The 56,592-nt window shown below is 53.6% G+C and carries 57 protein-coding genes and 1 other annotated feature (2 of these 58 running past the window's edge); of the genes, 33 read left to right on the top strand and 24 right to left on the bottom strand.

Annotation, left to right across the window (positions count from 1 at the left end):
* The 3 genes in view from IP581_RS23215 to yieH are tightly spaced (at most 26 nt apart) and all read right to left on the bottom strand, a layout consistent with a single transcriptional unit that may run on beyond the window.
* On the bottom strand, positions 1-567 hold the 5' portion of the coding sequence (locus tag IP581_RS23215) for an ADP-ribosylglycohydrolase family protein (RefSeq protein ID WP_097399739.1). The gene continues 336 nt to the left of window position 1, outside the view; only the first 567 of its 903 coding nucleotides appear in the window; its start codon is at positions 565-567; the stop codon falls past the left edge of the window.
* A gap of 24 nt (positions 568-591) precedes the next feature.
* Positions 592-1,179 carry a PF03691 family colicin E2 tolerance protein CbrC gene (gene cbrC, locus IP581_RS23210; RefSeq protein ID WP_020455854.1) on the bottom strand — a complete coding sequence of 196 codons (588 nt, stop codon included), beginning with the start codon at positions 1,177-1,179 and terminating at the stop codon, positions 592-594.
* Between the two features lie 26 nt (positions 1,180-1,205).
* The gene (gene yieH / locus IP581_RS23205) at positions 1,206-1,871 is read right to left on the bottom strand and encodes a 6-phosphogluconate phosphatase (RefSeq protein WP_097399740.1); all 666 of its coding nucleotides are present in this window, start codon (positions 1,869-1,871) and stop codon (positions 1,206-1,208) included.
* Positions 1,872-2,040: 169 nt separating this feature from the next.
* Between yieH and IP581_RS23200 the strand changes: the two genes are divergently transcribed.
* The gene (locus tag IP581_RS23200; protein WP_086872206.1) at positions 2,041-3,378 is read left to right on the top strand and encodes an NCS2 family permease; all 1,338 of its coding nucleotides are present in this window, start codon (positions 2,041-2,043) and stop codon (positions 3,376-3,378) included.
* Positions 3,379-3,415: 37 nt separating this feature from the next.
* On the opposite strand, the gene IP581_RS23195 is transcribed toward IP581_RS23200, so the two are convergent.
* The 7 genes from IP581_RS23195 to rpmH form a co-directional block, all read right to left on the bottom strand.
* Entirely contained in the window at positions 3,416-3,982 is a 567-nt protein-coding gene (locus IP581_RS23195) for an NADPH-dependent FMN reductase (protein ID WP_193821480.1), read from the bottom strand.
* 19 nt (positions 3,983-4,001) lie between these two features.
* Positions 4,002-4,745: a 4'-phosphopantetheinyl transferase family protein gene (locus IP581_RS23190; RefSeq protein ID WP_097399741.1), complete on the bottom strand. Its 744-nt coding sequence runs from the start codon at positions 4,743-4,745 to the stop codon at positions 4,002-4,004.
* A 197-nt stretch (positions 4,746-4,942) separates the two neighbouring features.
* Positions 4,943-6,307 carry a tRNA uridine-5-carboxymethylaminomethyl(34) synthesis GTPase MnmE gene (gene mnmE, locus IP581_RS23185; RefSeq protein ID WP_193821479.1) on the bottom strand — a complete coding sequence of 455 codons (1,365 nt, stop codon included), beginning with the start codon at positions 6,305-6,307 and terminating at the stop codon, positions 4,943-4,945.
* 72 nt (positions 6,308-6,379) lie between these two features.
* Positions 6,380-8,026: a membrane protein insertase YidC gene (yidC, locus tag IP581_RS23180; RefSeq protein ID WP_086872211.1), complete on the bottom strand. Its 1,647-nt coding sequence runs from the start codon at positions 8,024-8,026 to the stop codon at positions 6,380-6,382.
* A gap of 2 nt (positions 8,027-8,028) precedes the next feature.
* Positions 8,029-8,286, bottom strand: coding sequence for a membrane protein insertion efficiency factor YidD (yidD, locus tag IP581_RS23175; protein WP_017458070.1), 258 nt, complete (start codon positions 8,284-8,286; stop codon positions 8,029-8,031).
* Positions 8,250-8,609 (bottom strand): ribonuclease P protein component, encoded by a 360-nt coding sequence (rnpA, locus tag IP581_RS23170; protein ID WP_017458071.1) that lies wholly within the window; start codon positions 8,607-8,609, stop codon positions 8,250-8,252. Before rnpA ends, yidD begins: the two co-directional genes overlap by 37 nt.
* Before the next feature lie 16 nt (positions 8,610-8,625).
* A complete protein-coding gene (rpmH, locus tag IP581_RS23165; protein WP_000831330.1) occupies positions 8,626-8,766 on the bottom strand; it encodes a 50S ribosomal protein L34 in 141 nt (46 codons plus the stop codon).
* Between the two features lie 606 nt (positions 8,767-9,372).
* Between rpmH and dnaA the strand changes: the two genes are divergently transcribed.
* The 5 genes from dnaA (at position 9,373) to yidA (ending at position 16,502) form a co-directional block, all read left to right on the top strand.
* Entirely contained in the window at positions 9,373-10,770 is a 1,398-nt protein-coding gene (gene dnaA, locus IP581_RS23160; protein WP_086872215.1) for a chromosomal replication initiator protein DnaA, read from the top strand.
* A gap of 4 nt (positions 10,771-10,774) precedes the next feature.
* Entirely contained in the window at positions 10,775-11,875 is a 1,101-nt protein-coding gene (gene dnaN / locus IP581_RS23155) for a DNA polymerase III subunit beta (protein WP_065369723.1), read from the top strand.
* Positions 11,876-12,021: 146 nt separating this feature from the next.
* Positions 12,022-13,095, top strand: coding sequence for a DNA replication/repair protein RecF (gene recF, locus IP581_RS23150; RefSeq protein ID WP_017458074.1), 1,074 nt, complete (start codon positions 12,022-12,024; stop codon positions 13,093-13,095).
* A gap of 28 nt (positions 13,096-13,123) precedes the next feature.
* A complete protein-coding gene (gene gyrB, locus IP581_RS23145) occupies positions 13,124-15,538 on the top strand; it encodes a DNA topoisomerase (ATP-hydrolyzing) subunit B (protein WP_086872217.1) in 2,415 nt (804 codons plus the stop codon).
* Positions 15,539-15,689: 151 nt separating this feature from the next.
* A complete protein-coding gene (gene yidA / locus IP581_RS23140; RefSeq protein ID WP_193821478.1) occupies positions 15,690-16,502 on the top strand; it encodes a sugar-phosphatase in 813 nt (270 codons plus the stop codon).
* A gap of 21 nt (positions 16,503-16,523) precedes the next feature.
* Here the strand turns inward: yidA and IP581_RS23135 are convergent, their stop codons facing one another.
* Positions 16,524-17,612: an FAD-binding protein gene (locus IP581_RS23135; protein WP_193821477.1), complete on the bottom strand. Its 1,089-nt coding sequence runs from the start codon at positions 17,610-17,612 to the stop codon at positions 16,524-16,526.
* 124 nt (positions 17,613-17,736) lie between these two features.
* On the opposite strand from IP581_RS23135, the gene IP581_RS23130 reads away from it, so the two are divergent.
* The gene (locus IP581_RS23130; protein WP_193821476.1) at positions 17,737-18,963 is read left to right on the top strand and encodes a DUF3748 domain-containing protein; all 1,227 of its coding nucleotides are present in this window, start codon (positions 17,737-17,739) and stop codon (positions 18,961-18,963) included.
* Position 18,964: 1 nt separating this feature from the next.
* Here the strand turns inward: IP581_RS23130 and IP581_RS23125 are convergent, their stop codons facing one another.
* Entirely contained in the window at positions 18,965-19,291 is a 327-nt protein-coding gene (locus IP581_RS23125) for a YceK/YidQ family lipoprotein (protein WP_086872601.1), read from the bottom strand.
* A gap of 242 nt (positions 19,292-19,533) precedes the next feature.
* Positions 19,534-19,609, top strand: a sequence feature (ROSE (Repression Of Heat Shock gene Expression) occurs in the 5'-region of heat shock genes and acts as an RNA thermometer to modulate expression.).
* Here IP581_RS23125 and ibpA point away from each other — a divergent pair.
* Together ibpA and ibpB are read left to right on the top strand one after the other, a co-directional pair.
* On the top strand, positions 19,603-20,016 hold the full coding sequence (gene ibpA, locus IP581_RS23120; protein WP_086872226.1) for a small heat shock chaperone IbpA: 414 nt from the start codon (positions 19,603-19,605) through the stop codon (positions 20,014-20,016). It overlaps the preceding feature by 7 nt.
* Positions 20,017-20,126: 110 nt before the next feature.
* On the top strand, positions 20,127-20,555 hold the full coding sequence (ibpB, locus tag IP581_RS23115) for a small heat shock chaperone IbpB (RefSeq protein ID WP_017458081.1): 429 nt from the start codon (positions 20,127-20,129) through the stop codon (positions 20,553-20,555).
* A gap of 42 nt (positions 20,556-20,597) precedes the next feature.
* Here ibpB and oxlT read toward each other — a convergent pair whose 3' ends face one another.
* The gene (gene oxlT, locus IP581_RS23110) at positions 20,598-21,860 is read right to left on the bottom strand and encodes an oxalate/formate MFS antiporter (RefSeq protein WP_193821475.1); all 1,263 of its coding nucleotides are present in this window, start codon (positions 21,858-21,860) and stop codon (positions 20,598-20,600) included.
* A 288-nt stretch (positions 21,861-22,148) separates the two neighbouring features.
* Between oxlT and IP581_RS23105 the strand changes: the two genes are divergently transcribed.
* Complete coding sequence (locus tag IP581_RS23105; RefSeq protein ID WP_193821474.1) at positions 22,149-23,810, top strand: putative transporter; 1,662 nt, start codon at positions 22,149-22,151, stop codon at positions 23,808-23,810.
* On the opposite strand, the gene IP581_RS23100 is transcribed toward IP581_RS23105, so the two are convergent.
* Positions 23,778-24,524, bottom strand: coding sequence for a GntR family transcriptional regulator (locus tag IP581_RS23100; RefSeq protein ID WP_193821473.1), 747 nt, complete (start codon positions 24,522-24,524; stop codon positions 23,778-23,780). The two genes, IP581_RS23105 and IP581_RS23100, sit on opposite strands and share 33 nt — an antisense overlap.
* Positions 24,525-24,743: 219 nt before the next feature.
* On the opposite strand from IP581_RS23100, the gene IP581_RS23095 reads away from it, so the two are divergent.
* The 5 genes from IP581_RS23095 to IP581_RS23075 all read left to right on the top strand — a co-directional run bounded on the left by IP581_RS23095 (position 24,744) and on the right by IP581_RS23075 (position 29,608).
* A complete protein-coding gene (locus tag IP581_RS23095; RefSeq protein WP_193821472.1) occupies positions 24,744-26,363 on the top strand; it encodes an alpha-glucoside-specific PTS transporter subunit IIBC in 1,620 nt (539 codons plus the stop codon).
* Positions 26,360-27,682, top strand: a complete 1,323-nt coding sequence (locus tag IP581_RS23090; RefSeq protein ID WP_086872235.1) for a 6-phospho-alpha-glucosidase — start codon at positions 26,360-26,362, stop codon at positions 27,680-27,682. The genes IP581_RS23095 and IP581_RS23090 overlap by 4 nt, the downstream gene beginning before the upstream one ends.
* Before the next feature lie 106 nt (positions 27,683-27,788).
* Positions 27,789-28,136 carry a YidH family protein gene (locus IP581_RS23085; RefSeq protein ID WP_193821471.1) on the top strand — a complete coding sequence of 116 codons (348 nt, stop codon included), beginning with the start codon at positions 27,789-27,791 and terminating at the stop codon, positions 28,134-28,136.
* Positions 28,126-28,476, top strand: a complete 351-nt coding sequence (locus IP581_RS23080) for a DUF202 domain-containing protein (RefSeq protein WP_193821470.1) — start codon at positions 28,126-28,128, stop codon at positions 28,474-28,476. Before IP581_RS23085 ends, IP581_RS23080 begins: the two co-directional genes overlap by 11 nt.
* A 10-nt stretch (positions 28,477-28,486) precedes the next feature.
* A complete protein-coding gene (locus IP581_RS23075) occupies positions 28,487-29,608 on the top strand; it encodes an anaerobic sulfatase maturase (RefSeq protein WP_193821469.1) in 1,122 nt (373 codons plus the stop codon).
* Position 29,609: 1 nt separating this feature from the next.
* Here the strand turns inward: IP581_RS23075 and dsdA are convergent, their stop codons facing one another.
* On the bottom strand, positions 29,610-30,926 hold the full coding sequence (gene dsdA, locus IP581_RS23070) for a D-serine ammonia-lyase (protein WP_193821468.1): 1,317 nt from the start codon (positions 30,924-30,926) through the stop codon (positions 29,610-29,612).
* A gap of 161 nt (positions 30,927-31,087) precedes the next feature.
* Between dsdA and IP581_RS23065 the strand changes: the two genes are divergently transcribed.
* Complete coding sequence (locus IP581_RS23065) at positions 31,088-32,176, top strand: cellulase family glycosylhydrolase (RefSeq protein ID WP_193821467.1); 1,089 nt, start codon at positions 31,088-31,090, stop codon at positions 32,174-32,176.
* On the opposite strand, the gene emrD is transcribed toward IP581_RS23065, so the two are convergent.
* Positions 32,079-33,263, bottom strand: a complete 1,185-nt coding sequence (gene emrD, locus IP581_RS23060) for a multidrug efflux MFS transporter EmrD (RefSeq protein WP_097399755.1) — start codon at positions 33,261-33,263, stop codon at positions 32,079-32,081. The two genes, IP581_RS23065 and emrD, sit on opposite strands and share 98 nt — an antisense overlap.
* Positions 33,264-33,440: 177 nt before the next feature.
* Entirely contained in the window at positions 33,441-34,274 is an 834-nt protein-coding gene (locus IP581_RS23055) for a DMT family transporter (RefSeq protein WP_097399756.1), read from the bottom strand.
* A 211-nt stretch (positions 34,275-34,485) separates the two neighbouring features.
* On the opposite strand from IP581_RS23055, the gene IP581_RS23050 reads away from it, so the two are divergent.
* The 5 genes from IP581_RS23050 to sctL are packed head-to-tail and all read left to right on the top strand — an operon-like array spanning position 34,486 to position 37,252.
* Positions 34,486-34,674 carry a hypothetical protein gene (locus IP581_RS23050; protein ID WP_017458094.1) on the top strand — a complete coding sequence of 63 codons (189 nt, stop codon included), beginning with the start codon at positions 34,486-34,488 and terminating at the stop codon, positions 34,672-34,674.
* A gap of 42 nt (positions 34,675-34,716) precedes the next feature.
* Positions 34,717-35,310: an EscI/YscI/HrpB family type III secretion system inner rod protein gene (locus IP581_RS23045; RefSeq protein ID WP_086872247.1), complete on the top strand. Its 594-nt coding sequence runs from the start codon at positions 34,717-34,719 to the stop codon at positions 35,308-35,310.
* 14 nt (positions 35,311-35,324) lie between these two features.
* Positions 35,325-36,029 carry a type III secretion system inner membrane ring lipoprotein SctJ gene (gene sctJ, locus IP581_RS23040; protein WP_193821466.1) on the top strand — a complete coding sequence of 235 codons (705 nt, stop codon included), beginning with the start codon at positions 35,325-35,327 and terminating at the stop codon, positions 36,027-36,029.
* Positions 35,995-36,606 (top strand): hypothetical protein, encoded by a 612-nt coding sequence (locus tag IP581_RS23035; RefSeq protein ID WP_228007797.1) that lies wholly within the window; start codon positions 35,995-35,997, stop codon positions 36,604-36,606. The genes sctJ and IP581_RS23035 overlap by 35 nt, the downstream gene beginning before the upstream one ends.
* A gap of 13 nt (positions 36,607-36,619) precedes the next feature.
* Entirely contained in the window at positions 36,620-37,252 is a 633-nt protein-coding gene (gene sctL, locus IP581_RS23030; protein ID WP_193821465.1) for a type III secretion system stator protein SctL, read from the top strand.
* Positions 37,253-37,298: 46 nt separating this feature from the next.
* On the opposite strand, the gene IP581_RS23025 is transcribed toward sctL, so the two are convergent.
* From IP581_RS23025 to IP581_RS23000, 6 genes are read right to left on the bottom strand one after another with little or no spacing between them, the layout of a single operon-like run.
* On the bottom strand, positions 37,299-39,488 hold the full coding sequence (locus tag IP581_RS23025; protein ID WP_193821464.1) for a hypothetical protein: 2,190 nt from the start codon (positions 39,486-39,488) through the stop codon (positions 37,299-37,301).
* A gap of 51 nt (positions 39,489-39,539) precedes the next feature.
* Entirely contained in the window at positions 39,540-41,642 is a 2,103-nt protein-coding gene (locus IP581_RS23020) for a hypothetical protein (RefSeq protein WP_193821463.1), read from the bottom strand.
* A gap of 31 nt (positions 41,643-41,673) precedes the next feature.
* Positions 41,674-43,623: a secretin N-terminal domain-containing protein gene (locus IP581_RS23015; protein ID WP_193821462.1), complete on the bottom strand. Its 1,950-nt coding sequence runs from the start codon at positions 43,621-43,623 to the stop codon at positions 41,674-41,676.
* A gap of 17 nt (positions 43,624-43,640) precedes the next feature.
* Entirely contained in the window at positions 43,641-43,862 is a 222-nt protein-coding gene (locus tag IP581_RS23010; protein WP_086872262.1) for a hypothetical protein, read from the bottom strand.
* A gap of 16 nt (positions 43,863-43,878) precedes the next feature.
* A complete protein-coding gene (locus IP581_RS23005; protein ID WP_097399763.1) occupies positions 43,879-44,430 on the bottom strand; it encodes a GNAT family N-acetyltransferase in 552 nt (183 codons plus the stop codon).
* Positions 44,431-44,433: 3 nt separating this feature from the next.
* Positions 44,434-44,979, bottom strand: coding sequence for an RNA polymerase sigma factor (locus IP581_RS23000; RefSeq protein WP_086872266.1), 546 nt, complete (start codon positions 44,977-44,979; stop codon positions 44,434-44,436).
* Positions 44,980-45,322: 343 nt separating this feature from the next.
* Between IP581_RS23000 and sctV the strand changes: the two genes are divergently transcribed.
* The 9 genes from sctV to IP581_RS22955 are packed head-to-tail and all read left to right on the top strand — an operon-like array spanning position 45,323 to position 54,017.
* A complete protein-coding gene (gene sctV, locus IP581_RS22995) occupies positions 45,323-47,425 on the top strand; it encodes a type III secretion system export apparatus subunit SctV (RefSeq protein WP_193821461.1) in 2,103 nt (700 codons plus the stop codon).
* An 11-nt stretch (positions 47,426-47,436) separates the two neighbouring features.
* On the top strand, positions 47,437-48,339 hold the full coding sequence (locus IP581_RS22990; protein ID WP_193821460.1) for an FHA domain-containing protein: 903 nt from the start codon (positions 47,437-47,439) through the stop codon (positions 48,337-48,339).
* Complete coding sequence (locus IP581_RS22985) at positions 48,333-49,709, top strand: FliI/YscN family ATPase (RefSeq protein ID WP_407659164.1); 1,377 nt, start codon at positions 48,333-48,335, stop codon at positions 49,707-49,709. The genes IP581_RS22990 and IP581_RS22985 overlap by 7 nt, the downstream gene beginning before the upstream one ends.
* Positions 49,681-50,151 (top strand): hypothetical protein, encoded by a 471-nt coding sequence (locus tag IP581_RS22980; RefSeq protein ID WP_193821458.1) that lies wholly within the window; start codon positions 49,681-49,683, stop codon positions 50,149-50,151. The genes IP581_RS22985 and IP581_RS22980 overlap by 29 nt, the downstream gene beginning before the upstream one ends.
* 23 nt (positions 50,152-50,174) lie before the next feature.
* Entirely contained in the window at positions 50,175-51,209 is a 1,035-nt protein-coding gene (locus tag IP581_RS22975; RefSeq protein WP_193821457.1) for a FliM/FliN family flagellar motor switch protein, read from the top strand.
* Complete coding sequence (gene sctR, locus IP581_RS22970) at positions 51,209-51,862, top strand: type III secretion system export apparatus subunit SctR (RefSeq protein WP_097399768.1); 654 nt, start codon at positions 51,209-51,211, stop codon at positions 51,860-51,862. The genes IP581_RS22975 and sctR overlap by 1 nt, the downstream gene beginning before the upstream one ends.
* A 14-nt stretch (positions 51,863-51,876) precedes the next feature.
* Positions 51,877-52,143, top strand: coding sequence for a type III secretion system export apparatus subunit SctS (sctS, locus tag IP581_RS22965; protein ID WP_193821456.1), 267 nt, complete (start codon positions 51,877-51,879; stop codon positions 52,141-52,143).
* Complete coding sequence (gene sctT / locus IP581_RS22960) at positions 52,140-52,943, top strand: type III secretion system export apparatus subunit SctT (RefSeq protein WP_193821455.1); 804 nt, start codon at positions 52,140-52,142, stop codon at positions 52,941-52,943. Before sctS ends, sctT begins: the two co-directional genes overlap by 4 nt.
* A 3-nt stretch (positions 52,944-52,946) precedes the next feature.
* The gene (locus tag IP581_RS22955) at positions 52,947-54,017 is read left to right on the top strand and encodes an EscU/YscU/HrcU family type III secretion system export apparatus switch protein (RefSeq protein ID WP_193821454.1); all 1,071 of its coding nucleotides are present in this window, start codon (positions 52,947-52,949) and stop codon (positions 54,015-54,017) included.
* A gap of 55 nt (positions 54,018-54,072) precedes the next feature.
* Here IP581_RS22955 and tisB read toward each other — a convergent pair whose 3' ends face one another.
* Positions 54,073-54,162, bottom strand: a complete 90-nt coding sequence (gene tisB / locus IP581_RS22950) for a type I toxin-antitoxin system toxin TisB (RefSeq protein WP_017458115.1) — start codon at positions 54,160-54,162, stop codon at positions 54,073-54,075.
* Positions 54,163-54,673: 511 nt separating this feature from the next.
* Between tisB and ivbL the strand changes: the two genes are divergently transcribed.
* The 3 genes from ivbL to ilvN all read left to right on the top strand — a co-directional run.
* Complete coding sequence (gene ivbL, locus IP581_RS22945; protein ID WP_139164763.1) at positions 54,674-54,772, top strand: ilvB operon leader peptide IvbL; 99 nt, start codon at positions 54,674-54,676, stop codon at positions 54,770-54,772.
* Between the two features lie 105 nt (positions 54,773-54,877).
* Complete coding sequence (gene ilvB, locus IP581_RS22940) at positions 54,878-56,566, top strand: acetolactate synthase large subunit (protein ID WP_193821453.1); 1,689 nt, start codon at positions 54,878-54,880, stop codon at positions 56,564-56,566.
* A gap of 3 nt (positions 56,567-56,569) precedes the next feature.
* Positions 56,570-56,592, top strand: partial view of an acetolactate synthase small subunit gene (gene ilvN, locus IP581_RS22935; protein ID WP_017458118.1) — the 5' end (the start) only. It continues 262 nt past the right edge of the window; 23 of the gene's 285 nt are visible here — the first part of the coding sequence; the start codon lies at positions 56,570-56,572; its stop codon lies off the right edge, out of view.

Genomic DNA, 56,592 nt, shown 5'->3' with positions numbered 1-56,592 from the left:
CAGCGTTTCCTGCTTACTTTTGCCCTGTAAGGCATTCATAAGCTGTTGCGCGAACAGACGGCAGCTGGCGAGCGCTTCCGGCGCGGCGTGCGTCGTGCGTGAAGAGGCTTGTGCATATTCCAGCACTTGCGCTTGATCCGGAAAGAACCATAGCACCACAGGCGCCAGTCGCATCAGTGAGCCGTTGCCCGCTGTTCGCGGATTGCTGGAACCGGCAAACGGTTCGCCATCATTGGCGAACTTTTGCAGCGCGCTGGCAACGGTCATGCCGATATCAAAACAGTGACCCGTAGAGCTTAAATAGCCCCACTTCCACCAGTTCAGATAACGGTTCATCTGATCCTTTGCGTCAAATCCGTTACAGGTGACCAGGCTTTCCGCAAGGCACAGCGCCATTGAGGTATCATCAGTCCACTGCCCGGCCTGTAAATGAAACGGGCCGCCGCCTTCCATCCCCGTCACAGGTGGAAAGGAGTCCTTCGCGCGGAACTCCACCGTGGTACCAACCGCATCACCTGCGGCCAGCCCAAGCAGGCAACCCTGATAACGTGCAAGTAATTCAGACATCTGTTGTGCTCCTGTCGCTCTCCGTCAGGAGAGATCGGCCCACAGCCGCAATTTCCCACAATGCAGACAGCGGAAGAGATAACCCTGGCAATCGCCGCCGTCGAGCAGGTATTCGGGTAGCTTCTCGTAATCAATGCCGAAAGCATCGCAGTCGGCCCGCAAATCAGCAAACTGATCCAGCTTGTCGGCAATCTCTTTCCAGCCAACGTAACCTTCGAAGGCGCAAAAATCATTACAGTGTGCCAGCCAGAACTCCTGCTGCCAGCCACAATATCCCGGCGTTCTTTCGGTCAATTCAATCACGCTGGCTTCCGGCCAGGGATTTTTAAAGCCGGTAAATTCGCCTTCGTCGTCGAACTCGCTTTCTATCCCCTCCAGAGAGGATTCATCCTGAAAGCTACCGCCAAATTTCTCTGCAGCTGCACCGTCTGCAATACACCATGGGCAGAGATAATCGACATCTTGCTGGGTATAGAACGGATTGGTGTAGTAGACATTGGTCGGCTGCTGACAGCAGGCGCAGGTGACCGTTTTGTCTTCAGAGAACACCCCGGTTTCCAGAGGTTGCGGGTGATATTTAAATACCGGTAGAGGGCGATGTGTCTGGGCCATAAAAACATCCTGTTTAGTGGTTTAGATTAACGCGTAACATGCCACCCGCGAGCGCGCCACAGTTCTGGCAACTGCGCCAAATCAGTGAACGTAGTCACTTTTGGGTGGTCGATGGGTTTGTTATGCGGATCGGCGCAGAAGTAAAATACTTCCATCCCTGCCGCGATACCAGATTGCGCCCCGGCGGTGGAATCATCCACGAGAATACAGTTTGCCGGATCGACATTAAGCGCTTTAGCTGCATGGTACATTATCGCCGGATCGGGCTTCCAGCGTTGGATGTCATAGCCGCTAAACAGTTTTTCAGGAAAGTGATGTAGCATTCCAAGTTTGCCCAAAGAGTGTTGCATTTTGCTGACGGGGCCATTAGAAACAACGCACATCGGAATCGCTACCGCGTCCAGCAATGCATTCGCACCGGCAATCACTTCCAGCTCGCTGTCAAACAGGCGCGCCACTTCCGCGCGGTACACCGGCTCCAGCGCGCTTTTATCCAGCGGTTTACCGTACTCTTCGCCGATAACATCGATGATTTCATACAGTTTCATGCCTTTAAATCGTTTAAAAACCTCGTCGAGATCGAGCGAAATACCAAACGCTTCAAACATATGCACGTATGCGCGGGAACAAATTACTTCACTGTCGACCAGGGTGCCGTCACAGTCGAAAAATACCGCTTCAATGTGGGACATGCCGTTTCCTGTTTTATTGCAAGTTTAACGTTTACTTAACGCAGATTACGGGACGCAATCGTTGCCGTATAAGCAAATTCAATGAAAAAAAGTGTGTGATAACCGTCAACATTGTCTCATTTTGGTATAGGATAGCGACGAATTTTCCCTCCTATTCCGGAAATTGATAATGAGCCAACAACACACTACCCAGGCCTCAAACCAGGGGTTGCTTGACCGCGTGTTTAAACTGCGCGAGCACGGTACTTCGGCACGCACCGAAGTGATCGCCGGTTTCACGACGTTTTTGACGATGGTGTATATCGTTTTTGTTAACCCCCAGATTCTGGGCGTCGCCGGAATGGATACCAGCGCAGTATTTGTGACAACCTGCCTGATTGCCGCTTTTGGCAGCATTTTGATGGGGCTGGTGGCGAATTTGCCGGTCGCACTGGCTCCGGCCATGGGCCTGAATGCTTTCTTTGCGTTCGTGGTGGTTGGCGCGATGGGCCTCTCCTGGCAGATTGGCATGGGCGCGATTTTCTGGGGCGCGGTCGGCCTGCTGCTGCTGACCATTTTCCGCGTCCGTTACTGGATGATTGCCAATATCCCGGTGAGCCTGCGTGTTGGTATTACCAGCGGTATCGGTTTGTTTATTGGCATGATGGGGCTGAAAAATGCCGGTGTTATCGTCGCCAACAAAGAGACGCTGGTGAGCATTGGCAATCTGACGTCTCACAGTGTTCTGCTGGGCGTGCTCGGTTTCTTTATCATCGCGATTCTGGCGTCGCGCAACATTCATGCCGCGGTGCTGATCTCTATTGTTGTGACGACGCTGCTGGGCTGGTTGATGGGTGATGTGCAGTACCACGGCATCGTTTCCGCGCCGCCGAGCGTTGCCTCCGTTGTCGGCAACGTTGATCTCGCCGGTTCGTTTAACATCGGTCTGGCGGGCGTGATCTTCTCGTTTATGCTGGTTAACCTGTTCGATTCTTCCGGTACGCTGATTGGCGTGACGGATAAAGCCGGGCTGGTGGATGAGAGCGGCAAATTCCCGCGCATGAAGCAGGCGCTGTACGTTGACAGCATCTCTTCGGTCGCCGGTTCGTTTATCGGCACCTCTTCCGTGACGGCGTATATCGAATCGTCTTCTGGTGTGTCTGTCGGCGGGCGTACCGGTCTGACCGCTGTGGTGGTTGGTCTGCTGTTCTTGCTGGTTATCTTCCTGTCGCCGCTGGCGGGTATGGTTCCGGCGTATGCGGCGGCTGGTGCGCTGATCTACGTTGGTGTGCTGATGACATCCAGCCTCGCGCGCGTGAAGTGGGACGATCTGACAGAAGCCGTACCTGCGTTTATCACCGCAGTGATGATGCCGTTTAGCTTCTCGATTACCGAAGGTATCGCGCTCGGCTTTATCTCTTACTGTGTGATGAAGATTGGCACTGGCCGTCTGCGCGATCTGAGCCCGTGTGTGCTGGTGGTTGCGGTGCTGTTCCTGCTGAAAATCATCTTTATCGACGCGCATTAATCTTTTTCCCTCTCCCGCAAGGGAGAGGGTTTTTCCACTACCGCTTAACGCGCTGAATATAATCAGCAAAAGCCGTTAGCTGCCCGGTCAAATGGTCGAGGGTGCTTTGATCGACCACCTCTCCCGTTTGCTGATCCACCTTGCTCTGGATCACGCCACCCATAAACTCCGGCTTGTTCATCACCATCGCATCGAGGAACACCAGGATCTGGCGTAAGTGATACTGGCAGCGTGCGCCGCCAATCGCGCCCATTGAACTGGTCTGGATCAAAACCGGTTTTCCGGCCAGCGGTTGCTCAGGCAGACGCGATAGCCAGTCGATGGCGTTCTTCAGGCCGCCTGGCACGGAGTAGTTATACTCAGGCGTTACAATGACTACGCCGTCTGCGGCGCGGATTTGTGCCGCGATCGCTTCCACGTTTTGCGGGAAACCTTCTTCTTGCTGAATATCCGCGTCATACAATGGGATATCGGCAATAGACGGCAGCGGCGTCACGTCCATTCCTGCCGGAGCGAGTTTCGGTAACGTGCGTGCAACCATGGCATTAAAGGAGCCTTTGCGCAGGCTCCCGAGAAGTGTCACAACCTTGAGTTCAGCAGACATAATGACTCCTGTGTAGGGATCAATTAAGGATCAGCGCTTTTTCCGCAGGCAGGCTGGTGAATCGCATTAAGCGGGACGCGGGATCGTTAGCGCGCGTTTGCACATCAGAAAGATAACGCCACCCTTTTTGACTGTCGAATTCCCAGATCTTCAGGCTTTCGATTGCCGGACTCACGGCGACCGACCAAATCAATACATCCTCCGCGTCACACATTACTTCCACCTGCGACAATTGCGCAGTGCGAAGACGCCCGGAGCCAGGCAATAACTGTAACTGTCCCGGCTCATCCTGCATCTGATGCAGCAATTTCATTACACTCTGGCGAATGGTCAAAAGCTGGGTTTGCGCTTCGTTAGCATCGTTTTGGTTGTTGATCCACAGCTGCTCATTATTGGTGAACGTGTGTTTATGCCCGTGCGGGCTATGAAAACTCCGCGTTGCGCGCTGTAACTCCATATCCAGCCCGCATTCGCCTTCGGTGGTGATAGCCACACCAACCATGTTTCCGGCATACGCCAGTGAGAAGTGCGGCAGGCTGCTGTCGACAAACCTCGGTCTTCCGCTTGGCTCAACTTCTATTTCCGGTAGTTCACTCGCGCCGTACAGCATAAACAGCATTTCGGCGAGTAACGCGCGGGAAGCGAGAAAGCGTGAGCGGCGGTGTTCAGGAAGCTGACGCGCCGTATCGTGGCAGGCTAGCGGTAACCGGGTAGAGATGAGATGCCCTTCTGACAGAATCCCTCTTGCAAAGTGCGTCGCCATTTTTCTCTCCGTGATAATGGTCTGAGTTGATCGAATCGATAATCAATATTATCGCCCATACTGCATAGGTTTTAATGCGGAAATTCGCATCTGAAAAGTCCTAATGGGGATATTTACACTTTCTTTCGCTGATTCGAAACACTTTAGGAAAATCCACCGTAGTAACATAAACGGCCGTTAAAACGGCCGCCATGTCATTACTTACCAATACAGAAACTTGAGAAAATACGCCCCAGCAAATCGTCAGAGGTAAACTCGCCGGTGATTTCACTTAAGTTCTGTTGTGCCAGGCGTAGCTCTTCGGCAAGCAATTCACCCGCCCATGCACCTAACAGCTGCGCTTTGCCTTGTTGCAGATGTTCTGCGGCCGTTTCCAGCGCTTGTAAATGACGACGACGCGCGAGGAAGCCACCCTCCATGCTGGTGTCAAAGCCCATGCTCTGTTTAAGATGCTGACGTAATACATCCACGCCTTCACCCGTTCGTGCCGACAGACGAACAAGTGAGTGACTATTCACTTCACTCATACCCAGCGGTTCGCCAGTCACATCCGCTTTATTGCGCACCACGGTAATCGGTAGTTTTGCTGGCAAGCGGGCAATAAAATCAGGCCAGATCGCCGCCGGGTCAACGGCATCAGTAGTGGTGCCATCCACCATAAACAGCACGCGATCGGCTTGCTCAATCTCCTGCCAGGCGCGTTCGATGCCAATGCGTTCCACTTCGTCACTGGCTTCGCGCAATCCGGCGGTATCAATGATATGCAGCGGCATGCCATCGATATGAATATGTTCGCGCAGCACGTCGCGGGTGGTACCGGCAATATCGGTGACGATTGCCGCTTCGCGCCCGGCCAGCGCGTTCAGCAGGCTCGATTTCCCGGCATTGGGGCGCCCGGCAATAACGACCTTCATCCCTTCGCGCAACAGGCTACCCTGACGCGCTTCGGCGCGTACGGCGTCCAGATCGGCGATAACGTTATTCAGTTGCGCTTCGATTTTGCCATCGGAGAGGAAATCGATCTCCTCATCCGGAAAATCAATCGCCGCTTCGACGTAAATGCGCAGGTGAGTAAGTGCTTCCACCAGGTGATTCACACGGGCGGAAAACGCGCCCTGCAATGAGTTAACCGCCGAACGTGCCGCTTGCTCAGAACTAGCATCAATCAGGTCGGCAATTGCCTCAGCCTGCGCCAGGTCGAGTTTGTCATTAAGGAATGCGCGCTCAGAGAACTCGCCAGGGTTGGCGATACGCAGCCCTGGCAACGTCAGGATGCGTTTTAACAGCAGATCGAGGATCACCGGGCCACCATGGCCATGCAGCTCCAGTACGTCTTCCCCGGTGAAAGAATTCGGGCCGGGGAACCACAGCGCAATGCCCTGGTCCAGCGCGGTGCCGTCGACATCCATAAACGGCAGATAGTCGGCATAACGCGGTTTCGGGAGCTTGCCCAGCACCGCTTGCGCGACATCGCGTGCTTTGCTGCCTGAAATACGCAGGATGCCTACACCACCGCGTCCCGGTGGGGTTGCCTGGGCGACAATCGTGTCGTTGTGGTTCATGGTTTATTTTCCGAAATCTCAAAATAAGAAAGGCGGTCAGTTGACCGCCTTCCGTAGAGCTATGACTTACTGTCAGGAGCTTTTCTTCTCGCGGCTATGCAAACCACGTTTCTCCAGACCACGGTAAATCAGCTGCTGCTGAATGATGGTCACCAGGTTGCTGACGATATAGTACAGCACCAGACCTGACGGGAACCACAGGAAGAACACCGTGAAGATGACCGGCATAAAGGTCATGATCTTCTGCTGCATCGGGTCGGTCACGGTGGTCGGCGACATCTTCTGAATGAAGAACATCGTTACGCCCATCAGAATCGGCAGGATGTAGTACGGGTCTTGCGCTGACAAGTCATGGATCCACAGGGCGAACGGCGCGTGGCGCAGCTCAACGGAACCCATCAGCATGTAGTACAGCGCGAGGAAGATTGGCATCTGAATCAGCAGCGGGAAACAGCCACCCAGCGGGTTCACTTTTTCCGCTTTGTACATCGCCATCATTTCCTGGCTCATACGCTGCTTGTCATCGCCTAAACGCTCACGCATCGCCTGAATTTTCGGCTGCAGCATGCGCATTTTCGCCATGGAGGTGTACTGCGCTTTAGTCAGCGGGTACATGATGCCACGTACGATAAAGGTGATGGCGATGATGGCGAAGCCCCAGTTACCGAGGAAGCTATGGATCCATTTCAGCAGCTTGAACAGCGGCTGAGAGATGAACCACAACCAGCCGTAATCCACGGTCAGGTCCAGGTGCGGTGCCGCAGCAGCCATTTTGTCCTGAATCTCCGGGCCTACCCACAGGGTGCTGTTTAGTGCGGTAGTCTGGCCAGGCTGAACAATAACCGGCTGGGATTTGTAGCCGATAGCGGCCACGCCATTACCCAGATTGCTGGTGTAGAAGTTATTGGCACTGTTGCTGCTCGGGATCCACGCCGTAGCGAAATACTGTTGCAGCATCGCAACCCAGCCGCCATTGGAGCTGACGTTCAGGTTTTCGTTATCGGCGATGGTGTCGAATTTGTATTTCTCATACTTCGCGTCAGGCGTGGAGTAGGCCGCGCCGCGGAAGGTATGCAGTGCAAAGTTGCTGCTGCCGGTATCACGATGAGACGGCAGATTGATGGATTGCTTCAGTTGACCGAATGGAGCAACTTCCAGCGGTTTTTCGCTGGCGTTCTGCACGTTATAGCCGACGTTCACCGTGTATTCACCGCGTTTCAGGGTGAAGACTTTGGTAAAGGTGTTGCCAGCCGCATCGGTATAGGTCAGCGGGATAGCCAGCTCGTTCTGGCCATCAGCCAGTACAAACGCATCTTTTTCCACGTTATACAGCGGACGTGGGCCATTCGCCGGGTTATCCGGGCCATCACGGCCTGTCAGGCCGCTCTGCGCCTGATAGATAAACTGCGGGGTGGTTTCCAACAGCTGGAACGGCTCGCTGGAACCCAGCTCTTTCGGGTAAGCCGGAAGCAGTGCCTGCTCAACATCACCACCACGGGTGTTGATGGTCAGCTCGAGCACATCGGTTTTAACCGTAATCAGTTTCCCCTGGCCACTGGCCGGAACGCCCTGGTCGGCTGCGTTACCCGCTGCGGTGGTCGTAGTCTGCGTGGTCTGCTGCTGCGCCGGAGGAGGATTTTTATCCTTCTCCCACGTTTGCCAGATCATGAAAGACACGAACAACAAAGCGATGATAAAAAGATTGCGTTGCGAATCCATCGTTAGTGTTCTCTGGTTTTAGAAGGTCCTGGCGGGACGGGATCGTCTCCACCCGGGTGTAAAGGGTGGCATTTTAATACGCGTTTCACTGTCAACCAACTGCCTTTTATCACTCCAAACCTGCGCAATGCCTCAATTCCATAGTGAGAGCAAGTTGGAGTGAAACGACAGTGCGGCCCGAGTAGCGGACTAATCAGGCGTTGATAGACCCGAATGAGGGCTATCAGGACCCTTGAGCCAGGCGACAATGGCGGCGCCATAATTTTTCCAACGCTTCCGAGAGAGCACGGTTATCGAGGTCGGCAACCCCTTTCTTCGCCACCACCACAAAATCCATTGCCGGCAGTTCATGCTGGCGTAAACGGAAACTTTCACGCGTCAGACGTTTAATCCGATTGCGTTCATGGGCGCGTTTGACGTTTTTTTTGGCGACGGTAAGACCGATACGGGGATGCCCCAGCGAATTCAGGCGGCCGAGGATGGTGATTTGCGGCGTGCCAGCCCGTTGTGGCTGCTGGAAGACGAAAGTGAAATGAGTGGGAGTTAACAAACGTAACTCCCTGGGAAAAGCGAGCTTAACCACTCAGGGGTTAGCTTTATTACTTGGAAACGGTCAGACGTGCGCGGCCTTTAGCGCGACGACGAGCCAGAACCTGGCGACCATTTTTAGTAGCCATACGAGCACGGAAGCCGTGAGAACGGTTGCGCTTCAGTACAGACGGTTGAAAAGTGCGTTTCATGGCGGTTTCTACCTAAACTTGAATAAATTCACTGACTTTTGCGTATGCCTGAACGGATATCGAACGACTGGCGCGCAAGCCATGGGTAATTAAAGAGGCCGGATTGTAATAATTGTACACTCCGGAGTCAATTCTCTTTCCTTATTGCGCTCCTATTTTTGCACAGATCCGCGCAAAAAATAAGCAGCATTCGACGCCCGAAGAAGAGCAAGACGCGCCGGGGGCAGAATTATACGGAGCCAACAGCAAAGCGCAAGGATCCTCTAGGATCTTCATTAGATCGTTTAAGCAATAAATCGGCGTTACTCATTAAATTTTCCAATATGCGGCGTAAATCGTCTCGCACGTCCGGTTGGATCGTTTACACTTACCCGATTCTGAATCGCCCTGTGGATAAATAGTGAAGAATCTGTGAGAAACACAAGATCTCTGCTGCGGTTTACGCTATGATCCGCGGTCCCGATCGCGATCCAGGATCGTGAGCAGGGCAAAAAACCGTAAATAGCGGTTCGCACGTCACCCGGTTGGGTCTTATCGACGTGTGTCAAAAAACATTAATGTTTCTGTCTTTACTATTTATCGATTTTCGTTCGAGTGGAGTCCGCCGTGTCACTTTCGCTTTGGCAGCAGTGTCTTGCCCGATTGCAGGATGAGTTACCAGCCACAGAATTCAGTATGTGGATACGCCCATTGCAGGCGGAACTGAGCGATAACACGCTGGCTTTGTATGCGCCAAACCGTTTTGTCCTCGACTGGGTTAGGGACAAATACCTTAATAATATCAATGGGCTGCTGAACGATTTCTGCGGTACGGATGTTCCGCAACTGCGTTTTGAAGTGGGTACCCGCCCGGTTAATCAGACCCTGAAAGAACCTGCCGTTGTCGCTGCGCCCGCGCAGGCGGCGCAAGTGGTTGTGCAGCGTGCGGCACCTGCAGCTCGCTCTGGTTGGGATAATGTCCCGGCTCCGGCGGAACCGACCTACCGCTCAAACGTTAACGTGAAACATACCTTTGATAACTTCGTGGAAGGTAAGTCTAACCAGCTGGCTCGCGCGGCGGCTCGCCAGGTAGCGGATAACCCCGGTGGTGCGTATAACCCGTTGTTTTTATATGGCGGAACCGGTCTTGGTAAAACGCACTTGTTGCATGCTGTGGGTAACGGCATTGTGGCGCGCAAGCCCAACGCTAAAGTGGTGTATATGCACTCCGAGCGTTTTGTCCAGGACATGGTAAAAGCCCTGCAAAACAATGCGATCGAAGAGTTTAAACGCTACTACCGCTCTGTTGACGCCCTGCTGATCGACGATATTCAATTCTTTGCCAATAAAGAACGATCCCAGGAAGAGTTTTTCCACACCTTCAATGCCTTGCTTGAAGGCAATCAGCAGATCATTTTGACGTCGGATCGTTATCCAAAAGAGATCAACGGGGTTGAGGATCGTCTGAAATCCCGCTTCGGTTGGGGGTTAACGGTGGCGATCGAGCCGCCGGAGCTGGAAACACGCGTAGCGATCCTGATGAAAAAGGCCGACGAAAACGATATTCGTCTGCCGGGTGAAGTCGCCTTCTTTATTGCTAAGCGCCTGCGCTCTAACGTGCGTGAGCTGGAAGGGGCGCTGAACCGCGTTATCGCCAACGCCAATTTTACTGGTCGTGCGATTACTATCGATTTTGTCCGTGAGGCGCTGCGCGATTTGCTGGCGTTGCAGGAAAAACTGGTCACCATCGACAATATTCAAAAGACGGTGGCGGAGTATTACAAGATCAAGGTAGCGGATCTGCTGTCGAAGCGTCGATCCCGTTCGGTAGCCCGCCCGCGTCAGATGGCGATGGCGCTGGCAAAGGAGTTGACCAACCACAGCTTGCCGGAAATCGGCGATGCATTTGGTGGTCGCGACCATACTACCGTGCTGCACGCCTGCCGTAAGATTGAGCAGTTGCGTGAAGAAAGCCATGATATCAAAGAAGATTTTTCCAATTTAATCAGAACATTATCTTCGTGACGCTATGAAATTTACCGTTGAACGTGAACACTTATTAAAGCCGCTGCAACAGGTAAGCGGCCCGCTGGGCGGACGTCCGACGTTGCCTATTCTTGGTAATCTGCTGCTGCAGGTGACTGAAGGCGCGTTGTCGCTGACCGGCACCGATCTCGAAATGGAGATGGTGGCGCGCCTGGCGTTAGTCCAGCCGCATGAACAGGGGGCGACCACCGTACCGGCGCGTAAATTCTTCGACATCTGTCGCGGTCTGCCGGAAGGCGCAGAAATTGCCGTGCAGCTGGAAGGCGAGCGTATGCTGATCCGTTCCGGGCGCAGCCGTTTCTCGCTTTCTACTCTGCCTGCTGCGGATTTCCCGAATCTGGACGACTGGCAAAGCGAAGTGGAGTTCACGCTGCCGCAGGCCACCATGAAACGACTGATTGAAGCGACACAGTTTTCGATGGCGCATCAGGATGTGCGTTACTACTTAAACGGCATGCTGTTTGAAACCGAAGGTGAAGAGTTGCGTACCGTTGCGACCGATGGCCACCGGCTGGCGGTCTGTTCAATGCCGATTGGTCAGGCGCTGCCGAACCATTCGGTGATCGTGCCGCGTAAAGGGGTTATCGAGTTGATGCGTATGCTCGACGGCGGTGATACGCCGCTGCGCGTGCAGATCGGCAGCAATAACATCCGTGCGCACGTTGGCGATTTTATTTTTACCTCCAAGCTGGTTGATGGCCGTTTCCCGGATTATCGCCGCGTATTGCCGAAAAACCCGGACAAAACCCTCGAAGCGGGCTGTGATTCGCTGAAACAGGCATTTGCCCGCGCGGCGATCCTCTCTAACGAGAAATTCCGCGGTGTGCGTCTGTATGTCAGTGAGAACCAAATCAAAATCACTGCCAACAACCCGGAGCAGGAAGAAGCGGAAGAGTTTCTCGACGTCACCTATGGCGGGAGCGAAATGGAAATCGGCTTTAACGTCAGCTATGTGCTGGACGTACTGAATGCGCTGAAATGTGAAAATGTGCGCATTCTGCTGACGGATTCGGTTTCCAGTGTGCAGATTGAGGATGCGGCGAGTCAAAGCGCAGCCTATGTTGTCATGCCCATGCGTTTGTAGTGATAAAAAGGGGCTGGTTTACTTGCCATTTCGCCTTCCGGCAGTGCTCGAAATGCTCACGTACTTCGTGTACGCTCCGCTTTTTGTGCGCTGGCGGTAGACGAACTTGCTGCGACACTCACGCCCCTGGACTGATGCTCTGAACTATGTCACTGACCCGCCTTCTTATTAAAGATTTTCGTAATATCGAGAATGCGGATCTCGCGCTCTCCCCTGGCTTTAATTTTCTGGTCGGTGCCAACGGCAGCGGCAAAACCAGCGTTCTGGAAGCGATCTATACGCTCGGCCATGGGCGGGCGTTTCGCAGTTTGCAAATCGGCCGTGTGATCCGTCATGAGCAGGAGTCTTTTGTTCTGCACGGGCGTTTACAGGGCGAAGAGCGGGAAACGGCGATTGGCCTGACCAAAGATAAGCTCGGCGACAGCAAGGTGCGCATTGACGGCACCGACGGTCACAAAGTCGCGGAGCTGGCGCTGCTGATGCCAATGCAGCTGATAACGCCGGAGGGGTTTACTTTACTCAACGGCGGCCCCAAATACAGACGCGCGTTCCTTGACTGGGGATGCTTTCATAACGAAACCGGTTTTTTCACCGCCTGGAGCAATCTCAAGCGTCTGCTGAAACAGCGTAACGCCGCGTTGCGCCAGGTGAGCCACTACGCGCAGCTTCGTCCGTGGGACAAAGAACTTATCCCGTTGGCCGAGCAAATCAGCCGCTGGCGTGCGGAATACAGCACCGCTATCGCTGAAGATATGGCGGATACCTGCCAACAATTTTTGCCGGAGTTTTCCCTGACGTTCTCTTTTCAGCGCGGCTGGGAGAAGGAGACGGACTACGGCGACGTGCTGGAGCGCAATTTTGAGCGCGACCGCATGCTGACCTACACCGCGCACGGCCCGCACAAGGCGGATTTCCGCATTCGTGCGGACGGCGCGCCGGTAGAAGATACGCTGTCGCGCGGGCAGCTAAAACTCCTGATGTGTGCGCTGCGTCTGGCGCAGGGCGAGTTTTTAACGCGCGAGAGCGGACGACGCTGTTTATACCTGATAGATGATTTTGCCTCAGAACTGGATGACGCGAAGCGCGGGCTGTTAGCCAGCCGCTTAAAAGCTACGCAGTCGCAGGTTTTCGTCAGCGCTATCAGCGCTGATCACGTGATGGACATGTCGGACAAAAATTCGAAGATGTTCACCGTGGAAAAGGGTAAAATAACGGATTAACCCAAGATTAAATGAGCGAGAAACGTTGATGTCGAATTCTTATGACTCCTCCAGTATCAAAGTCCTGAAAGGGCTGGATGCGGTGCGTAAGCGCCCGGGTATGTATATCGGCGATACGGATGACGGCACCGGTCTGCACCACATGGTATTCGAGGTGGTAGATAACGCTATCGACGAAGCGCTCGCAGGGTACTGCAAAGACATTATCGTCACCATCCACAGCGATAACTCTGTCTCCGTACAGGATGATGGCCGTGGTATTCCGACCGGTATTCACCCGGAAGAGGGGGTTTCCGCTGCGGAAGTGATCATGACCGTTCTGCACGCAGGCGGTAAGTTTGACGATAACTCCTATAAAGTTTCCGGCGGCCTGCACGGCGTGGGTGTTTCCGTGGTTAACGCCCTGTCGCAGAAGCTGGAACTGGTTATCCAGCGCGATAACAAAGTTCACCGCCAGATTTATGAGCACGGCGTTCCGCAGGCACCGCTGGCAGTTACCGGTGACACCGAAAAAACCGGGACGATGGTGCGTTTCTGGCCGAGCTATGAAACCTTCACCAACGTGACTGAATTCGAATATGAGATTCTGGCGAAGCGCCTGCGTGAGCTGTCATTCCTGAACTCTGGGGTGTCTATCCGCCTGCGTGATAAGCGCGACGGCAAAGAAGATCACTTCCACTATGAAGGCGGCATCAAGGCGTTTGTTGAATATCTCAACAAGAACAAAACGCCGATCCACCCGAACATCTTCTACTTCTCCACCGAAAAAGACGGTATTGGCGTTGAAGTTGCGCTGCAGTGGAATGATGGTTTCCAGGAAAACATCTACTGCTTTACTAACAACATTCCGCAACGCGATGGTGGTACTCACCTTGCAGGTTTCCGCGCGGCGATGACCCGTACGCTGAATGCCTACATGGATAAAGAGGGCTACAGCAAGAAAGCCAAAGTCAGCGCCACCGGCGATGATGCCCGTGAAGGCCTGATTGCGGTCGTCTCTGTGAAAGTACCGGATCCGAAATTCTCCTCGCAGACCAAAGATAAACTGGTCTCTTCTGAGGTGAAATCGGCGGTAGAACAGCAGATGAACGAACTGCTCAGTGAATATCTGCTGGAAAACCCGTCCGACGCGAAAATCGTGGTGGGCAAAATTATCGACGCGGCGCGTGCGCGTGAAGCGGCGCGTAAAGCACGTGAAATGACCCGCCGTAAAGGCGCGCTGGATCTTGCTGGCCTGCCAGGCAAACTGGCGGATTGCCAGGAGCGCGACCCGGCGCTGTCCGAACTCTACCTGGTGGAAGGGGACTCCGCGGGCGGTTCTGCGAAGCAGGGGCGTAACCGTAAAAACCAGGCGATTCTGCCGCTGAAAGGTAAAATCCTGAACGTTGAGAAAGCGCGTTTCGACAAGATGCTCTCTTCGCAGGAAGTGGCGACGCTTATCACGGCGCTGGGCTGCGGCATCGGACGCGATGAGTACAACCCGGATAAACTGCGTTACCACAGCATCATTATCATGACCGATGCGGACGTCGATGGTTCGCACATCCGTACGCTGCTGCTGACCTTCTTCTATCGTCAGATGCCGGAAATCGTTGAGCGCGGCCATGTCTACATTGCGCAGCCGCCGCTGTACAAAGTGAAAAAAGGCAAGCAGGAGCAGTACATCAAAGATGATGAAGCGATGGATCAGTACCAGATCGCAATCGCGCTTGATGGTGCCACCCTGCATACCAACGCCAGCGCGCCTGCGTTAGCCGGTGAGCCGCTGGAAAAACTGGTCGCTGAGTACAACGCGGTGCAGAAAATGATTGGTCGCATGGAGCGCCGTTTCCCGCGCGCGCTACTGAAAGAGCTGGTGTATCAACCGACACTGGCCGAAGCCGACCTTTCCGACGAACAGAAAGTGACGCGCTGGGTTAATGCCCTGGTCACCGAGCTCAACGAAAAAGAGCAGCACGGTAGCCAGTGGAAGTACGATGTGCGTGTTAATAGCGAGCTGAACCACTTCGAGCCGATTATTCGCGTGCGTACGCATGGCGTCGACACGGATTATCCGCTGGATAACGAGTTTGTTATCGGTGGCGAATACCGTCGTCTCTGCGCGTTGGGTGAAAAACTGCGTGGTCTGATTGAAGAAGACGCCTTTATTGAACGCGGCGAGCGCCGTCAGCCGGTTGCCAGCTTCGAGCAGGCGCTGGACTGGCTGGTGAAAGAGTCCCGCCGTGGTCTCGCTATCCAGCGTTATAAAGGTCTGGGCGAAATGAACCCGGATCAGCTGTGGGAAACCACTATGGATCCGGACAGCCGCCGTATGTTGCGCGTGACCGTCAAAGACGCGATTGCCGCGGACCAGCTGTTCACCACGCTGATGGGCGATGCGGTTGAACCGCGCCGCGCCTTTATCGAAGAAAACGCCCTCAAAGCGGCGAATATCGATATCTGATCCGCTGTTTCCCCTCTCCATCCGGAGAGGGGAAAATTTAAAAGAGGCACTTCCCGCCCCGTTTCTATCCCCCTTTTCCCGCCATCTCCGTGCTGTTTTTTGAGCGGAATCGCGTTAGCATGAGCCTGGAAATATCTCATCTGGGGATCTCATGGCTATCAAACTTATTGCAATCGATATGGACGGCACGCTGCTGCTGCCGGACCACACCATCTCTCCCGCGGTTAAAAACGCGATCGCCGCTGCGCGCGAACGCGGTATTAACGTGGTGCTGACCACCGGCCGGCCTTACGCGGGCGTACACAGCTACATGAAAGAGCTGCATATGGAACGGGAAGGGGATTATTGCATTACCTATAACGGCGCACTGGTACAGAATGCCAGCGATGGCAGCACTGTCGCGCAAACTGCGCTGAGCTATGATGATTATCGCTATCTGGAAAAACTCTCCCGCGAAGTGGGTTCCCACTTTCACGCGCTGGATCGCAACACGCTCTACACTGCTAACCGCGACATCAGCTACTACACCGTGCATGAATCTTATGTCGCCACCATTCCGCTGGTGTTCTGCGAAGCGGAGAAAATGGATCCGGCAATCCAGTTGCTGAAAGTGATGATGATTGATGAGCCAACCATTCTTGATCAGGCCATTGCCCGTATTCCCCAGGAAGTGAAAGAGAAATATACCGTGCTGAAAAGCGCGCCGTACTTCCTCGAAATCCTGGATAAACGCGTAAACAAAGGCACCGGCGTTAAATCGCTGGCCGATGCGCTGAATATCAAACAAGAGGAGATCATGGCGATTGGCGATCAGGAAAACGACATCGCGATGATTGAATACGCGGGCGTTGGCGTGGCGATGGATAACGCCATCCTGGCGGTGAAAGAGGCGGCGAATTTCGTCACCAAATCGAACCTGGAAGACGGCGTTGCCTACGCGATCGAGAAATTTGCGCTGATCTAAGCCGTAACATGGGCAAGGGCGCTACGCCCTTGCCGTTGTTGTTGGTTTTTCCGCGGTCAGCGGGATATGTGCAACGCCGCTATGCATGATCACATTACGTAACCAGGGTGTGGTCAGAACGCGATTTTTAATGATTTTTCCCAGCAGTTTTACGCGTAATCCCCGCGTTTTGCGGCGATAGACCTTATTCGCATTATCCGGCGTATTACGAAGCACGCCGCTGAGTATTTCGGCGCTATCCAGCGCATAGCTGATGCCTTCAAGCGAGCTGGCGCTGATAAAACCGGCCGCTTCACCAATCAAAAACGCATTCTCTTCCCCACAGACAAAATCGCCCCAGCGCGACGGGCACAGAACGGTGCATTTCTCACTTTTCACCACTTCGCCGAAGCGAAAGTCGAACGCTTCCAGCTGCCTTTTCAGCGCCTCAAAATTTTCACGGCTGTTTTTCAACGCAAACGCGCCGCCAAAAATAAAGTAACCCTCTTTGCTGATGCTCCACGCGTAACAATCGGTGGTCGCGTTATCAAAAACGCAGGAGTAGAACGGCTGCGGGTGCTGGTCTTTAAACCACTGTTGCAGCGCGACATATTTACGAATGTCATGCGCCGGGTAGAGCACCCGCCGCACCATCGAATTTGCGCCGTCTGCGCCCACCAGATAACGACACGTCACCGTAGACTCCACACCTTCGGCGCAAAAGGTCAGGTGCCAGAGATCGTTTTCACGCCAGATTTTGCGACACAAAGCATCGTGATGAACGTTAACCGACGCTGGGATCAAGGACTTCATCCACAAATCAAACGCATGGCGATCGATATTCAGGTAGCAGCGCTGATAGTTTCGCGTAATGCCACTTTGCACATCGACCGTACGCACGCTAAAAATCTGTGGATCGGCCATCACTTGCACGGGCAGCGTGATGCCTGCACGAATAAACGCCCGCTGCGCATCGGGCGCCAGCAACCCACCGCAAGGTTTCTTAACGCCGCGCGTACCTTGCTGCTGCTTTTTATCCAGCGCGATAACGCTCAGGTTTCCTGCTAATTGTCTCGCCAGCGCCGCGCCTGCTGGCCCCAGACCGATTATTGCCACATCAAAATGCTGCATCATTTCCTCCTGTATTGAGCGAGGAAGGCTAAACCGTGTCTGTGAAGTGACCATGAAGTGCAGAGTAGGCGAATCCCGCGCATTGCTATACCCTGAAGCGACATTATGACTGCAGGGTCTTTTCATGAAACAGCTCACCTTTGCTCCGCGCAATCATCAACTTACCAATATCAACACCTGGACTGCGGACAGCCAGTGGCTGGTTTTTGATGTTCGCCCTTCTGGCGCATCGTTTACCGGCAAAACCATTGAGCGGGTCAATGTGCGCAACGGTGAGGTTGAGGTGCTGTATACCGCCACAAACGGTGCGCATGTCGGCGTCGTGACGGTCAACCCAACAGCGCAAGAGTATGTTTTTATCCACGGTCCGGAAAACCCGGACGCCAGCTGGCAGTATGATTTTCACCATCGGCGCGGCGTGGTGTCGGCAAACGGTATCGCCCGTAATCTTGATGCGCTGGACATTACCGCGCCTTACACGCCCGGTGCGTTGCGCGGCGGTACCCATGTACATGTGTTCAGTCCGAATGGCGAATTCGTGAGCTTCACCTATAACGACCATGTATTGCACGAGCGCGATCCGGCTCTGGATTTACGCAATGTCGGCGTTGCGGCACCGTTTGGCCCGGTGACCCCGCCTTGTACGCATCCACGCGAATATGGCGGAAGCCACTGGAGTGTTTTGGTCAGCCGCACGACGCCGACGCCGCAACCGGGTAGCGATGAGATCAACCGCGCGTATGAAGAGGGGTGGGTGGGCAACCAGCGCCTGGCGTTTATCGGCGATACCTTGTCGCACAGCGGTGAAAAAGTGCCGGAGCTGTTTATTGTTGCGCTTCCCGGCGATGAACAGGGCTGGAAAACACCGGGTGATGCGCCGCTGGCGGGTAGCGAACAAACTCTGCCCGCGCCGCCAAAAGGCGTGAGGCAAAAACGCCTGACTTTTACTCATCACCGCCGCTATCCAGGATTGGTGAATGTGCCACGTCACTGGGTGCGCAGCAATCCGCAGGCTACGGCAATCGCCTTTCTGATGCGCGACGATGATGGCATTGTGCAATTGTGGCTGATAAGCCCGGAAGGCGGCGAACCGCGCCAGTTAACGCATACGGCACATGGAATTCAGTCAGCTTTTAACTGGCATCCTTCCGGCGAGGCGCTGGGGTTTGTGCTGGAAAATCGTCTCGCCCTGTGCGATGCGCAGCATGGCGATATCACCTTTTTGAGCGCCGATCATGCAAACCCGCCGTCGGCAGATGCAGTGGTGTTTTCACCAGACGGTAAGCAGATTGCCTGGATGGAAGATGTAGACGGCTTCCGCCAGCTGTGGATGACGGAAACCGGCTGGTAATTTAATGCACCGGCATGGGAGCGGGAGGGATCACCGAATCGGTCGCAAGCGTGGCTTTCTCGCTCTGCTCCACCCGTGATTTGAGAGAGCTATCGCGGCGGAAAAGATCCCACGGTAGCAGCAACGTATCCAGAATGGCGGTAAAGGGCATATCCAGTACTACCAGTGATTTCGTGCCTATGCCGGTGTCATCATCAGACAGCATCGCCGAACTGGCGCGGGTGCCGGGATACGTCCCCTCTTTGCCGCCCGTATGCGACATCACGCTTGAACATCCCGACAACACCATCCCGCTCAGCAATGCAGAAACTATCAGAATCGTTTTCATTTTCGATTTGTCATCGTTGTTTATCGTTTGAATGCTATCCAGGGGGTTATAGCCTCCCGAACGAGAAAGCGACAGCATTCGAGCTCCGCTCTGTGGCGGCATTCGCACTTTAACCATTTGTGCTGTCACCCCAGTCTATGCGTTGTGCCAGAAAGTGCAAAAAAAAGTCCGAATTCCGGGCTTGAAAAGCTCGCCTTCAGCCACATTTTAGGAATGTAGCCCGGGAACATGCCGGAAGGGTGTTCGGCTACTTTCGTTGCCTGTCCATGGTGGAAGGCATAAAAATCTCGCTGATTTCAGGAGCTTTAACTATGCGTAACTTCGATCTTTCCCCGCTTTATCGTTCAGCCATTGGTTTTGACCGTCTGTTTAACCTGCTGGAAAACAACCAGAACCAGAGCAATGGCGGTTACCCTCCGTACAACGTCGAGTTAGTGGATGAAAACCACTATCGCATCGCTATTGCTGTGGCCGGTTTCGCTGAAAGCGAGCTGGAAATCACCGCCCAGGACAACCTGCTGGTGGTGAAAGGTTCCCATACCGACGAACAAAAAGAGCGTACTTACCTCTATCAGGGCATCGCCGAACGCAACTTCGAGCGCAAATTCCAGTTGGCGGAAAATATCCATGTTAAAGGTGCCAATCTGGTCAACGGCCTGCTGTATATCGATTTAGAACGCGTGATCCCGGAAGAGAAAAAACCGCGTCGTATCGAAATTAACTAATTATCCAGGGTCGCCGCTTGCGGCCCATCCCAAACATGCTCGCCGACAGGGAGCATATGTGAGCTTACGCGCTCGCAGGTATTCACTCGCTTCTTAGAAGGAGAAACACAATGCGTAACTACGATTTATCCCCACTGCTGCGTCAATGGATCGGCTTCGACAAACTGGCCAACGCGCTGCAAAGCACCAGTGAGCAGCAAGCATTTCCGCCCTACAACATTGAAAAGGGCGATGATAACCACTACCGCATTACCCTCGCGCTGGCTGGTTTCCGCCAGGAAGAGCTGGATATCCAGTTGGAAAATGGGCGTTTAACCGTAAAAGGTACTCCGGAAAAACCGGCCAACGAGCCGAAGTGGCTGCATCAGGGACTGGTGATCCAGCCGTTTAGCCTGAGCTTTACGCTCGCCGACTATATGGAGGTCTCCGGCGCGACGTTCACCAACGGCCTGCTGCATATCGATCTACTGCGTAACGTGCCGGAAAGCGCCGCGCCACAGCGCATTGCCATCAGCAATCGCCCGGCGTTAAACAGCTAACGGTCAATAACGAAAAGGCTCCGCACGCGGAGCCTTTTTTGTTTATGCCCGCACGCTCTGCAAGAAGCGGTGACGCCAGGGTTTCAGCACAAAGAAGGCCAGCAACGCGCAGAGGATATCCAGCGTAATGGCGCAGCCAAACACCAGCTTCCAGCTGCCGGTTTGTTGGTATAGCAGTGCCGCCAGCGGGCCGCCGAAAATCGAACCAATCCCCTGAGAAATATAGAGCCAGCCGTAATTCGCAGTGGCATGCTGCGTACCGAAGGTGTCGGTGAGCGTGGCGGGAAACAGGGAGAAAATCTCGCCCCAACCGAAAAAGACCACCCCGGAAAGCAGAACAAACAGCAGCGGATCGTCTTTGCATAGTAACCACAGCGCCATGGCGCAGCCTTCCAGGCCAAAAGCGATAAACATCATGTTTTCCCGGCCAATCCGATCCGAAATATACCCGCACACCGGGCGCGTTAAGCCATTCATAAAACGGTCGATGGTCATTGCCAGCGGCAGCGCCGCCATGCCCATTACCGTGACGGCGGTGATGCCGAAATCCTCAGCGAAAATAGCCATCTGCGACGTCACCATCAGTCCCGAGGTAGACATCATGGTCATCATCGCAAACATCAGCCAAAAGAGCGGTTTTCGCAGCATCTCTTTCGGCGCGAGGCTTTTATCGCTCATCTTCAGGTTGCTGGTGACCTCCTCTGTAGGGATGCTGTGCGGCGCCCGCAGCCCCTGACTGGCGATAAACCCGATTACCGCCATCAGCAGGCCAAATTGCCACAGCGTATTCTCCAGCCCTTTGGCGGCCAGCGATTGCGTCACCGGAAAGGTCGTCAGTATCGCGCCCATACCGTAGCCCGCCGCCACCATCCCTGTGGCAAATCCGCGTTTTTCCGGGAACCATCGCACCATCAGGCCAACCACGCCGATATAAACAATGCCGGTGCCAAGGCCGCCCAGTACGCCGTAATAGAGATAGAGTTCCGGCAGGCTGCTGATGGTGGCGGTCAGCATCCAGCTTACGCCGCTCAGCACCGTGCCGATGGCAATCAGCCGCCGTGGGCCAAACTTATCAATTAACCGTCCCTGAAAAGGGGAGAAGAAGGTTTGCAGAATAATCAGCAACGAAAAGGTGAGCTGGATTTCGGCCAGCGGCACGTGCAGTTTTTCCATAAACGGTCGCGTCAGCAGCGCCCAGACATACTGCGGGCTGGAAATGGAAACCATGCACAACAGGCCCAGCGCCAGTTGCATCCACTTTTTCGGGCTTGCTACCACCACATTGGTCAATGTTGTATTTGTCATTCTGCCACCCTGTTGTTAACAAAAGTGGTCTTTTGCATTAACCATGCCATAACCTGTTGTTGCGGCTGGAGTTACGCAGATGCTTAGCAAGCATAGGGTTTGACCCCATCCTGACGCGGAGAGACAGGCGGACAACGCTGCTTTGATTCGGGGCAGGCGTCGTTTGCTGGTGCAATTTTCGCCACATCACGAAGCAGAGAAAATCCCTGCACTTTGTGCAGCATCACCCATACAGTTATTACCGCTTCTGCCAATATTCCTGTAGTCATCATGTACAGGGAAACGATCATGAGTGATATCGCGTTAACCGTAAGCGTTCTGGCACTCGTTGCTGTCGTCGGGTTATGGATAGGTAATCTGAAGATTCGCGGCATCGGGTTTGGCATCGGTGGTGTGCTGTTCGGTGGGATAATCGTCGGCCACTTTGTTGATCAACTGGGCATTCCGTTAAGCAGCCCAATGCTGTTATTTGTGCAGGAGTTCGGCCTGATCCTGTTTGTTTATACCATTGGCATTCAGGTCGGGCCGGGCTTCTTCGCCTCACTACGCGTCTCCGGCCTGCGGCTGAATCTGTTCGCTATTCTGATAGTCCTTCTCGGCGGGCTGGTCACTGCCATTCTGTATAAGTTGTTCGCTATTCCGCTGCCGGTAGTGCTGGGGATTTTCTCCGGCGCGGTAACCAACACCCCGGCGCTCGGCGCGGGGCAACAAATCCTGCGTGATTTGGGCATTGCAGGCCCGGTTCTGGATCAAATGGGGATGAGCTACGCGATGGCCTATCCGTTCGGGATCTGCGGCATTTTGCTCAGCATGTGGTTACTGCGCGTGCTGTTTCGCGTCAATGTGGATGAGGAAGCGCGCAAGCACGACGCCACTCTCAGTAACGGAACATCGCTAATTCGTACCATCAATATTCGTGTCGAAAACCCGAACCTCAACAAGATGGCGATTCAGGACGTGCCCATCCTCAACAGCGATAAAATCATCTGCTCACGCTTAAAACGCGGTGAGTTGTTGATGGTGCCTTCGCCGGGCACGCTGATTGAAGCCGGAGACTTGTTGCATTTGGTCGGTTTACCGAAAGATCTGCATAACGCTCAAGTGGTCATCGGTCAGGAAGTCGATGTCTCGTTGTCTACGCGCGGTACAGATTTGCGGGTAGAGCGCGTGGTGGTCACCAACGAAAAGGTGCTGGGGAAAAAAATCCGCGATCTGCACTTTAAAGAGCGCTACGACGTGGTGATCTCGCGCCTTAACCGCGCCGGGGTAGAGTTGGTGGCCAGCAGCGACGCCAGCCTGCAGTTCGGCGATATTCTCAACCTCGTAGGACGGCCAGCGGCGATTGACGCCGTCGCCAATGAGGTCGGTAATGCGCAGCATAAACTGCAACAAGTACAGATGCTGCCGGTGTTTATCGGTATTGGCCTCGGCGTGTTATTGGGATCGGTGCCGGTGTTTATTCCCGGTTTTCCTGCGGCGTTAAAATTGGGGCTGGCCGGTGGGCCGCTGATTATGGCGCTGATCCTTGGGCGTATCGGCAGTATCGGCAAGCTGTACTGGTTTATGCCGCCCAGCGCCAACCTGGCGCTGCGGGAACTGGGTATTGTGCTGTTTCTGGCGGTGGTCGGGCTGAAATCCGGCGGGGATTTTATCGCCACGCTGACCCACGGCGATGGGGTTAAATGGATGTGGTACGGCATTTTCATTACCGCCGTTCCGCTGGTAACTGTCGGTTTGCTGGCGCGGATGCTGGCGAAGATGAACTACCTGACTTTGTGCGGCATGCTGGCCGGGTCAATGACCGATCCGCCCGCGCTGGCCTTCGCTAATGCGCTTCACCCGACCAGCGGCGCAGCGGCACTCTCCTATGCCACGGTTTACCCGCTGGTAATGTTTCTGCGCATTATCACGCCGCAATTACTGGCGGTGATCTTCTGGGGTATGGGCTAACGGCGTTTCCGGGTGGATACGCCGCAAATGGTAATCCACCTGGTAATCGCGAGTGTTACGAAACATCACTGAGTAGTTAAGAAACTCGCCGCTGTCGCTGTAGGAAAGAGAGGTAATGCGCAGCAGCGGCGTTTGCTCCTGGATGTTCAATGTTTGCGCCAGTTGCTTATCCGCCAGCACCGGCGTCAGGCTTTCGTAGTTGCCGCTAATCGTTATGCCGCACTCTTTTTCGATGTAATCAAACTTTGACCCTTCAAGATGCGCCAATGAGAGCGTGCGGAACAGTTTCACCGGCATATAGCTATCTTCCAGCATCAGCGGTTTGCCCTCGACATAGCGAACCCGGCGTGAAAAGTAGATGCGCTCATTAATCTGGATACGTAACTGGCTGGCAATCGCCGGTGGCGCAGGCATCACTTCAAACAGCAGCACTTTGCTGTACACCTCTTTGCCCTGCTGGCGCAGCACCTCCACCAGCCCGGTAAGATTAGTGGTTTCGTGGTGCACATCCTTGCGTGCGACAAAGGTGCCGCTGCCGTGACGGCGCACCACCAGCCCCCACACCACCAGCAGATCAACCGCTTTTCGGATAGTCATTCGCGCTACGCCAAATTCCTGCGCCAGCGTTTTTTCACCCGGCAAGGGGCTACCAACATTGTAATCCGATGAATTCAGCCGCAGACGCAGCCGCTCAGCAATCGATTTATAGATCACCTGTAGACCTCTTTACGCCTCATAAGGGGAATCGCCTCATCAAAGATGTCCATTTTTAACGCAAAAAGTAGACCTGAAGGGGCGAAATAAAACCATGAAAGGGATCACGGAACGCAGCGGCGTCTCCAGCCGGCTGGCAGGTGAATTCATATGCTCACTTCAGGCCACCAAAACATAACAAGGCCTCTCCCCTACAGGTTGTTTCATGAGGATTTAAAAATGCTCAGTCAAATACAACGTTTCGGCGGCGCAATGTTTACCCCGGTGCTGCTTTTTCCCTTCGCGGGCATGGTGGTGGGTATCGCCATTATGCTGCGCAACCCGCTGTTCGTCGGCGAAGCCTTAACCGCGCCCGATAACCTCTTCGCGCAGATTGTGCATATTATCGAAGAGGGCGGCTGGACCGTGTTTCGCAATATGCCGCTGCTGTTCGCCGTTGGCTTACCGATTGGCCTGGCAAAACAAGCGCAGGGCCGCGCTTGCCTCGCGGTGCTGATTAGCTTTTTAACCTGGAACTACTTTATCAACGCCATGGGGATGACCTGGGGTCACTTCTTTGGCGTGGATTTCTCCGCAGAACCGACTGCAGGCAGCGGTCTTACGCTGATCGCCGGAATTAAAACGCTCGATACCAGCATTATTGGCGCGATCGTGATTTCCGGGATTGTCACCGCCATTCATAACCGCTTTTTCGAAAAGCCGTTGCCGGTCTTCCTGGGGATTTTCCAGGGGACGTCGTTTGTAGTGATTATCGCCTTTCTGGTGATGATCCCCTGCGCGTGGTTAACCCTGCTTGGTTGGCCGAAAGTGCAGTTGGGTATTGAATCTTTACAGGCTTTTTTACGCTCTGCCGGTGCGCTGGGCGTGTGGGTGTATACCTTCCTGGAACGCATTCTGATCCCGACCGGGTTGCACCATTTTGTCTATGGTCCGTTTATTTTCGGTCCGGCGGCGGTGGAAGGCGGGATCCAGGTTTACTGGGCGCAGCACTTACAGGAATTCAGCCTGAGCACCGAGCCGCTGAAAGCTTTGTTCCCGGAAGGCGGCTTTGCGCTGCACGGTAACTCGAAAGTCTTCGGTTCTGTCGGTATCGCGCTGGCATTGTGGTACACCGCCGCGCCGGAAAACCGCGTCAAAGTTGCTGGCCTGCTGATCCCCGCCACGCTCACTGCTGTACTGGTGGGCATTACCGAACCGCTGGAATTTACCTTCCTGTTTATCTCGCCGCTGCTGTTCGCTGTTCACGCGGTACTCGCCGCGTCCATGGCGACGGTGATGTACAGCTTCGGTGTGGTCGGCAATATGGGCGGTGGGTTGCTCGACCAGTTCCTGCCACAAAACTGGATCCCGATGTTCCATAACCATGCGGCGATGGTGTTCACCCAAATCGCTATTGGCCTGTGCTTTACCGCGCTCTACTTCGTGGTTTTCCGCACATTGATTGTGCGCTTTAACCTGAAAACCCCGGGCCGGGAAGAGAGCGAAATCAAACTCTACAGCAAAGCCGACTACAAAGCTGCGCGCGGGCAAACCACGGCGGCGGCCGCGAATACCCAACTCGGACAGGCGGCCGGTTTCCTGCAGGCGCTGGGTGGCAGCGCAAATATTGAAAGTGTGAATAACTGCGCCACCCGGCTGCGTATCGCGCTGGTCGATATGGCGAAAACGCAAAGTGATGACGTCTTTAAAGCACTGGGTGCGCACGGTGTGGTACGTCGCGGCAACGCTATTCAGGTGATTGTCGGTCTGCATGTTCCGCAAGTACGCGACCAGCTTGAATCTCTGATGAAAACCCCTTTATCCCCCGAACCATCTACCATGACAGAGGCTGTATCATGAAAAAATTCTCCGTTGTTATTGCCGGTGGCGGCAGCACCTTTACGCCGGGTATAGTGTTGATGTTACTGGCTAATCGCGAACGTTTTCCGCTGCGGAAGCTAAAGTTCTATGACAATGACGGCGCGCGCCAGGAAACTATCGCCGAGGCCTGCAAAATCATCCTGCGGGAGCAGGCACCTGATATTGAATTCAGCTACACCACCGATCCGCAGGCGGCCTTTACCGATGTCGACTTTGTGATGGCGCACATCCGCGTCGGCAAATATCCAATGCGCGAACAGGATGAAAAAATCCCGTTGCGCCACGGCGTTGTCGGCCAGGAAACCTGTGGCCCAGGCGGCATTGCGTACGGTATGCGCTCCATTGGCGGCGTGCTGGAGCTGGTGGACTATATGGAAAAATATTCCCCGAACGCCTGGATGCTGAACTACTCCAACCCGGCCGCTATCGTGGCGGAAGCGACGCGCCGCCTGCGTCCGCAGGCTAAAATCCTCAATATCTGCGATATGCCTATCGGGATAGAAGGGCGCATGGCGCAGATTGTGGGTCTGCAAGATCGCAAACAGATGCGGGTGCGCTATTACGGGCTGAACCACTTCGGCTGGTGGACATCGATTGAAGATTTAAACGGCAACGATTTAATGCCGAAATTACGCGAATATGTAGCGAAAAATGGCTATGTACCTCCGGCGAAAGATGAGCACACCGAAGCAAGCTGGAACGATACCTTCGCTAAAGCGAAAGATGTGCAGGCGCTTGACCCGGATACCATGCCGAACACCTATCTGAAGTATTACTTGTTCCCGGATTATGTAGTGGCGCATTCCAATCCTGAGCGAACCCGCGCCAATGAAGTGATGGATCACCGTGAAAAACAGGTGTTTGGCTCCTGTCGCGCCATTATTGAAGCGGGGAAATCTTCGGCAGGTGAGCTGGAAATCGACGAACATGCGTCGTACATCGTCGATCTGGCAACCGCCATCGCCTTCAATACTCAGGAGCGCATGCTGCTGATTGTGCCGAACAATGGCGCGATCCATAACTTTGACGCTGACGCGATGGTAGAGATCCCCTGCCTGGTGGGTAAAAACGGCCCGCAACCGCTCACAGTTGGCGATATTCCGCATTTCCAGAAAGGGTTGATGAGTCAGCAAGTCGCCGTGGAAAAACTGGTGGTGGATGCCTGGGAGCAACGCTCTTATCAGAAGTTATGGCAGGCGATAACCTTGTCCAAAACGGTTCCGAGCGCTTCTGTCGCCAAAGCCATTCTGGATGATTTAGTCGAAGCTAATAAAGATTTCTGGCCTGAGTTGCATTAATCCCCGCGACCGGCATCGTCAGGATGCCGGTCCTTACTGTGAAACGTGTCGAAAAAATTCACCGTATCCGCTACTTTGTTGACCAGTAGAGCAACAAGGAGCCTCCATGAAAATCTCCCGCGTCGGCGAAGCGCCGGACTACCGCTTTTCGCTGGCGAATGAACGCACTTTCCTTGCATGGATCCGCACGGCGCTTGGTTTTCTGGCGGCCGGCGTTGGTCTGGATCAGTTAGCGCCGGAATTTGCCACGCCGCTGATCCGCGAAGTGCTGGCGCTGCTGCTGTGTCTCTTCTCTGGCGGGCTGGCGTTGTATGGCTATTTGCGCTGGTTGGCGAATGAAAAAGCGATGCGCCTGAAAGAAGATTTGCCCTACACCCGCGCGCTGCTGGTGATAAGCGTTATTTTGCTGGCGGTTGCGCTGGTGGTGATGGTGCTGGTTTTCTATGGTGGATAATCGCAAAGCATGCCGCGAAAAAGACCCGGGTTTGCAGCCGGAACGCACGTCGCTGGCGTGGCTGCGCACATTGTTCGGTTACGGCGCGCTGATGGCGCTGGCGGTCAGACATAACTGGCAGCATTCGGGGCTGCCGTTTTGGATCTCACTCGGCGTGTTGCTGTGCGTGGCGCTTCTGCTTTGGCGTTACACACATGAACGAATCTTAATGGATGTGAATAAAAGTGATTTCGTCTTATCTGGCGCGGTTCGTGACAAATTGTTGATCTCTCTCGCGGTGCTCTCCCTCGCATTACTGTTTGCTGTAACGCATATCCGTCAATTACTCCTGATTTTCTGAGGAACACCGCATGCCAGGCTGCCACGTTATGGCCAAGCCCGCCAGTTCTTGCTGCACTCTTCACTGCCGCTACTGCTGTTACATTGAAAAGCAGCAACAAAAGGTCATGGATGATGCCACGCTGCAGGCGTTTATTCGTCAGCAGATCGACGCCCAGCCGGGCAGTGTTGTGCCGTTTGCCTGGCAAGGTGGTGAACTCGCCCTAAGCGGGCTGGATTTTTTTCGTCGGGTTGCCGCGTTCCAGGCGCAGTTCGCCAATGGCAAACGAATAGAAAATGTCTGTCAAACTAACGGGATTTTGCTGAACGATGCCTGGTGTCGCTTCTTTCGTGAGCACGGCTGGGTGGTCGCTATCTCCGTTGATGGTCCGGCAGAGATGCATGATGCTTACCGCGTTAACCGTAGCGGCACGCCGTCACACCATAACGTCATCAACGCGATTCAACGACTGGCGAAACACGGCATGGAATACAAGCTGCTCTGTATCGTTAACAACCTCAACAGCCAGCAGCCGCAGCGCTTGTACCAGTACCTGCGCTCGCTCGGTACGCCGTTTTTGCAGTTTATCCCGCTGGTGGAGCAGGATCGGCAAGGAAATTTAACGGCGGAATCTGTAAGCGGCGAGGCGTGGGGTCGTTTCCTGACCGCTGTTTTTGATGGCTGGGTGCGCGAGGATATTGGCCGGGTTTATGTCCAGCTATTTGATTCAACGCTCGGCGTCTGGCGTGGTGACCCGTCGCAAATGTGTCCCTTCGGCGAAACCTGCGGTTACGCCTTTGCGCTGGACGCGAACGGCGATCGATACCAGTGCGATCACTACGCTTACCCGGCCTGCCAGCCTGGCAACTTGCACCCCATTGCGAGCGAAGAGATGAATCTCAGCCATGAGGCTATCGCTTTTGGGCAGGGCAAAAAGAGTACTCTGCCCGATGACTGTCGCCGTTGCGATGTGCTGCGCTTTTGCCAGGGCGACTGCCCGAAGCACCGCTTTGTACAGGGAAAAAGCGCGTTATGCCACGGCTACCAGCACTTTTTCAGCCATACCGCGCCGCATATGCGTGTTATGCGTGACCTGCTTAAACAGCGGCGTTCGCCGATGGAGTTGATGTCTTTTATGCGCAACCATCGCTGAATCAGCGCGCGTTCGCCAGGTACTGCGCCATCTCTTCTGCCGGAACCATACCGCCACCCGTCGCCCACACCAGATGGGTGGCCTGGGCCAGTTGTGCCTGGCTAAAGCCGTGAAGCTGATGGTAATCGCGCGCTTCACTGATCTGTTTCGGTCCCGACATGCCTGCCAGCGCCGACGGTTCCAGCAAAATGTTCTCTTCCTGCGCCAGTAATCCCAGCAGGTGATAAAGCGTCTGGTCATCGACGGTGTAAAAGCCGTCCAGCAGGCGTTCCATCGCGCGGCCAACAAAACCCGACGCGCGACCAACGGCCAGCCCATCGGCGGCGGTCTGGTTATCGATGCCTAAATCCTGCACCGCAATGCCATCATGCAGACCGGTGTACACGCCAAGCAGCATGCACGGCGAATGCGTCGGTTCGGCAAAAATACAATGCACATCATCACCAAACGCCAGCTTCAGGCCGAACGCCACGCCGCCAGGGCCGCCGCCAACGCCGCAGGGAAGATAGACAAACAGCGGATGGTCTTTATCGACCACTTTGCCGATGCGGGCAAACTGATCTTTTAGCCGCTGCCCGGCGACGGCATACCCGAGGAACAGCGTGCGTGAGTTTTCATCATCAATAAAAAAGCAGTTCGCGTCCGCTTGCGCCGCGCGGCGCCCTTGCTCAACGGCGACACCGTAATCTTCGGCATACTCCACCACGTTCACTCCGTGGCTGCGCAGCAGCGCTTTTTTCCAGGCGCGGGCATCGGCAGACATATGTACCGTTACGCGAAAACCGAGGCGCGCACTGATAATGCCAATCGACAACCCGAGATTACCGGTCGAACCGACGGCGATACTGTACTGGCTAAAAAAACGGGTGAATTCTGGCGAGAGCAAGCGGCTGTAATCGTCTTGCGGCGTCAACAGCCCGGCGGCGAAGGCCAGTTTTTCCGCGTGGGTCAGCACTTCATAAATGCCGCCGCGCGCTTTAATTGAACCGGAAATCGGCAAGTGGCTGTCTTTTTTCAGCCACAGCTCACCAGTGATGGTTTGTCCCAGACGACGCTGCATTGACGGGATCGGTACCACGTCGGATTCGATGATGCCGCCGCTGGCCGCGGTTTCCGGAAATGCCTTCGCAATAAAAGGCGCAAAGCGCGCCAGGCGGGCATGCGCATCGCTAACATTTTGCGGTGTCAGGCCAACATGCGGCAAAGCCTCGGCAACCGAGGTAGTATTAGGGTTAAACCAGCGCGTTTCTTGCAGGTCGATAAGCCTTTGTACTAGCGTGTCGTGTTGGATGAGTTTCTGGAGGTCGGCGTTTTTCATCGGTTCTTCATCATCGAAAGCGGATGGTTAAAGAAAACAGGAATACGCCGTCGGTGCAAGTGTGCAGACGTGGTGAGAATTTATTACGTTTTGCCGCTACACGTTGTGGCGTAAAGCATGCTAAATACATGTATTCGCCCCCAATTTTCACAAGGTTAACTGTGTTAAAGCCACTGATTGCTGTTGCTATGCTGCTGGCGGGAACCTCTGCGTTTGCCGCTGATACTCCGCTGACAGCGGCGCATTACGCGCAGCAGTTGGGCGTGGGGATGGATGTCGACTGGGCGCGTACCGACCGGGGAATTCGTGAGTTTGACCCGCTGGTGGTGCGTGATTTCTACGATGCGGGCATCCGCCATGTGCGTATTCGCGTTGCCGATAACATGACCGAAGCACGCCTGATCCATTTGCGTAAACTGGTGGAAGCCTGCGAAAAGTATGGCGTGATCCCGATTATCGCTTACCAGGCGGATAGCTTCAAAGCCGATCCCGACGCGAAAAACGAAGCGCAACTGGTGGTGTGGTGGAAAACCGTCGGCACCTTTTTTGGCACCGACCACCCGACGCTCGGTTTTGACGTGATTTATGAACCGGCCGATAAACTTAACCACGACCTGTCTGCGTTAAATCGCGCCTATGAAAACGTTGTCAGAACGCTGCATGATATTGATCCGCAACGCATGATTTTTATCGCACCACGGATGCGTGCCGCCCCTGAAGATCTGCCCTCGCTGAAGTTGCCGCCGCATAGCCAGAATTTCCTGCTCGCCGAATGGCACATCTTTCCCTGGGGGCCGCTAAAAGCGAACGGTAAATACCCATGGACCTCCGGCACAACGGCGGAAAAAGCCGCCATTCGCGCACGAATCAACACCGCCGTGCGCTGGCAGCAGAAAACAGGGCATAGCAGTTGGGTTGGCGGTTGGGCCGTTGGGGAATCAATGAAAAGCACGCCAACCGAATCGCAACTGGCGTTTGCCCGTTTTATGGCTTGCGAGCTGAACAAGGTGAAAATCCCTTACGCGATCAACACCGATACGCAATTTTATGACGGTGAAGAGGGTGCATGGCGACCCGCGCCGGAGCCGTTACTGAAGGTGATGATCGCGCCAGATTGCTGCAAGCCCGACGCGAAGTCGGGCCATCATGAGGTTAAATCGCCGGTTCGTGGCGAGCAAAACGCGACGCCAGCGGCAGCCAGCACAGCAGGATCAAAAGCCCGGCCAGCGTCATCAGCATCCCAAGGCTAAACTGGCTGGTCTGCGGCAGTTGTGACGAAAGCCACGCCAGACCGCCGGAGCCGATATTCTGTAAACCACCGACCAGCGCCCCCGCCGTTCCGGCGAGAAACGGGAACGGCTCCATCGCGCCGCTGGTTGCCAGCGGAAACAGCATCCCGGCGCCGAAGAAGAACAGCGCGGCGGGAACCACCAGCGTCCAGATGTTCATCACGCCCAGCAAACCGGGGATCCACATCAGAATACCGGCCGCCAGGCAGCTAATCACTGACTGCCACATCAGCGTGGTGAAGCGCTTATTCTGCCGCCCGGCAAACCATGCACCAAAAAACGCTGCCGGAATCGGCAGGATAAACAGTACACTGACGGTCATGCTGTTGAGGCCAAGAACGCCGCCCATCAGCACGCCGGAACAGGCTTCAAACACCGCAATCCCCGCCAGACCGCCAATTAACATCAGCAGATAGCAGTTAAATGCGCCGCTGCCGAACAGCGTTTTATAGCTGGCGATAAGCCGGATGCGCGGCGCGTCCGTTGGGCGGGTTTCCGGCATCCAGCGCGCCATACTGAAGGTGACAATTGCGCAAAGCGCCAGCAGGAAGATAAAACAGGCGCGCCAGTTCACCAGCGTGTTCAGCACGCCGCCAATCAGCGGCGCCAGTAACGGGCTGACCAGAATCCCCATATTTAACAGGCTATTGGCATGACGCAGTTCCGTTCCCGCGTAAAGATCACGCGGCAGGGTTCGCGCCATCACGCCACCGACGCCGGTACCAATGCCCTGTAAAGCACTGGCCAGAATTAACACCGTCAGGCTGTGCGTGGAGATAGCCATCAGCGTCGCCAGCATAAAAATGGTCATCCCGGCGAGGATCACCGGCCTGCGCCCAATTCTGTCCGCCAGCGGGCCATAAAACAGCTGCGAGACGCCATAAGTCAGCAGATAAGCCGCCATCACGCTCTGCACCGCGCCTTCGCGCACGTTTAAATCGCGCGCCATATCGGCAATAGCCGGAATATAAATGGTTTGCGCCATTTGTCCGACGGCGACCAGAAGCACCAGCATCAACAGCAAATTGACGTTTCTTTGCCTTTTCATCTCGATGATTACTTTAAGAAATTGAGGAATTAAAGAATATATGGCTGCAATTCAGCCTTTATGCGGGAGAAATCTAGCACAGTCAGATGACAGAACCACTATGCGGCACAGCAATGGCAATGCTGCGCCAGGCAGGTTTTGTAAACGATTTTCGGCAACTTTTGTTGCCAGTTTGTCTTATGCAAGACGCAGTAAAATTGCCCCGACGGCAATACCGCAGGCTGCGACGATACGCAGCCCGGCGACCTTCTCCTTCAGCAACAAAAAAGCCAGTAGCGCGCCGAAAAGAATCGAGGTTTCACGCAGTGCCGCCACCACCGCCAGCGGCGCTTGTGTCATTGCCCACAACGCCAGTCCATAGGAGCCCATCGTGCCGATACCGCCGGGCAACCCTTTTTTCCAGTTTGCCACCAGATAGCGTGTCACTTCTTGTCGACGCGCCAGCATCGCCCACACCAGCAGGCAGAAGCCATTCATAAAGAATGTCCACAATGTGTAGCCGAGCGCCGAACCAGCAAGGCGCACGCCGGTGCCATCCACCAGCGTATAACCGGCGATAAAGCAGGAGTTGAGTAACGCCAGCCAGATGCCTTTACGCGACTGGCTGCGACCATTGAACGCCATACCGAGAATCGACAGACAGATCACCGCAATCCCGCCCCAGGCCATGCTTGAGAGCGAATCGCCAAGCCACAACACGCTGATTATCGCTACCAGCAGCGGCGCGGTGCCGCGCATCAGCGGGTAGGTCTGGCTCATATCCGCCACCTGGTAGGTTTTGGCGACCAGCACCGTGTAGATCACCTGCAAAGCGCAACTGGCAATGAGATAAGGCGCGCTGGCGAGCGTCGGTTGGGGAGAAAAAGGCAGTAAAATCAGCGCGATTAATGCGGCGGAACCACTGACGGCAATGGCCGAATAGAGCTTGTCGCTGCCCGCTTTCACAATCGCGTTCCAGCTGGCATGCAGCAGCGCGGCGAACAGCAGAATACAAAATACGGAAATGGTCATGGTGGCAGAAGTGGGTGGAATGTCACCAAAATGTAACATGATGAGCGCAAAGGAAGCCAGTTAACCAGACCCGCGCAAATGGCGCGCTAAGCATTTAAAAACGTCTCGCGAAAAGTGAACGGTTTTATAAAAAAGCGCCACCAATAGATCGTAGCAACCCCAAGTCACTACTCATCAATAAGGAGAAAACGTTATGGCCGGAGGAGCTTCAATGGGCGCGTCTTTAGCGTCCATGGGACAACTGGATATGGTTTCCGCCGCGACAACCATGATGAACGCCCAGGCGCAGTCAGCCAAAATGATCACCGATACCGTTAACGGTATTACCAGTTCGTTAATCGATTCGTCGACAAAAGCGCAAAACTCAATGCAGCAGGCGGGTAAAGCCATTCAATATTGAATGGCGTTAATAAAATAGCACTGTGCGATAAAGGAGTATTCTATGTGTTTTATTACCAGAGCAGCTTTAAATATGGTAAGCAACCCACAGGTTGTTTTTCAGCAAAACAATAATGTGTTAACGCGCTGCGGTTCCACCCCTAAACCGCCAGAAAATAATAATACCTGCTGTAAACCAGACGATGGCAAAAACTGTCATAAACCCGATAACGACTGGAATCATTGCAACAAGCCAAACAATGACTGGAATAACTGCAATAAACCCAGCAACAACTGCCATAAGCCAAATAATAACTGGGATGGTTGCAACCGCCCTGATAATAACTGGAATAGTTGCAATCGACCAGGCAATAACGGGAATAGCTGTTCCGGTTCAAATAATCACCACCGGCCGGGCAATGACCGAAATGATTGCATTACCGATACGAAATCTATCCTGCGCCAGTTATCTGATATGTTAGAAAAGCTCTCCAGGCAGGCGGGGCGGGATTTAAAAGCGGCTTCCGGGAGCAATGATCCTTTTGATGTACTGAAAGCCAACCGGTCGATGTCGAACTATTATTTAAATAACCAGTTTGTCTCGAAAATGATCAGTAAAATGACCAGCAGCGTGGAGCGAATGACCAACCTGCAATAACGATAAAACCCATTATGTTAATAAGAGCAATTAACGCCATCACCTTGTTATTACTGGTCACCTTCCTCTCCGGGTGCCAGGGTGAACTGGCGTTATATCAGGGGCTTGCTGAGCCAGCGGCTAACGCCATCGTTGCAGAACTCAAGGACAAAGGTATTGAGGCCGCAAAGCGTTCGGATAAAACGGGTTATTCCGTTTCGATAGCCATGTCCGATCTTCCTGAAGCTGTGAAAATATTACATTCCGCAGGATTGCCCTCCCAGAGCTATGTTAGCCTGGGAGATGTTTTTCGTAAGGAAGGGATGATTTCGTCACCGCTTGAAGAACGCGTGCGTTATATTTATGCCTTATCTCAGGAACTCGAGTTTACGTTATCGCAAATCGATGGCGTTATTATGGCAAGGGTTCATATTGTTCTGCCGGAACGTATCTCAGCGGGCGAGCCAATACAACCCGCCTCAGCGGCGGTATTTATTAAATATAACCGGGATGTTCGTGTGGAAAAATTACAGCCCGTTATCAGGCGAATGGCGCTCAGCAGTATTCCGGGAATGGTGGATGCCGATGATAAAAAATTGTCTATTTCTTTTATCCCCACAGAGGAATATAAAGCGCAAGGTATTGCGCCGGAAAATAGAAAGCCAAACACCATGATATTGTATTTTCTGGGTGGTCTCTGCTTACTTGCGTCGCTTTATTTCTTTATACAGAAAAAATGACATCAATTTCATTAAAGGGATTTTCATGCTGCGATGGATTCACTGGTGGCGCGATGGCTGGCGCCATAAACGTCATCACAGTTGGCCATTGCCGGAAGAGTTGCACCTTATCCACGCGGTTATCACTTATGCTGAAACACACCAAAGGCTCTGGATTGATAACCTTTTTGGTGTCAAACCTACGGCGATTCCTGAACCCACAGAGGCGTTTATTAACGTCATTGAGCTATTACAACACCAGCGCGTTTTATTATTTGAAGCCCTTTTTTGTGTCTGCGTGGCTGGTCCATCATCGGTCTATCATTTTTTGTCTCCAGATGCTCAGCAATGGTGTCGCCGGTTGGCTATGGGGTTAAAACCAGGGCTATGGATGCCACCTCTCTCCTCCGATCCGGAAATTACCGGAATCATCTTGCTTCGTGGCTGGGTTGGCGAGCCTGTCTGGTCGCGAATGCGCTTTTCTTTGCCAAAAGAGAACGTTGAAGTGGTCGAACACCAGGCCGCTATCACCCTTGCGCCACAAAAACTTTCCGCGCTGTGGATGGCGGTTATCGCCTGGATGCAGCGCGAACGCTAACGGGAAAATAGCCATGCTGACAATGCATAAAATCAGCCCGCTCGCCGGTATTTCGCTGGTGCGACAACCGGTGATCCGCAAAGAGGATGTCGCCAACTTTTGCTTGTCCGACGCGGTAATGGATAACGCGCATCTTCGCGCCAGGGAGGTAATAAAACAGGCGCAACTCGCCGCAGAACAGCTTCGTCAGCAGGCCTATGAAGAGGTATCGACAGCGTTGTGGGCGCAGGCGCGGGTTATCCTTGATGACTGGGAAAAAGAACGTGAAGAGATGCGCCGGTGTATCGTCGACGCTGCAAAAGCGTTGCTGGCGCAGGCACTGGAACTCGCGTTTGCCAAAAAGCCTGCCAGAGCACGCCTCGAAGCCTTACTTAACCAACTGAAAAAGCACACAGAAACAAGCAGCGCAGCACGGTTACTCGTTAATCCCCGGCAATATGCGCAAGCTGCGGACTATTTAGCACAACATACCGATCTGCGTTGGTCGCTGGTAAGCGATAGCCAGCAGGCCAAAGATGAGGTGTGTCTGAAAAGCACTCACGGCAGTTTTACCCTGAGTTGGCAGACATTCAGTGAGAGTTTTATCGCGGCTATCAACGCGAGTATGCCGCCAGACGATCCGCAGATAGATAACGCTATGAAATAAAAGAGCCATTACCGCACGAGTAATGGCTCTGCCTGGCACATCAACGTTAGTAAATTTTGGTGATTTTATCCGGCGTCACCAGGTTATTGGCCAGATGAACCTCATCGAATGACCAGGCGTAATCGCCAAATCTTTCCAGACGGTTCTTTTCACGCAGCCCGGCGATATAGCCGGGCGGCGTGGTATTCGCCAGCTCCATATAGTGCTCATTATGCTCAACGTTTTCCCGCAGTGAGACACCGGGAATCCCTTTGGCGTCAATTTCATAAAGGTGGAAAACGCCGCCAAACTCGCCCCGGCCGAAGCGCTCCGCGCCTTCCCGCGTGCGCGCAACAAACACCACCGGGCCGGACATCATTTTCTCTACCCCGGCAAAATAATTCCCGTCACGAAAACCAATCTCTTGCGGATCGCCGCGCCGCGCCACGCGATCATTCTTCTCCACCCGGTACAACTTTGTAAAATCAGCTCGCTCAATGTAACCCCGGTCATTGAGATAGCTTCCCGAAGGCAACTGGATAGTCGGTGCCCATGGGTTAACTGTAATCCCGTTATCGGCATAAGGAGAGTGTTCTGCGCCGGACGTCACCACCGACGCGGGGGAGCTGCTTCGTGAACTCAAACCCGAAATGGGGGACTCAGTGCTTCGCGCAGGCGAAGCGCCGGCAAGAGAGGGGCTTTTGCTCTCCTCCCCAAACAGTGAAGCGCCGGGCGTGCGGGGGAGGCCGGTTGTGGACACCTCTTCTGAAAGCGCGGGTGAGAAGGGCGACGCCGATGATGCTGAACGGCTTGCCGTCGCATCGAATACCGGTGTCGCGGGCGTTGGCGGCAGGCTGCTTTCCAGTGTCACCGGGGAGGAGGCGCGCGAATCCGGCAGCGATCGCGGCAGGCTTAAATCAAGCGGGCGATCGGCTGGCGATACGCTGCCGGACGTTGAGGAGCCGGGTTGCGAATCGACATCCATCGGCGTCGGGCGGGAAAGCGCGACATCACGTCGTGCTTCAGCCAGCCCGGCGCGCGGGTTGCCATACATTTGCTGAGCAGGCGCGTTTAAAAATTGGGGGTTGATCCCGCCCGGCAACCCGCTGCGCTGCCACTCGCCGCCGGCGGATTCCACCGTGAGCACCGGTTTGCGTGTCGCTGGATCGATAATGCGCGCCCGGCCTTCGGCTGCGCGGAAATCCGGGCTGACTTCGTACACCTGGCTTTCCCCTTCTGCGCCACGGTAACGCAGCAACCAGCGGTCATTCCCGGCGGCGTCTTTCACCTGGTGAATCCCGCCCGCGCCAGCCCGGCTCTCTTTCAGCAGCGCCTCGCCATCCTGCAACGCGTACTGGCGAATATCACCCGCCAGCGAAGGGCGCAGGCGGTTCACCTCCGCCCCGATACCCGCTTCCGTCCCGGCTTCTTCCGTCAGAACCTCTTCCGGGGCGCTGCGCATTCCGGCAAGCGCCGCGCCTTCGCTGGCCAGAGCTTCCTCGCTGAAGAGTTCCGCCATCGCACCGGCGTCGGCGGCCAGACCGTCCAGCACCAGCAGCGTGCCGATATCCTTCATAAACAGCTCAGCATTCGACGGCTCATTCTGTTCGGTACGCAGCGGCTGCCCGGCAAAATGGCGCAGCGCCTGCACCTTATCCTGGTCGCTGTAGTGCGCCAGCGCCTTGCCTTCCAGACCCGGAACAGCGTCCTGGGTATTGGTCTTGTACTGCGCGCCGGTATTGATTTGCTGGTCGAAAAAATCCCGCGCCGCCGCCACCAGCAATGTCGGTTCCCGCGCGTTGCCCTGCGCATCAAAATGCGTCCTGGCGCTGGCGGCATACTGCCCGCGAACGCTATCCTGCAAATCCGCCAGTGCCCGGGGCTGTTTGTACCAGTCGGCGGGCAGATCAGCCGGATCGTGAATGCCCGCCGCCGCAAGGCCGTAAGCGAGGAGGGATTTTCGCGCCTCGTAAGGCGCGCCATAGGAGGCGGTAAAACCGGATTCACTGCTCTGGCCTTCGCGCTGGCGGATCATCTGCCCGGCAATCTGTTTTTCCAGCGTCGGGTAACCCTCACCGCGTGCATCGGCGGTAAAACGCAGGGTGCGAACATCAGGGCGCACGACACGGTCATCATTATTATTTCCTGGCCCGGTATATAACGAGCCGGTGGGGATTTCGCGTTTGTTTTTGGCGGAAGTTTCCTCGCGGATTATTGGCTGGGGAAAAACAGGAATTGATACAGGATCGATTTTCATAACCACCTCTTTTGCACAAATAAAAAAGATGTCGTACTACAGGTCGTCAAATTAATGACGCATACCTAATTTTTTCAGGAATGGCACGTCGACGGCGGGTAACTCAATATTTCCGGAAAAAATATTCTTAATATCATGCCTGAAAGGGTGTTCTGCATCTTTCAATCTGACAATGGTTATGGGATCACGTGATGCATTACCTTCGAGGGCGTGAATTTCTTTAACTTTTAAAGGCGTGTTGGGGTTAACTAAAATATGGTCGGGCAGCATGCCGCCGGCCGCCATTTTTTTTGGCGTTGTGCGGTCTAAAATAAAAAGTACTTTGTCGGTAGATTGCTTTTCAAATTGTCCAGTCCAGGTTTCAAGCCAGTTTATTGAATTCTGTGGTAATGCGGACGCGGACATAAATCCTGCGTCCGTCACCACATCGTTGACTTTTATTTTATTACCGTACGTACCTGCGGGAACGGTCGCCGCCCGATATGCCGGTGCGTCATAATCATTCAATTTTGCTACGGCTGTTTTTAATTCCGTTGCCAGTGTTTCCCCTTCGGCGGAGGGGCTAATATGCCGCAGATGATTATTTATCGTGCGATAAGTTCCATCGCCTCCTTCAATATATTCCGCAAGAATACTTGACTCTTGCCTGTTTTTTACCGAATTCAAATGCAGAAGCGTTTTTTCATCGGCCGCTTTCTCTTTTGGCGTCCTGGCCCGGAATTGCCCCTCATCAGGCCTCATATATAACTCGCGAAGCTCTTCGCTGACCGGTGAAAATTTTTCCGGGCGAGCAGAGGAAAGCGCACTGGCGCCGGAGGTTCCGGCTGACGCAGCAAGGCTGGTTTGGGTGGCGGTGTTGGTATGCAGTTTGACCCCACCGGGCAATGCGCTGCGCTGCCACTCGCCATTGCCCGACTGCACCGTCAGTACCGGCTGGCGGGTCTGCGGGTCGATAATGCGCGCCCGGCCTTCGCCTGGCCGAAAATCCTGCCCGACTTCGTACACCTTGCTTTCACCAGTTCCCTCGCGGTAGCGCAGCAGCCAACGGTCATTTCCGGCCGCGTCCTTCACCTGATGAATCCCCCCGACGCTGGCGCGGCTCTCCTTCAGTAGCGCCTCGCCATCCTTCACGGCGTACTGGCTGATATCGCCCGCCAGCGACGGACGCAGCCGGTTTACTGCCGCTGCCGATCCGGTTTCCCCGGCCACTGCACCCTCGGCTGTTGCCGCCGTGGTTTCCCCTGCCATTACTCCCCTGGCTTCGCCGGTCATCGCCACCTCTGCCGCTGTGCTGGTTGCTCCAGCCATTGTTACGTCGGCTGTTGCCTGTTCAGAAGTGTTGCGCAGCGTAGCCAGCGCGCTCCAGCCTTCCGTGGTCACCGCTTTTTCAGTGAAAAACTCCGCCATCGCCCCCGCTTCTGCGGCAATGCCGTCAAGCACCAGCAGCGCGCCGATATCTTTCATCACCAGCTCAGCGTTGGTGGGTTCATTCTGCTCGGTGCGCAGCGGTTGCCCGGCAAAATGGCGCAGTGACTGCACTTTATCGCGATCGCTGTACTGCGCCAGCGCCTTGCCTTCGAGCCCCGGAACATCGTCCTGGGTGTTGGTTTTGTACTGCGCGCCGGTGTTGATTTGCTGGTCGAAAAAATCCCGCGCCGCCGCCACCAGCAGCGTCGGTTCCCGCGCGTTGCCCTGTGCATCAAAATGCGTCCTGGCGCTGGCGGCATACTGCCCGCGAACGCTATCCTGCAAATCCGCCAGTACCCGGGGCTGTTTGTACCAGTCGGCGGGCAGGTCAGCCGGATCGTGAATGCCCGCCGCCGCAAGGCCGTAAGCGAGGAGGGATTTTCGCGCCTCGTAAGGCGCGCCGTAGGAGGCGGTAAAGCCGGATTCGCTGGTCTGCCCTTCGCACAGGCGGATCATCTGCCCGGCAATCTGTTTCTCAACAGCGGGATAACCTTCGCCACGCGGGTCGGGAGTAAACACCAGCGAGCGGGCATCCGGGCGGACAGGGCGATCGTCGTTATTATTTTGCGGTCCGGTATATAAAGAGCCGGTAGGAATTTCACGGCGATTTCTTTTCTCAATTACCGGATTTTGTCCGTTTTCTACTGATGTATTAATAATAGCTGGGGTTGATGGAGTAATTTTCATTGCAGGGCTCCTTCACGATCTTTAAACGCGTTTATTTCTCTGTTTCGGTCTTTCTGGCTATATAAACTTCGATATAAGCGCCGGGTGATATAGGCGCGTTGGGGTAAGGAACGATCATGAGATTTTCATCGTTATCACAATCGGCATCATGAAATACAACCGGCTGCTGCCCCGCGTTTTTTATTAATGATGAAGAGAGGGTATATTCCTGCGTTGCCAGTGATTTAACGTTTCCAGCCAGAACGGTAAGTGGCCAGTTAATATCGCAGACGTCCTCGATGGTTATATCATCGATAGCGGGCGATGAACCGGGTGAAATCGTGCCGCTGGATAGCCTGGTGATATCCTCGAAGATCTGCTTATACATTTTTTTAGAAAACGAACTGCCATATTCTGAGGCGGTTTTTATTACCCTGCTTTTTTCTTTGTTGGCCTCTTTTTGGATGATTTTCGGCGTGATGATAATAAACCGCTGCCGATTGTCACTTTCCCGCAAGTTAACGCCGGTATGTTTTTTTTCATGTACAGATAAACCGCCAATAATTAAAGAATCACCCTCATCGACCGTGACCAGCGTGCTGAGATTACCCATCTTATTGTTATCTTCCGGCGCTGGCGTTGTCCCTTTGTTATACATATTAACTTTAATCTGTAACGCTTCCTGTTTGTCGCTGGCGATAACGCGGGGCGTAATTTGCAATACCGTACCGTTGGACGCAGTAGAGAGCGGCTCATCTTTTGTCGCTTGCCGATTTTGATGGCTAAAATTAAAGACTGCGGGAAAATTCTCCATCGTGGTCAGTGAGGGACGAGCGGTTAAAGACGCGCCGCCTTGTTCGACAATCTTTTGAATTTCAGCCTGAAATTTTTTCATCTCCTGTGCGTTAAGCACAGATTTGTTGCCGTTAATAACCGCGTCGTAAACGCTGCCTCTGCGGCTTAACCGTTTTTCCGGCATGCCGGTATTGAGGATCTGGCGGTTATCCATGTCGATAACCAGGGTGTCGATGGCCACCGATCTCAGTGGAACATCGAGCTTCTCAATAAGCTGCGCATATTCACTCCTTTTGGCCGGGTTATCCTGAATGAGGATGGCATTGCTGCGAGTACTGACCACGATTTTCGGCTTGTCATCGCTGGGTGCAGGCAGTGCAGGTGCCAGTGAAATGCGGTCAGCCAGCGCTGAAAATGAAGCGCTTAAGCGGTTATTAAATGGGTTTTTGCTTTCACCTGCCTCAAGCGCAGCCGGGTAATTGTAGCGCTGAAGCTGGGGCGAGGATTTGTTTGCATCTAATAGCTCCGATAATATTGTTCCGACGCCCGGAATGGTGATCTGTTCATTTTGATATTCAACCCGGATATCGGCCGCCTCCGCGAAACGCAAAGGAAAGAACATAGTTTCAAAAGCGCCCTCTTTGTTTTTACTGGTATCAGGCTGCTCGGCAAACATTTTTATCAGGTTGACATATTCGTTTGGCCCGCTTACCAATATTTCAGCACTCTCCGGCAATTCTCCCCAGCCAAATCGCTTATCCAGCAGGCCAATATCCGTTAAGGCCTTTTTAAGGCTATCAATTGACTCATCAGACACTTTAATCTTTAACGATTGCTGATCCGTTTTACTGCTGACGTATAATTTATCCTCGAAAACAAACCACTGAAGATTATATTCAAGCGCCAGGCGTTCAAGAAACTGCTGCGCCGTCGTCGCGCGTAGTTTATTTTTTACCTCTGCCGCAATTTTTGGGTCTATAACCAAACGTAGCGAAAAGGCATGAGCAAAATCTTCCAGCACTTTATTTAGCGGTGCAGGTGTGTTTTGGTAAGAGAATTCACCACTGTTTAATAGGGCGGGCACAGCCGCCACGGCGTGTTGATGTATAAAAGCTGTTAATAATATCAGGGCTAACGTTGCGCATCGTTTAGATAATCTGGCGCAATGCGAAACAGGCGAATAAAAAATACGCCAGTATAATTTCATACATGTCACCTGTTAGTTTATCGGCCATCGTTAATAATTGATCGAGCCAGATTGTGATTGAGCGTCACTTCCTGGTTTGCCGCCCAGGTGGCTGAAGAATATTGTTTCATATGCTGGTGAAACATCAGCCAGTCGCCCATTGACATGCCATTCATATTTTTTGCAGCGGTCTGAAAATCACTGCTGGCTTGTTTAAATTTACTGTCTAACTGACTACGCACAGAATCCATTTTTAGCATTTCAATTATCCCTGGTTTATTTATAAAGACGCAGATCCGGCCTGAAACCAAACAGCATGACGCTGGCGCGTTGTTCACCGAAACGGGCAATTCTGGGTAAAAAAGCCCACTGCTCTCCGCCGAGATATTTGGCAATTCGTTGGCTGGCAAGGTTAGAAGCCATAATCCAGGCGACCAGGGTTTCAAAGCCATATTCACGGCCGAGCAACAGCGCCGCCAGCCCTAGATGAACGCCAAGGCCGCTGCCGCAGCGATCCGCGCGCACATATAAAGCGATTTCCCCGGTCTGCCGGCAAGCTAACGTTCCCCAGCTAAAGCGGTTAACTGATAACCACGCGATAATTTCCCCTTCGCGTTCCAGCACATATACCGGCAATTTGTCTTGTTGATACAGCTCGATATAAAACCCCAGTTCTTTAACAGTGATCGGCCTTGTTACGGGAGAATTCGCGCCGGTATTCGCTGTCTCATTAAAAATCATGGTCATGGCTTCAATATCGCTTTTTTGCGCAACCCTGAGCCCACGAGGCAGTCGTTTTAAGATTCGCTCATTTAATTTCATTTCCATTAGTTACCCTTCTTCCTGATTATTTTTCAGTATTTTTCGCACTCTGGAGAGCCTGGATCGTATTGTTCCAATGGGAATACCTAATTGCTCGGCGGCGTCGTGATAACTGGTGTCTGAATCCATAATATGATAAATGACGCTTTGCATTTTGAGCGGCAATTTATCGACCATGGCAATGGTTTCAGAAAGCTGTATTTTATGTTCGTTGATATAATCAGGGTTGAATATCTGATCGGAAATTAAAAAATTGACATCCTCCAGCGCCACCATCTCAGGTTTACTAAATGTCTTTTTAAAATGATTGCGCACTAAGTTAGAAGCAATACCAAATAACCAGGTTTCTTTACTGGACGCGCCAATAAACTTATGCTGATTGCGAAACGCTTCAAGGTAAGTCATTTGTACAAGGTCATCTACATCACTTTGATTGTAAACACGACGGCTGATAAATTTTCTGAGTCTGGTCGTGGTGTTTGCGACTAACTCATCTATATCGAATGCACTTTTACGCACTGATTCAGTATTAACACTGATGGGTAACTTCCCCATAAAAAATCCCTTTCTCTTATCGATGTATTCCTTGTTCATTTATGAGTGGCAATAAAATGCAAATCTGCCTGGTTAATGAGAAGAATGTGCGAAATATGCCCGGGCAGGTGGAAGGGTGCTTAATCTGAATGCCGCCTGCGGCTATGGTTTATTTTGTTGATAACAAGTAGCGTGCTTTTTTAGGCATTTTCTTTTGCACATATTTAACCTTTGTGCTCACTAATAAACACATCTCGACATTTACTTTGAAAAAGCGCTTTCCGGGGCGGTAGCCAAATAAGAGAGAGGATGAAAATAACGTGTGCCTGCCCAATAACTATCAATATACGTGGTGTTCATGAGAATGTTTTTCACGAAACTGGCCGTTCGAATGGTTAACCAGACTGAACTCATTGGCGCGGTTATCGTTATGACGATTGTCTTTATGATGGTTTTACCGTTGCCGGTTTTTATTATTGATACGGCTTTGTCACTGAATATCTGTATCGCCACGTTGCTGGCCATTCAGGCGTTATTTATGTCACACCCGCTGGCATTTTCGACGTTCCCGGCAGTTTTACTGCTGACCACCATGTTCCGTCTCGCGCTTTCCGTCGCCACGACGCGCATGATTTTATTGCAGCATGATGCCGGTCATGTTGTTGAAACGTTTGGCAACTTTGTCGCAGGCGGCAACCTCGCTGTGGGGTTGGTCATCTTTTTGATCCTGACCCTTGTTAACTTTCTGGTCATTACGAAAGGCGCGGAACGCGTTGCGGAGGTTTCCGCGCGTTTTAATCTGGATGCGATGCCAGGTAAGCAGATGGCCATTGATAGCGATTTGCGCTCGGGGCTGATTGATACGGCGGATGCGAGGGTTCGCCGCGAGCAACTGACGAAAGAGAGCCAGCTTTTTGGTGCCATGGACGGCGCGATGAAATTCGTCAAAGGTGACGCTATTTCCGGGATTATCATCGTTTTTATTAACTTGATCGGCGGTTTTTCCGTTGGCATTTTGCAGTACGGCATGCCCGCCGCCGACGCCATGCATATCTACTCGATTTTAAGCATTGGTGATGGCCTGGTGGCGCAGATCCCGGCGCTGCTAATCTCGCTCGCGGCGGGCATTATTATTACGCGCGTCAATTCCGATAACGCGGCCTCCAGCGTCAATATTGGCGGTGAGATTATCTGGCAATTAACGCGTCATCCCAAAGCCTGGATCTATTGCGGAATCATTATGGCGCTGTTTGCGGTGGTGCCAGGCATGCCAGCGATGCTTTTCACCACCTTGAGTTTGCTGTGTCTGACCTTAGCCTTCCTGCTTACCCGGCAGGAAAAGCACAGGCTGGAAATGGCCGGACAGCCTGCTCCCGCTACTGTTGGCACTGAGCAAGCTCATTCAGCCGAATTAATGGGCTATGAAAATGTTCGCCGCTTTTTCCCGCTGCGCCCCTACCTGATGCAATTCCACCCACAGCATCAGCAACAGCCGGAGTTTGAACACCTGCTCCAGCGCATGTATGCCTTACGCAACGACACTGTTTTTGAATATGGCCTTACGCTGCCCTCTTTCGAGCTTGAGGGCAATGAGCAGCTGGCGCCCGATGAATTTCGTTTCTGCGTCTATGAAGTGCCGGTTATTCGCGCAACGTTTGACCCGGACAAACGCGCCGTTAATGCCGGGCTGGTTGCTGAAGGTGACGGTACACCGGGACTTGCAGCGCGTGATGAGCAAGGTTTGCGTTGGTTTGCTGTGGACGATCAGCGCTTATCTCAGTACGAGGACGAAAAGCGCACATCAGGCGATCTGATCCTCGCGAGGATGCAGCGGACCATCCTGTCAACGGGATGGAAATTTGTCGGCTTACAGGAGAGCAAAGCGCTGATTGACTGGCTACGAAGCGAGCAGCCTGAACTGGCCGATGAACTCGAAAGATGTTTACCCATCGCGTGGTTTTCTGCCGTTTTGCAGCGGCTGGCCGCGGAACATGTCACCCTGCGACCACTGCGCCTGATTGCCGAAACATTGATTAAACATAGCCGTCATGAATCCAACCTGATGGTATTAACCGAGCAGGTTCGTCACGCGCTGAGAGAGCAGATTTGTTACCAGTACAGCCAAAATGAAACGCTGAATAGCTGGTTACTGGCCCCGGCCACGGAAGCGGTGTTCCGCCAGGCAGTGAACGCGGCGGGCGCGCAGCCGATGACACTCTCTTCGGTGATGCATGAGGCGTTACTGTCCCGCTTAGCGCAGTGTTTTCCCACCGATGAAGAGACCCCTTGTGTGCTGCTCGTCGAACCTGAGTTGCGTGCCCCGCTTTCCGGTCTGCTACGGGAGTCGTCCACGCCTGTTCCGGTGCTCGCCTTTTCGGAGCTTATTCCATCGATAAACGTGCAGATTGAGGGGCGTATCGATCTTGACGCAGAAACCCACGAACTCGCAGAACCTGCAGCAGATTGAGGGAAAATATCATGCTCTATGAACTGAGAGTGCTTAGCGGCCTGAATAGCGGCGCACTGTTACCCTTGACCGGTACACAGTGGTTAATTGGATCAGCACCTGATGCGGACATGGTGTTATACGACGCGGCGATTGCGCAAAACCATTGCCAGCTACGCGCGACGGATAACGGCTGGCAGGTGGCAGCCCTGCAAGGCGCGGTGCTGACGAATGAGGGGCGTCGGGTTGAACACATCGATAACCTCGAATCCGGTACGCCATTCTCGCTGGCGGGAATTTGGTTATGCGTCGCGCCGTCAGACGCGCCGTGGGAAACGGAACACGCTCCCGCGGTGCAGGCAGATAGCCAGGCGAGTTCACATGCGCCAGCGGCTGAAAAACCGCGTCGTCGGCTGAATAAAGCCGTGGCTGCGGTTTGTCTTATCCTCGCGATAGGCGCGTTCGGGTTGGGCGGTTTTTCCGGCAACGACGAGCGGCCAACGGCTATTTCAATGCCGGAGCCGAAGCCGCAGAAAACATTCCTTGAATCCGCCGCGCAAACCCGCGAAATCCTGGCGTCACTGCTTCAGCAGGCCGGTTTAGGGCAACGCGTCGATCTGGAGATAACCGACAGTGACGACGTCATTTTGCATCTGGTCGGTGATGATAAGGTGCAGGCTGAAATGCAGGCGCTACTGCAACATTTTGCGCAGCGTTACCAAAGCGCTGCGCAAATCTCCGTGGAGAGTGTCCAGCCGCCGCCACCGCTGCCTTTTCGCATTGCCCTGGTTGTAAAGGGTGAATCCCCGTATATCGTGACCGACAAAGGTCAGCGGGTGTTTATCAATGACGAGATCAATGGCATTAAACTTCTCGGCATAAACGAAGAAAAGCTGATTTTTCAGGGCGAAACGCGGTTCGAGGTACCCTGGTGAGCGGCGGCTGGCAAGAGGAACTTGCTCGCTGGCAGCAGGCCACACAACGTCAGCTCGAGCAGGCAGAGCCGGTAAAGGTTATCGGCTCGGTGACAGGGATTAGCGGCATCGTTTTACAGTGCCATCTTCCAGGCGCGCGCTTAGGCGACTTATGCCTTTTGCCGCGCACGTCAGGCGAGCCGATTATGGCTGAAGTGATTGGCTTTGATTCGCAAGAGGTTTCGCTTGCCGCACTGGATACGCTGGAGGGAATTAAGCCTGGCGCAGAGGTTTACCCTTTAGGTTTGCCCCACACTATTCAGGTTTCGCCAGCACTGAAAGGCGGGGTGCTTGATGGGTTTGGTCGCGCCCTTGATGGGCTAGGCCGGGCTGCTTTTGTCGATACCTTAACCGCGCGATCTGTACCGGTGATGCATAACGCCACGCTGGCGACCGATCGCCTGTGTATTGAGGCGCCGCTCTACACCGGATTAAGCAGTATCGACGGTTTACTGACGCTGGGCGCAGGCCAACGGGCGGGGATTTTTGCCGGTGCGGGATGCGGCAAAACAACGCTGCTTGCGGAGCTGGCGCGCAACATACCGTGCGATACTATCGTGTTTTGCCTGACGGGTGAGCGCGGGCGTGAGCTGCGTGAGTTTATGGACAGGGAGCTGGATGAAGCGCTGCGTCAGCGCACCGTGCTGGTGTGTGCCACCTCGGATCGCAGCAGCATGGAGCGTGTGCGCGCTGCGTTTACTGCCACCGCCATCGCCGAAGGGTTTCGCCAGCAAGGGGAGTCGACCCTGCTGATTGTTGATTCGCTGACGCGACTTGCCCGCGCACAGCGCGAAATCGGTCTTGCCAATGGTGAACCGCCGGGGCGCAATGGTTTTCCTCCTTCGGTTTACACCTTGCTCTCGCGGCTGGTTGAACGCAGTGGACGTACCCGGCAGGGCACCATCACTGCGCTGTATTCGGTCCTGGTTGAACAAGATTCGATGCAAGACCCGATTGCCGACGAAGTCCGTTCTTTAGTGGACGGGCATATTATCCTTTCGCGCAAACTGGCCGATCAGGGGCATTATCCGGCTATTGATGTGGCTGCCAGCCTGAGCCGGGTCATGAATGCGATTACGGGAACTGATCAGCAAGCTATTGCCACTCATATAAGGCAATTAATGACGGCCTATGCCGATATAGAAATGTTAATTCGCCTGGGAGAATACCAGACCGGCAGCGATCCCTTTACTGATTACGCGGTTGGGGTTAAACCGGCACTGGATAATATTCTTAAACAATCATTACGCGCGCCGCGCGCGCCGGAAATAACCTTAAATCGATTACGTGAGGTCGTGGAAAATGCGCCGGGTCCGCAAGGTGTTTTATAACGAAGAGAGTGAAAACAGCACAGATGAATCGCTACGATTAACCACGCTGCTGCGGCAGCTATTATCGCTTTATCATTACCGGACGGTAAAAACGGAGTTGGTGTGGGTAAAACAACAGCGTGAAAGGGTAAAAATGGCGCAACAACTCGACGCGCTTAATAAGCATTCACAACACATCGCCCAATTTAATCGTGAATATTTTTCCGCGATGAGCGATCAAAATACACAGCGCGCATTATCGTTAATGGATATGCGAAAGTGGCTTGAAAAAGAACAGGCAATGATGCAACAGCTACAAGATACTGTGTTGCTGATTAAACAACAGGAAACCGATTATCTGCGCCAGTGCGATGAGGTTGCCGCGTATTTCCAGCTGGTCACCGAGAAAAGAAAACGGCAGGAAAAGTTTCGTTTCATCCTTGAACATCTGCATGCCATTTAATGTTGGGTAACGAGCCATTATTGATGAATAACGCTGCGCTGCTATTTCCCTCTGTCAGTAAAGATGAAGTCATCGCCCGGCAATATCTGGATCGACAACCGAGAGTGAATTTTCAACTTAATGGCCAGCAAGGGCAATTAAGACTCTTTCCGGTGCTGGCGGGAGAAAGATTGCCGAATAAACCGATGTGTTTTGCCAGTCAGTACGGAAAATTACGTATTTATAATGCGGAGCCTTTGCTGAACTTGTTATCGCTTTGTCCGCTATTAGCCGAAAATAATAGTTCCCCGGCACAGTGGTATTGGGATGTCTATAACGCCGCGCTCAGTCAGGAAATTAAAAACATAGTGGGTTACTTACAGCCCGCTGAGGAAAGCCATGAGCCGGAAATCTACTGTTGGATGGAAATAAAAAACAGCGAGCAACACGAAAAAGGGTTAATGGCCCTGTCGCCGGTAACATTACTTCGCCTGCTTCAGTATTCGGCGTGGCACTTTTCCCCGCCGCCGCAAAATAAGCAATTTTTACTCTCTTTCCCGTTGATCCTGGCCTCAACGGAGCTTGCGGCAGCCGCGTTACGGCAACTGCGCGTTGGCGATATCGTGCTGCCAGAAAATCGGCTTTTTAACCCGGCAGGATCAGGGCAACTACAGATTGGCACACGGTGCTTCGCGTTACAGCAATGCGCCTCGCTGGCGCACAGCTTTACGATTGTTTCCCATAAGGAGCTAGAAATGGAACTTACCCCCGTTGATACAGCATCTTCGTACCCGGACACGCCTCTTCCCCCGCTGCCTTTATCGGGCGAGATCCCGACACAACCTCATGAAATGCCAGATCTTTCCTCTGTTCCCCTGCGGGTCACGCTGCGTGCAGGAACGCTAACGTTGACGCTCGACGCGCTACAGTCGCTGCAAGCGGGTTCGATACTGACATTCACGGATTTCACCCCCGGTCAGGCGGCGATTTATTATGGCGAGCGCCCGCTGGCGCAGGGCACATTAGTGGATGTGGAAGGCGTGCTGGGGCTGCAAATTACCCGCATGGAGCATTTCTGATGGATATTCAGCAGATCAATCCCGCAGCGCTGGCGCTGTTTATCGCGGCGCTGACGTTGTTGCCCTTGCTGATGATTATTTCCACCTCGTTTCTTAAAATTTCCGTTGTGTTGCTGATTGTACGCAACGCGTTGGGCATACAGCAGGTGCCTGGCAACATGGTGATCTACAGCATTTCGCTTGCCGCGACGCTGTTTATTATGGGGCCGGTATTTAATGAGATGACCCAGCGCGTGCGACAAATCTCACCGGACAAAATAGATGTCGCCGCGATTTATACTCACTATCCGACAGTCATTGCGCCGCTGCAAAACTTTTTGCAGCGCAATATTGATGCCCAAACGCATATTCGTTTAACCGAGGCGGCAAAAAAACTCTGGAAAGATCAGGCTAATAATCCCATAACGCGCGATAACCCTGCGCTGGTTTTAAGTGCATTTGTACTGTCAGAATTACAATCCGGGTTTAAAATTGGCTTTTTAATTTATATTCCCTTTTTAGTAATAGACCTTGTTGTCTCGACAGTGCTAATGGCACTGGGAATGCAAATGGTGGCGCCCATGTTTATTGCTATTCCGCTTAAGTTACTGCTTTTTGTGTTGATTGAAGGGTGGAGCCGTTTACTCGAAGGGTTATTTTACAGCTACCTTTAGCGATGAGAATAAATATGGATATTGTTGAACTGCTCAAGCAGGGATTAGTGCTGGCGATGCTAATATCGGTTCCTCCTGTCGTGACCGCGGTGGTGGTGGGTATTATCATTGCGCTGCTGCAATCGGTTATGCAATTACAGGACGCAACATTACCTTTTGCGGTAAAAATGGTTGCTGTTGGCGTCGTGCTGGCTTTTGTTGGCCACTGGATGCTGCAAAAAACAGTGCAGTTAAGTATTAACTGTTTTGACTTAATCAGCCAAATAAGAGCCTGGCAATGACCCTGGTCTCATTCGACTGGTTAGGTGAGGCGTTAATGGCACTGGTGATTGCCTGTGCGCGTATTTATCCCTGCATGGCGATTATTATTGCGTTTTCTTTTAAGGAGATTAGAGGTGCGGTGCTCTACAGTATCGCCCTGGTGTTTACTTTTATTCCCGCTACTACATTTTATGCGCAACCCGATGTTGGCAATATCAAAGGCGTCATGTTTATTATCATGATGATAAAAGAGTCGCTGCTGGGTATTTTTTTAGGCTTTCTGTTGGTTGTGCCTTTCTGGTTATTCGAAAGCGTCGGGGTTCTGTTTGATAATCAGAGTGGCGGACAAATGGGTGAGCAAATTAACCCGGCAATAAGCAACAGTGGATCATTTTTTGGTTATGTCTTTAAAAGTATTTTTTTGCTGATTTTTATTCAGTTTCACGGTTTCGCTTACCTTATTGATATTCTCTGGCGCAGCTATACCTTCTGGCCAATCGATAAACTTTTTTTCACGGACACTGCGGTAACCTTTAAACAGTGGTTAGCTTTTCTCGCAGAAATATTCTCGTTTATTGTTATTTACAGCGCGCCTTTTGCTGTGCTGATGCTAATGATCGAGTTTAGCGTGGCGATCCTGAGCCTTTACAGCCCGAAAATGCAGGTCACCACCGTTACCATCCCGTTAAAAATTATTATCGGTTTATCCTTCCTGGTGGTTTATATACCGACATTACTGCACCTTGCTGAGCAGCAATTATTGCAGCCTGAGCGCATCGTCCCGATGATTTCTTCCACGCTTAGTCTGAAAGCGAATTAAGCGATGGCGGAAAAAAACGAGCAACCCACACCGAAAAAAATTCGCGATGAGCGAAAGAAAGGAAATGTTTTTAAAAATGAAGGTGTGCCGTTGCTGCTGCTGATCACGCTGGCGATGGAATTCATTTTTATCATGATGGAGCGCGGAATCGCTCGCCTGCAACAGCTCTTTACCGTGGCGCTGAGCTTCATGACGCTGCCGTTTATTACGGCGGCAAAGCGGTTAACACAGTTACTGGCAGTGGAGTTGAGTATTTTCCTGGCGCCTGTTCTGGGCGTGGCGATAGCGGCAAGGTTATTGGGAAACTGGCTGCAATTTGGCTTTCTCATTGCGCCCGAATCGGCGATGCCGAAATTTGAACGCCTAAACCCGTTACAAAAAATTCAGCAAATGTTCTCCTCCAGAGAGCTTACAGAACTGGTGAGCAGCCTGCTGAAATTCTTAATTATCGTCTATGCCAGCTACAGCGCGGTTTATCCGCATATCAACGAAATCGTCTTTCTGGCGGCAAGCCCGCTGATGCGCTTACCGCAGGTGCTGCGTAACCTGGTTAGCGACATCTTTCACCACATATTGATAGTGCTTGCTGTCTGGACGGCGCTCGATTTCGGCCTGCAAAAATATCTGTTTATCAAGACACAAAGGATGAGCCTTGAGGAGGTACGCCGGGAAAACAAAGATACCGAAGGCGATCCGCATATTAAATCGTACCGCAGAAGCCTGATGATGAGCCCGCCGCCGATGCCCGTTGACGTACCGCAGCCCGGGGAAGTGTTAAGGCTGGCGGATGTGGTGCTGAATGATGCCGCATCACGGGTGGTTCTTCTGCGTTATGAACAGCAGAACATCGCGTTGCCGCATATTCTTTTTAAACAGCAGGGTAAAGACGCGGTATCCGGGCTTCTCGACAGCGCCCGCGCGTTGAATATCCCGATTATCGACGCGCCGCAGTTGGTTCATCTGCTGATGCAGTATGAGCCTGGGCAGGCCATTCCACGCCAGGCGATTGCTCATACGGCGTATATTTACAACCAGCTCCAGCAAATGAAAACACGCGAGCCAGAGACAGCGTGAGAGGTGTAAAAGAGGGGCGGTTTCCCGCCCCTCTTTGGTGCGACTTGAACCTGAATTACCGCAAAAACTTCAGGACAGCTTCAAGCAGTTGCAACAACGCAACAATGAGTTTCAGGATCAGAATAAACATCTCCATTCCGCCCATACGCTTTCTCCTCTGGTCAAGGAGCACCGGCTGACGTACCTTTCCGCTACCTGTTGCCAGCCTTGTTGTTGGCGTAACGCAGTGTGCTCTTGAGGGGTTAAGGCACTGACGGCACCACCCGTTTCAGCCAGGAATTCTTGCGCCGTTGAACGCGGCCCCTCACGCTGGTTCGCAAGGTCATTATACATTAACACTGTTTATATATACAGTATTTATTGGCGGAATTTTCGACATTGATCCATACTCAATGCGGGAAAAACCGCCTGAAAATTGCGCATCCGCAGGATTCGTCGTATAGTTGCGTGGTTGACGTAACGCAGTGTGTTTTGCGGCCACCAACCGCAAAAATGCTGACAAAAACCTCGCTCCGGCGAGGTTTTTTGTTTTCAGGTGCCAGGCAAATAAACGTGATCGGCTGCGCAGTTTTCTGCGGGTGCGTAAAAAGCAGTTGTCGGCGAATGATTCCTGTGTTTGTATAAATCTCGTTAATAACACAACAGACAGGCCCCTAATGAACGCTTCCACCAAACCGATGAACCTACTAAAAACCGCGCATAACGCCGCGGTGGTCGTCGTGCGTGTGGTGGTGGTCGTCGGCAATGCGCCGTAGGGTCCGGAACAACACACGATTCCAAAACCCCGCCGGCGCAAACCGGGCGGGGTTTTTCGTTTAAGCCTCTCCTGGAAAGCCGGCTCAGAATAAAAGGACTGGAGCATGGCAAGTTCGGGCAGCACATCGCAATCCACGCGCTACACAGGCGCGCAGCTGATTGTTCATTTACTGGAACGTCAGGGCATCACCACCGTAACCGGTATTCCCGGCGGCACCGTTTTGCCGTTATACGACGCGCTAAGCCAAAGTAAACAGATCCGCCATGTGCTGGCGCGTCACGAGCAGGGCGCGGGCTTCATTGCGCAGGGCATGGCGCGTACGCAGGGCAAACCGGCGGTTTGTCTGGCGTGTAGCGGGCCGGGGGCGACCAACCTGGTGACCGCCATTGCCGACGCGCGTCTCGATTCAATCCCGCTGATTTGCATCACCGGCCAGGTTCCGGCCTCGATGATTGGCACCGATGCGTTCCAGGAAGTGGACACTTACGGCATCTCTATCCCCATCACAAAACACAACTATCTGGTTCGCGACATCAGCGAGCTGCCGCAGGTGATTTGCGATGCGTTTCGCATTGCGCAGTCCGGTCGCCCGGGTCCGGTGTGGATAGATATTCCTAAAGATGTGCAGACGGCGGAAATCGCCCTCAGCGAGCTGCCGGAACCGGGTCATAAAGCGCCAGCGCCCGCCTGGAACGCCCAGGATGTTCACGCTGCCGCCGCGATGATCAACGCCGCCGAGCGCCCGGTACTCTATCTGGGCGGTGGTGTCATTAACGCGCCGCAGCAAATCCGTCATCTGGCGGAAAAAGCCAATATGCCCACCACCATGACGCTGATGGCGCTCGGCATGTTACCGAAACAGCATCCGCTGTCGCTCGGTATGCTGGGAATGCATGGCGCACGCAGCACCAACTACATATTGCAGGAAGCGGATCTGCTGGTGGTGCTTGGCGCGCGTTTTGATGACCGGGCGATTGGCAAAACCGAACAGTTCTGCCCGAATGCCAAAATTATTCATGTGGATATCGACCGCGCGGAGCTGGGCAAAGTGAAGCAGGCGCACGTGGCAATCCAGGGTGACGTTGGCGAAGTGCTTGATGCGCTGATCCCGCAAGTCGAAGCCCATTCCCGCCACGCCTGGCGCAACACCGTGGAGCAGCTGCAAAAAGAGTTTCCCGGTGCGATCCCGCAAGCGGGCGACCCGCTCACCCATTACGGTTTGATCAATGCGGTCGCGGCCTGCGTGGATGACAGTGCGATTATCACCACCGATGTCGGCCAGCATCAGATGTGGACGGCGCAAGCCTACCCGCTGAACCGCCCGCGCCAGTGGCTGACTTCAGGCGGGCTGGGCACCATGGGCTTCGGTCTGCCGGCGGCGATTGGTGCGGCGCTGGCGAACCCGGAGCGTAAAATCATCTGCTTTTCCGGTGATGGCAGCCTGATGATGAACATCCAGGAGATGGCCACCGCTGCTGAAAATAATCTCGATGTAAAAATTATCCTGATGAATAACGAAGCGCTGGGGCTGGTGCATCAGCAACAGAGCCTGTTCTACAAGTCCGGCGTGTTTGCCGCTACGTATCCCGGCATGATCAACTTTATGCAGATTGCCGCTGGGTTTGGCCTGAATACCTGCGATTTAAACGCTGAATCTGACCCGCAGGCTGCGTTGCAGGAGGTTATCTCTCGTCCGGGGCCTGCGCTGGTGCATGTGCGTATCGACCCGCAAGAAAAAGTTTACCCGATGGTGCCGCCGGGCGCGGCGAATACAGAAATGGTGGGGGAATAAGCCATGCAAACAACTGATAACGTCAT

The organism is Kosakonia pseudosacchari, assembly GCF_015167415.1.
Lineage (GTDB): Bacteria > Pseudomonadota > Gammaproteobacteria > Enterobacterales > Enterobacteriaceae > Kosakonia > Kosakonia pseudosacchari.
Note: the sequence above shows the minus strand (reverse complement) of the source record. Positions and strands in the feature narration are given on the sequence as shown.

Excerpts from the sequence above, each read along its gene's own strand:
- cbrC (WP_020455854.1), bottom strand. The coding sequence starts at position 1,179 with ATGGCCCAGACACATCGCCCTCTACCGGTATTTAAATATCACCCGCAA.
- yieH (WP_097399740.1), bottom strand. The coding sequence starts at position 1,871 with ATGTCCCACATTGAAGCGGTATTTTTCGACTGTGACGGCACCCTGGTC.
- IP581_RS23200 (WP_086872206.1), top strand. The coding sequence starts at position 2,041 with ATGAGCCAACAACACACTACCCAGGCCTCAAACCAGGGGTTGCTTGAC.
- IP581_RS23195 (WP_193821480.1), bottom strand. The coding sequence starts at position 3,982 with ATGTCTGCTGAACTCAAGGTTGTGACACTTCTCGGGAGCCTGCGCAAA.
- IP581_RS23190 (WP_097399741.1), bottom strand. The coding sequence starts at position 4,745 with ATGGCGACGCACTTTGCAAGAGGGATTCTGTCAGAAGGGCATCTCATC.
- mnmE (WP_193821479.1), bottom strand. The coding sequence starts at position 6,307 with ATGAACCACAACGACACGATTGTCGCCCAGGCAACCCCACCGGGACGC.
- yidC (WP_086872211.1), bottom strand. The coding sequence starts at position 8,026 with ATGGATTCGCAACGCAATCTTTTTATCATCGCTTTGTTGTTCGTGTCT.
- yidD (WP_017458070.1), bottom strand. The coding sequence starts at position 8,286 with ATGGCGCCGCCATTGTCGCCTGGCTCAAGGGTCCTGATAGCCCTCATT.
- rpmH (WP_000831330.1), bottom strand. The coding sequence starts at position 8,766 with ATGAAACGCACTTTTCAACCGTCTGTACTGAAGCGCAACCGTTCTCAC.
- dnaN (WP_065369723.1), top strand. The coding sequence starts at position 10,775 with ATGAAATTTACCGTTGAACGTGAACACTTATTAAAGCCGCTGCAACAG.
- recF (WP_017458074.1), top strand. The coding sequence starts at position 12,022 with ATGTCACTGACCCGCCTTCTTATTAAAGATTTTCGTAATATCGAGAAT.
- gyrB (WP_086872217.1), top strand. The coding sequence starts at position 13,124 with ATGTCGAATTCTTATGACTCCTCCAGTATCAAAGTCCTGAAAGGGCTG.
- yidA (WP_193821478.1), top strand. The coding sequence starts at position 15,690 with ATGGCTATCAAACTTATTGCAATCGATATGGACGGCACGCTGCTGCTG.
- IP581_RS23135 (WP_193821477.1), bottom strand. The coding sequence starts at position 17,612 with ATGCAGCATTTTGATGTGGCAATAATCGGTCTGGGGCCAGCAGGCGCG.
- IP581_RS23130 (WP_193821476.1), top strand. The coding sequence starts at position 17,737 with ATGAAACAGCTCACCTTTGCTCCGCGCAATCATCAACTTACCAATATC.
- IP581_RS23125 (WP_086872601.1), bottom strand. The coding sequence starts at position 19,291 with ATGAAAACGATTCTGATAGTTTCTGCATTGCTGAGCGGGATGGTGTTG.
- ibpA (WP_086872226.1), top strand. The coding sequence starts at position 19,603 with ATGCGTAACTTCGATCTTTCCCCGCTTTATCGTTCAGCCATTGGTTTT.
- ibpB (WP_017458081.1), top strand. The coding sequence starts at position 20,127 with ATGCGTAACTACGATTTATCCCCACTGCTGCGTCAATGGATCGGCTTC.
- oxlT (WP_193821475.1), bottom strand. The coding sequence starts at position 21,860 with ATGACAAATACAACATTGACCAATGTGGTGGTAGCAAGCCCGAAAAAG.
- IP581_RS23105 (WP_193821474.1), top strand. The coding sequence starts at position 22,149 with ATGAGTGATATCGCGTTAACCGTAAGCGTTCTGGCACTCGTTGCTGTC.
- IP581_RS23095 (WP_193821472.1), top strand. The coding sequence starts at position 24,744 with ATGCTCAGTCAAATACAACGTTTCGGCGGCGCAATGTTTACCCCGGTG.
- IP581_RS23090 (WP_086872235.1), top strand. The coding sequence starts at position 26,360 with ATGAAAAAATTCTCCGTTGTTATTGCCGGTGGCGGCAGCACCTTTACG.
- IP581_RS23085 (WP_193821471.1), top strand. The coding sequence starts at position 27,789 with ATGAAAATCTCCCGCGTCGGCGAAGCGCCGGACTACCGCTTTTCGCTG.
- IP581_RS23080 (WP_193821470.1), top strand. The coding sequence starts at position 28,126 with ATGGTGGATAATCGCAAAGCATGCCGCGAAAAAGACCCGGGTTTGCAG.
- IP581_RS23075 (WP_193821469.1), top strand. The coding sequence starts at position 28,487 with ATGCCAGGCTGCCACGTTATGGCCAAGCCCGCCAGTTCTTGCTGCACT.
- dsdA (WP_193821468.1), bottom strand. The coding sequence starts at position 30,926 with ATGAAAAACGCCGACCTCCAGAAACTCATCCAACACGACACGCTAGTA.
- emrD (WP_097399755.1), bottom strand. The coding sequence starts at position 33,263 with ATGAAAAGGCAAAGAAACGTCAATTTGCTGTTGATGCTGGTGCTTCTG.
- IP581_RS23055 (WP_097399756.1), bottom strand. The coding sequence starts at position 34,274 with ATGACCATTTCCGTATTTTGTATTCTGCTGTTCGCCGCGCTGCTGCAT.
- IP581_RS23050 (WP_017458094.1), top strand. The coding sequence starts at position 34,486 with ATGGGCGCGTCTTTAGCGTCCATGGGACAACTGGATATGGTTTCCGCC.
- IP581_RS23045 (WP_086872247.1), top strand. The coding sequence starts at position 34,717 with ATGTGTTTTATTACCAGAGCAGCTTTAAATATGGTAAGCAACCCACAG.
- sctJ (WP_193821466.1), top strand. The coding sequence starts at position 35,325 with ATGTTAATAAGAGCAATTAACGCCATCACCTTGTTATTACTGGTCACC.
- sctL (WP_193821465.1), top strand. The coding sequence starts at position 36,620 with ATGCTGACAATGCATAAAATCAGCCCGCTCGCCGGTATTTCGCTGGTG.
- IP581_RS23025 (WP_193821464.1), bottom strand. The coding sequence starts at position 39,488 with ATGAAAATCGATCCTGTATCAATTCCTGTTTTTCCCCAGCCAATAATC.
- IP581_RS23020 (WP_193821463.1), bottom strand. The coding sequence starts at position 41,642 with ATGAAAATTACTCCATCAACCCCAGCTATTATTAATACATCAGTAGAA.
- IP581_RS23015 (WP_193821462.1), bottom strand. The coding sequence starts at position 43,623 with ATGAAATTATACTGGCGTATTTTTTATTCGCCTGTTTCGCATTGCGCC.
- IP581_RS23010 (WP_086872262.1), bottom strand. The coding sequence starts at position 43,862 with ATGCTAAAAATGGATTCTGTGCGTAGTCAGTTAGACAGTAAATTTAAA.
- IP581_RS23005 (WP_097399763.1), bottom strand. The coding sequence starts at position 44,430 with ATGGAAATGAAATTAAATGAGCGAATCTTAAAACGACTGCCTCGTGGG.
- IP581_RS23000 (WP_086872266.1), bottom strand. The coding sequence starts at position 44,979 with ATGGGGAAGTTACCCATCAGTGTTAATACTGAATCAGTGCGTAAAAGT.
- sctV (WP_193821461.1), top strand. The coding sequence starts at position 45,323 with ATGTTTTTCACGAAACTGGCCGTTCGAATGGTTAACCAGACTGAACTC.
- IP581_RS22990 (WP_193821460.1), top strand. The coding sequence starts at position 47,437 with ATGCTCTATGAACTGAGAGTGCTTAGCGGCCTGAATAGCGGCGCACTG.
- IP581_RS22980 (WP_193821458.1), top strand. The coding sequence starts at position 49,681 with ATGCGCCGGGTCCGCAAGGTGTTTTATAACGAAGAGAGTGAAAACAGC.
- IP581_RS22975 (WP_193821457.1), top strand. The coding sequence starts at position 50,175 with ATGAATAACGCTGCGCTGCTATTTCCCTCTGTCAGTAAAGATGAAGTC.
- sctR (WP_097399768.1), top strand. The coding sequence starts at position 51,209 with ATGGATATTCAGCAGATCAATCCCGCAGCGCTGGCGCTGTTTATCGCG.
- sctS (WP_193821456.1), top strand. The coding sequence starts at position 51,877 with ATGGATATTGTTGAACTGCTCAAGCAGGGATTAGTGCTGGCGATGCTA.
- sctT (WP_193821455.1), top strand. The coding sequence starts at position 52,140 with ATGACCCTGGTCTCATTCGACTGGTTAGGTGAGGCGTTAATGGCACTG.
- IP581_RS22955 (WP_193821454.1), top strand. The coding sequence starts at position 52,947 with ATGGCGGAAAAAAACGAGCAACCCACACCGAAAAAAATTCGCGATGAG.
- tisB (WP_017458115.1), bottom strand. The coding sequence starts at position 54,162 with ATGGGCGGAATGGAGATGTTTATTCTGATCCTGAAACTCATTGTTGCG.
- ivbL (WP_139164763.1), top strand. The coding sequence starts at position 54,674 with ATGAACGCTTCCACCAAACCGATGAACCTACTAAAAACCGCGCATAAC.
- ilvB (WP_193821453.1), top strand. The coding sequence starts at position 54,878 with ATGGCAAGTTCGGGCAGCACATCGCAATCCACGCGCTACACAGGCGCG.